General features: G+C 60.2%; 46 protein-coding genes. 25 read left to right on the plus strand and 21 right to left on the minus strand.

Annotated features, from left to right (window positions below):
* Positions 1-30: 30 nt before the first annotated feature.
* Positions 31-2,451 carry a glycoside hydrolase family 5 protein gene (locus tag NAV32_RS14100; RefSeq protein ID WP_256053427.1) on the minus strand — a complete coding sequence of 807 codons (2,421 nt, stop codon included), beginning with the start codon at positions 2,449-2,451 and terminating at the stop codon, positions 31-33.
* 515 nt (positions 2,452-2,966) lie between these two features.
* Between NAV32_RS14100 and NAV32_RS14105 the strand changes: the two genes are divergently transcribed.
* Together NAV32_RS14105 and NAV32_RS14110 are read left to right on the plus strand one after the other, a co-directional pair.
* On the plus strand, positions 2,967-3,182 hold the full coding sequence (locus NAV32_RS14105; protein WP_423836436.1) for a DUF2945 domain-containing protein: 216 nt from the start codon (positions 2,967-2,969) through the stop codon (positions 3,180-3,182).
* The gene (locus NAV32_RS14110) at positions 3,179-3,751 is read left to right on the plus strand and encodes a DUF488 family protein (RefSeq protein ID WP_256053428.1); all 573 of its coding nucleotides are present in this window, start codon (positions 3,179-3,181) and stop codon (positions 3,749-3,751) included. Before NAV32_RS14105 ends, NAV32_RS14110 begins: the two co-directional genes overlap by 4 nt.
* 23 nt (positions 3,752-3,774) lie before the next feature.
* Here NAV32_RS14110 and NAV32_RS14115 read toward each other — a convergent pair whose 3' ends face one another.
* A complete protein-coding gene (locus NAV32_RS14115; protein ID WP_256053429.1) occupies positions 3,775-4,545 on the minus strand; it encodes a WecB/TagA/CpsF family glycosyltransferase in 771 nt (256 codons plus the stop codon).
* A gap of 200 nt (positions 4,546-4,745) precedes the next feature.
* On the opposite strand from NAV32_RS14115, the gene NAV32_RS14120 reads away from it, so the two are divergent.
* The gene (locus NAV32_RS14120) at positions 4,746-5,789 is read left to right on the plus strand and encodes a glycoside hydrolase family 5 protein (protein ID WP_256053430.1); all 1,044 of its coding nucleotides are present in this window, start codon (positions 4,746-4,748) and stop codon (positions 5,787-5,789) included.
* A gap of 48 nt (positions 5,790-5,837) precedes the next feature.
* On the opposite strand, the gene NAV32_RS14125 is transcribed toward NAV32_RS14120, so the two are convergent.
* From NAV32_RS14125 to NAV32_RS14185, 13 genes are all read right to left on the minus strand, one after another.
* Complete coding sequence (locus NAV32_RS14125) at positions 5,838-6,815, minus strand: phosphoribosyltransferase family protein (protein WP_256053431.1); 978 nt, start codon at positions 6,813-6,815, stop codon at positions 5,838-5,840.
* A 28-nt stretch (positions 6,816-6,843) separates the two neighbouring features.
* Positions 6,844-7,608, minus strand: coding sequence for a glycosyltransferase (locus NAV32_RS14130; RefSeq protein WP_256053432.1), 765 nt, complete (start codon positions 7,606-7,608; stop codon positions 6,844-6,846).
* Positions 7,580-8,854 carry a hypothetical protein gene (locus tag NAV32_RS14135; RefSeq protein ID WP_256053433.1) on the minus strand — a complete coding sequence of 425 codons (1,275 nt, stop codon included), beginning with the start codon at positions 8,852-8,854 and terminating at the stop codon, positions 7,580-7,582. Before NAV32_RS14135 ends, NAV32_RS14130 begins: the two co-directional genes overlap by 29 nt.
* A gap of 191 nt (positions 8,855-9,045) precedes the next feature.
* Positions 9,046-10,014: a GDP-L-fucose synthase gene (gene fcl, locus NAV32_RS14140; RefSeq protein WP_256053434.1), complete on the minus strand. Its 969-nt coding sequence runs from the start codon at positions 10,012-10,014 to the stop codon at positions 9,046-9,048.
* A gap of 2 nt (positions 10,015-10,016) precedes the next feature.
* Positions 10,017-11,141, minus strand: coding sequence for a GDP-mannose 4,6-dehydratase (gmd, locus tag NAV32_RS14145; protein ID WP_256053435.1), 1,125 nt, complete (start codon positions 11,139-11,141; stop codon positions 10,017-10,019).
* 50 nt (positions 11,142-11,191) lie between these two features.
* Positions 11,192-12,352, minus strand: coding sequence for a glycosyltransferase (locus NAV32_RS14150; protein ID WP_256053436.1), 1,161 nt, complete (start codon positions 12,350-12,352; stop codon positions 11,192-11,194).
* 41 nt (positions 12,353-12,393) lie between these two features.
* A complete protein-coding gene (locus NAV32_RS14155) occupies positions 12,394-13,773 on the minus strand; it encodes a lipopolysaccharide biosynthesis protein (protein WP_256053437.1) in 1,380 nt (459 codons plus the stop codon).
* Between the two features lie 14 nt (positions 13,774-13,787).
* Complete coding sequence (locus tag NAV32_RS14160) at positions 13,788-15,134, minus strand: UDP-glucose dehydrogenase family protein (RefSeq protein ID WP_256053438.1); 1,347 nt, start codon at positions 15,132-15,134, stop codon at positions 13,788-13,790.
* Between the two features lie 129 nt (positions 15,135-15,263).
* On the minus strand, positions 15,264-17,456 hold the full coding sequence (locus tag NAV32_RS14165; RefSeq protein ID WP_256053439.1) for a GumC family protein: 2,193 nt from the start codon (positions 17,454-17,456) through the stop codon (positions 15,264-15,266).
* Positions 17,457-17,458: 2 nt separating this feature from the next.
* Positions 17,459-17,992, minus strand: a complete 534-nt coding sequence (locus tag NAV32_RS14170; protein ID WP_256053440.1) for a polysaccharide biosynthesis/export family protein — start codon at positions 17,990-17,992, stop codon at positions 17,459-17,461.
* A 43-nt stretch (positions 17,993-18,035) separates the two neighbouring features.
* Positions 18,036-19,193, minus strand: a complete 1,158-nt coding sequence (locus NAV32_RS14175; RefSeq protein ID WP_256053441.1) for an outer membrane beta-barrel protein — start codon at positions 19,191-19,193, stop codon at positions 18,036-18,038.
* Positions 19,194-19,451: 258 nt separating this feature from the next.
* Positions 19,452-20,288, minus strand: coding sequence for a CvfB family protein (locus NAV32_RS14180; protein WP_256053442.1), 837 nt, complete (start codon positions 20,286-20,288; stop codon positions 19,452-19,454).
* 64 nt (positions 20,289-20,352) lie between these two features.
* Positions 20,353-21,501 (minus strand): PQQ-dependent sugar dehydrogenase, encoded by a 1,149-nt coding sequence (locus tag NAV32_RS14185; RefSeq protein ID WP_272890290.1) that lies wholly within the window; start codon positions 21,499-21,501, stop codon positions 20,353-20,355.
* A gap of 229 nt (positions 21,502-21,730) precedes the next feature.
* Here NAV32_RS14185 and NAV32_RS14190 point away from each other — a divergent pair, with 229 nt between their 5' ends.
* The 4 genes from NAV32_RS14190 to NAV32_RS14205 all read left to right on the plus strand — a co-directional run bounded on the left by NAV32_RS14190 (position 21,731) and on the right by NAV32_RS14205 (position 24,275).
* Positions 21,731-21,910, plus strand: a complete 180-nt coding sequence (locus NAV32_RS14190) for a hypothetical protein (protein ID WP_181085055.1) — start codon at positions 21,731-21,733, stop codon at positions 21,908-21,910.
* Positions 21,911-21,997: 87 nt separating this feature from the next.
* Positions 21,998-22,720: an RNA pseudouridine synthase gene (locus NAV32_RS14195; protein ID WP_256053443.1), complete on the plus strand. Its 723-nt coding sequence runs from the start codon at positions 21,998-22,000 to the stop codon at positions 22,718-22,720.
* A gap of 189 nt (positions 22,721-22,909) precedes the next feature.
* A complete protein-coding gene (locus NAV32_RS14200) occupies positions 22,910-23,668 on the plus strand; it encodes a substrate-binding periplasmic protein (RefSeq protein ID WP_256053444.1) in 759 nt (252 codons plus the stop codon).
* 76 nt (positions 23,669-23,744) lie between these two features.
* Positions 23,745-24,275, plus strand: coding sequence for a hypothetical protein (locus NAV32_RS14205; RefSeq protein ID WP_256053445.1), 531 nt, complete (start codon positions 23,745-23,747; stop codon positions 24,273-24,275).
* Positions 24,276-24,279: 4 nt separating this feature from the next.
* Here the strand turns inward: NAV32_RS14205 and NAV32_RS14210 are convergent, their stop codons facing one another.
* Positions 24,280-24,471 (minus strand): hypothetical protein, encoded by a 192-nt coding sequence (locus NAV32_RS14210; RefSeq protein ID WP_256053446.1) that lies wholly within the window; start codon positions 24,469-24,471, stop codon positions 24,280-24,282.
* A 218-nt stretch (positions 24,472-24,689) separates the two neighbouring features.
* On the opposite strand from NAV32_RS14210, the gene NAV32_RS14215 reads away from it, so the two are divergent.
* On the plus strand, positions 24,690-25,562 hold the full coding sequence (locus tag NAV32_RS14215) for a DUF6279 family lipoprotein (RefSeq protein ID WP_256053447.1): 873 nt from the start codon (positions 24,690-24,692) through the stop codon (positions 25,560-25,562).
* Positions 25,563-25,576: 14 nt separating this feature from the next.
* Here NAV32_RS14215 and NAV32_RS14220 read toward each other — a convergent pair whose 3' ends face one another.
* Together NAV32_RS14220 and NAV32_RS14225 are read right to left on the minus strand one after the other, a co-directional pair.
* A complete protein-coding gene (locus tag NAV32_RS14220) occupies positions 25,577-26,008 on the minus strand; it encodes a VOC family protein (protein WP_256053448.1) in 432 nt (143 codons plus the stop codon).
* A 63-nt stretch (positions 26,009-26,071) separates the two neighbouring features.
* Complete coding sequence (locus NAV32_RS14225; RefSeq protein ID WP_256053449.1) at positions 26,072-27,043, minus strand: class I SAM-dependent methyltransferase; 972 nt, start codon at positions 27,041-27,043, stop codon at positions 26,072-26,074.
* Between the two features lie 325 nt (positions 27,044-27,368).
* Between NAV32_RS14225 and NAV32_RS14230 the strand changes: the two genes are divergently transcribed.
* The 8 genes from NAV32_RS14230 to guaD all read left to right on the plus strand — a co-directional run bounded on the left by NAV32_RS14230 (position 27,369) and on the right by guaD (position 39,698).
* Entirely contained in the window at positions 27,369-28,895 is a 1,527-nt protein-coding gene (locus NAV32_RS14230; protein WP_423836437.1) for an ATPase domain-containing protein, read from the plus strand.
* Positions 28,873-30,573: a response regulator gene (locus NAV32_RS14235; protein WP_256053451.1), complete on the plus strand. Its 1,701-nt coding sequence runs from the start codon at positions 28,873-28,875 to the stop codon at positions 30,571-30,573. Before NAV32_RS14230 ends, NAV32_RS14235 begins: the two co-directional genes overlap by 23 nt.
* 197 nt (positions 30,574-30,770) lie before the next feature.
* Positions 30,771-31,610, plus strand: coding sequence for a bifunctional allantoicase/(S)-ureidoglycine aminohydrolase (locus NAV32_RS14240; RefSeq protein WP_256053452.1), 840 nt, complete (start codon positions 30,771-30,773; stop codon positions 31,608-31,610).
* A gap of 259 nt (positions 31,611-31,869) precedes the next feature.
* Positions 31,870-33,225 (plus strand): 8-oxoguanine deaminase, encoded by a 1,356-nt coding sequence (locus NAV32_RS14245; RefSeq protein WP_256053453.1) that lies wholly within the window; start codon positions 31,870-31,872, stop codon positions 33,223-33,225.
* Positions 33,226-33,434: 209 nt separating this feature from the next.
* On the plus strand, positions 33,435-34,892 hold the full coding sequence (xdhA, locus tag NAV32_RS14250; RefSeq protein ID WP_256053454.1) for a xanthine dehydrogenase small subunit: 1,458 nt from the start codon (positions 33,435-33,437) through the stop codon (positions 34,890-34,892).
* On the plus strand, positions 34,885-37,272 hold the full coding sequence (gene xdhB / locus NAV32_RS14255; RefSeq protein WP_256053455.1) for a xanthine dehydrogenase molybdopterin binding subunit: 2,388 nt from the start codon (positions 34,885-34,887) through the stop codon (positions 37,270-37,272). Before xdhA ends, xdhB begins: the two co-directional genes overlap by 8 nt.
* 101 nt (positions 37,273-37,373) lie before the next feature.
* Positions 37,374-38,222, plus strand: a complete 849-nt coding sequence (gene xdhC / locus NAV32_RS14260; RefSeq protein ID WP_256053456.1) for a xanthine dehydrogenase accessory protein XdhC — start codon at positions 37,374-37,376, stop codon at positions 38,220-38,222.
* A gap of 171 nt (positions 38,223-38,393) precedes the next feature.
* Positions 38,394-39,698 (plus strand): guanine deaminase, encoded by a 1,305-nt coding sequence (gene guaD, locus NAV32_RS14265; protein ID WP_256053457.1) that lies wholly within the window; start codon positions 38,394-38,396, stop codon positions 39,696-39,698.
* Positions 39,699-39,819: 121 nt separating this feature from the next.
* Here the strand turns inward: guaD and NAV32_RS14270 are convergent, their stop codons facing one another.
* Positions 39,820-40,575, minus strand: a complete 756-nt coding sequence (locus tag NAV32_RS14270) for a GntR family transcriptional regulator (protein ID WP_256053458.1) — start codon at positions 40,573-40,575, stop codon at positions 39,820-39,822.
* A 367-nt stretch (positions 40,576-40,942) separates the two neighbouring features.
* Between NAV32_RS14270 and NAV32_RS14275 the strand changes: the two genes are divergently transcribed.
* Positions 40,943-42,289 (plus strand): NCS2 family permease, encoded by a 1,347-nt coding sequence (locus NAV32_RS14275; protein WP_256053459.1) that lies wholly within the window; start codon positions 40,943-40,945, stop codon positions 42,287-42,289.
* Between the two features lie 128 nt (positions 42,290-42,417).
* Here the strand turns inward: NAV32_RS14275 and uraH are convergent, their stop codons facing one another.
* The gene (gene uraH / locus NAV32_RS14280; RefSeq protein ID WP_256053460.1) at positions 42,418-42,771 is read right to left on the minus strand and encodes a hydroxyisourate hydrolase; all 354 of its coding nucleotides are present in this window, start codon (positions 42,769-42,771) and stop codon (positions 42,418-42,420) included.
* A gap of 356 nt (positions 42,772-43,127) precedes the next feature.
* Here uraH and puuE point away from each other — a divergent pair, with 356 nt between their 5' ends.
* The 6 genes from puuE (at position 43,128) to NAV32_RS14310 (ending at position 49,215) form a co-directional block, all read left to right on the plus strand.
* Positions 43,128-44,057: an allantoinase PuuE gene (gene puuE, locus NAV32_RS14285; RefSeq protein ID WP_256053461.1), complete on the plus strand. Its 930-nt coding sequence runs from the start codon at positions 43,128-43,130 to the stop codon at positions 44,055-44,057.
* Entirely contained in the window at positions 44,054-44,569 is a 516-nt protein-coding gene (gene uraD / locus NAV32_RS14290; RefSeq protein ID WP_256053462.1) for a 2-oxo-4-hydroxy-4-carboxy-5-ureidoimidazoline decarboxylase, read from the plus strand. The genes puuE and uraD overlap by 4 nt, the downstream gene beginning before the upstream one ends.
* 40 nt (positions 44,570-44,609) lie before the next feature.
* Entirely contained in the window at positions 44,610-45,119 is a 510-nt protein-coding gene (locus NAV32_RS14295; RefSeq protein WP_256053463.1) for an ureidoglycolate lyase, read from the plus strand.
* A gap of 78 nt (positions 45,120-45,197) precedes the next feature.
* Entirely contained in the window at positions 45,198-46,433 is a 1,236-nt protein-coding gene (locus NAV32_RS14300; protein WP_256053464.1) for a urate hydroxylase PuuD, read from the plus strand.
* A 384-nt stretch (positions 46,434-46,817) separates the two neighbouring features.
* Positions 46,818-48,317 carry a uracil-xanthine permease family protein gene (locus NAV32_RS14305; protein WP_256053465.1) on the plus strand — a complete coding sequence of 500 codons (1,500 nt, stop codon included), beginning with the start codon at positions 46,818-46,820 and terminating at the stop codon, positions 48,315-48,317.
* Positions 48,318-48,390: 73 nt separating this feature from the next.
* Positions 48,391-49,215: an outer membrane protein OmpK gene (locus NAV32_RS14310; protein ID WP_256053466.1), complete on the plus strand. Its 825-nt coding sequence runs from the start codon at positions 48,391-48,393 to the stop codon at positions 49,213-49,215.
* Positions 49,216-49,281: 66 nt separating this feature from the next.
* On the opposite strand, the gene NAV32_RS14315 is transcribed toward NAV32_RS14310, so the two are convergent.
* The gene (locus tag NAV32_RS14315; protein ID WP_256053467.1) at positions 49,282-51,213 is read right to left on the minus strand and encodes a methyl-accepting chemotaxis protein; all 1,932 of its coding nucleotides are present in this window, start codon (positions 51,211-51,213) and stop codon (positions 49,282-49,284) included.
* A 339-nt stretch (positions 51,214-51,552) separates the two neighbouring features.
* Here NAV32_RS14315 and NAV32_RS14320 point away from each other — a divergent pair, with 339 nt between their 5' ends.
* Both NAV32_RS14320 and NAV32_RS14325 read left to right on the plus strand, forming a co-directional pair.
* A complete protein-coding gene (locus NAV32_RS14320; RefSeq protein ID WP_256053468.1) occupies positions 51,553-52,002 on the plus strand; it encodes a DMT family transporter in 450 nt (149 codons plus the stop codon).
* Between the two features lie 80 nt (positions 52,003-52,082).
* Positions 52,083-52,697, plus strand: a complete 615-nt coding sequence (locus NAV32_RS14325; RefSeq protein ID WP_256053469.1) for a TetR/AcrR family transcriptional regulator — start codon at positions 52,083-52,085, stop codon at positions 52,695-52,697.
* The last annotated feature ends 53 nt before the right edge of the window (positions 52,698-52,750 follow it).

The raw sequence follows: 52,750 nt of genomic DNA on the forward strand, positions 1-52,750 counted from the left end.
CGAGGCCCGTTTTTCTGTTACCGGTTTCCGTTAGTGCAGCGGACCGATGGTGGAGCAAGTCTTCTTCGTAGCAGCGTGCTTCTGCAGCATCGCCAGCTGTGGACGGTGCTTGCCGCTCTCCACGTCCAGCGACATGCTGTCTTCACCCCAGCGAGGACCCGCCGCCCAGTAGCTGCTTGGGATGCAGTTTTCGGCCAGGTACGCCAGCATGTTGTCGGTGGCGACTACACCCGAGGGGGCAAAGTCCGGGATGCCGTGCTCGCCGAGGTAGCCACGCAGCTTGTGCTTCTTCAGCCACTCGACCCAAGGCTTGACCAGATCCACACCACGCATCGGTGCGAAGGTTTCGTTGCGGTTGCGGTACGAGCCCGAGTAGTCGTGATCCCAATACTGGTGCGCTTCGAAGACCAGGTTGTTCTTCGGATCGCGCATCCAGGGATCACTGATCAGCTGGGTGTTGACGCTTTCCCAGAACAGTGCGCTGGAGTAGCGGTCACCGGCGACCATGATCCAGGTGTCCGGATCGACCTTGCGGATCGCCTTGCTCGCTTCCAGGGCAGTCTGCGGCCAGAGGTTGTTGCCCGTGTTGTACGGCTCGTTCATCAGGCCATAGCCCCACAGCGCCGGGTGGTTTGAGACCTCGACGGCGATCTTGCGCCAGGTTTCAGTGAACGCGGAACGCGGCACCTCGGGGGAGTTGATCACCTTGTTGTAGTAGCGGTAGTAGTTGTGCATGTCGAGGATGACCTTCATGCCGTACTTGTGCGCCAGGTCCAGCGAGGTCTTGATGCGCGACAACTCGGCGGCGTTCAGCGGAGTGCCGAGCTGGGGCTGGATGCGCTCCCAGAGGAAGCCCAGACGGATCTGCTTGAAGCCCAGTTCGCTGTGACGCTTGTAGTAGGACTCGTCGGCGTAGGTGTAGCCCTGGTTGTAAGTGCCCGGAATCCTGCCCGGATCGAACACACCGGAAGCGAAGTTCACACCCACCAGGGGGATACCGCTACCACTGCCGGGCTTGGACGGCGACGGGTTCGGCGCGGGGTCTGGAGTCGGGTTGCTCGGCGCAGTGCCGTTGCCGCTCGACAAGGCGGTGATCTTGGCCGGATAACCGACACTGCTGGCCGACAATTTGCCGCCATCCAGCATCACCGAGAGTTGCTGCCCCACGTCATACAGGGCGACAACCTTGCGCACCTGGCCATCGGCCAGGCGTACCGAGGAGCCCACCGTGAAAGCGGCTTTGTTGGTTGCGCTGTTGGGAATGGAGAAGCCCGCCGACTTGCGGTAGATGCCCCGTTCCCAGTCTTCGTTGGTGAAGTCGTTCATGCTGGCGCTGTAGCTGGTTTCCACCGGCTCGCTCGGCTTGAGGTCCGGCTGCGGCTGCGGCGCTGGCGTCGGCGCGCTGCCGGTGGCAGAGGCCACACTGATCTTCTTGGGATGGCCGACGCTGGCAGCAGACAACTTGGCGCCGTCCAGCATTACGGAAAGGTGCTGGCCCACGTCATACAGCGCAACGATCTTGCGCACCTGGCCGTCCGCCAGTTTCACCGAGGTGTTCACCTTGAACGCGGCCTTGTTGGCAGCGTTGGCCGGGATGGAGAAGCCTGCCGACTTGCGGTAGATGCCCCGCTCCCAGTCTTCGTTGGTGAAGTCGTTCATGCTGGCGCTGAAGCTGCTTTCCACTGGCGGGGGAGTTGGTTCACTTGGCGCAGTGGTACCCGGTGCGGTGGTGCCCGGCGCGGTGTTGGAAACAGTGACCGTACTGATGGTGCGCGGGGCGCCGACCTTGTTGCCGTCGAGCAGACCGCCCTCGAAGTAAACACTGAGGTTGCTGCCCACGACGAAGACCTTGCTGATCTTGCGCACTTGGCCATCAGCAAATTTGACCTGCACGCCCGGCTTGAAGGCCTCACGGGCGGCGGCTGAAGACGGAACGGAAATGCCCGCCTCGCGGCGCCAGACGCCATTCAGCCAATCATTGCTGGTGAACCGGTTGATCTGGCTGGTGAAGCCCTCAACCTGTGCCGGCTCCGACGTGCCCGGCGCGGTATTGGAAACGGCTACCGTGCTGATGGTGCGCGGAGCGCCGACCTTGCTGCCGTCGAGCAAGGGGCCATCGACATAAACACTGATGTTGCTGCCGACGACGAAAACCTTGGTGATCTTGCGCACCTGGCCATCTGCAAATCTGACCTGCACGCCCGGCTTGAAGGCATCACGGGCAGCTGCCGAAAACGGCACGGAAATGCCTGCCTCGCGGCGCCAGACGCCATTCAGCCAGTCATTGCTGGTGAACCGGTTGATGTTTGAAGTGAAGGCAGCCGTGGAAGAGGCGCTTATGTTGATGCTGGCAGCCGCTTCGCCGCCGATGGTCAGTGAACCCAGTACCGCAGCCATGGCAATGGAGCGTACAAGTGCCTTGGGCGCACTTGAGAATACAGTGATAGACATTCAGTCTCTCCGGAACTTAATACTTCTAAAGGTCGGAGCCTTTAAAAAAGTAGCGGGAGTTAATAAAGCCGTACGGGCGCCTGATGGGGTTTTAATCTCATTACGCGCACCGAACGAACCGCGTGCAAGGGCCGGATTAACCTGGCAGGAAAGCCGGCAAGCCGTTGCGTGGGCGCCTTTATAATAGGTTTAGAAAACTTATGGAAACCGACACGACGGCCAGACATCGCCAAATAACCGTCATATTGAGTTTATTGCCACTATTGAGCTACTAGCGCATAGCTAAATGCCACACTCTTCGAAATAGCAGTTGACCGCTTGAAATCGTTCTTCCGCCTGCGAAACCGGCGTCATTTTTTTGAATTGTGATAATTGAAAAGCAAATCTTGCAGCCCGTTTTACCCGACGAGCGGAAATTACAAAACGGCAGATTCAAGGTCGGTTTATACGAGTATCGAGCAACTGGCGTTTCGCTTGTTCGAAAGAAACCAACGGCAGTCATCCGGATGATTCACATGACAATGCATCGATTCAAGACAAGGGATCACGTTCAGTGGAGTTTCGAAGCAAGCCCGGTCACCGGCCATATCAGCAAAGTGCAGACGCAGAACACCGAATACAAAGGGCATAGCAGGCAAGCCAACCCGACTGCGCTGCAGTACGAAAGCCGCAGCGACAAGACCGAGCCTGTGACGATGCACAAGAAAAGCGTCCCGAGCAGGACCCAATGAGTCCAATGGAGCCGCAGCGGATCTGGACAGTCGGGCACTCCACGCGTTCCGGCCCCTCATTCGTCGCGCTGCTAAAGCACTACGGTATCGAAATGATTGCCGATGTCCGGCGCCATCCCGGATCGCGGCGACTGCCGCAGTTCATGTCGGAGACTCTGCAGGCCGCCCTCGAAGAACAGGGCATCGGCTATCGATGGCTCGGGGAGCTGGGTGGTCGCAGGCGTGCATCAACTGATTCACCCGCCAGTGCCTGGCGCAACCCGTCATTTCGAGGCTACGCCGAACACTTGAAAAGCGCGGAATTCGCTGCGGGATTGCAGCATCTGCTGAGTCTGGCTGCAGAGCGCCCCACGGCCATGATGTGTGCCGAAGTGCTGTGGTGGCGATGTCACCGAGCGCTTATTTCAGATGTGATGAAACTGGACGGCATCGAGGTCCTGCATATACAGGATGAGCAGCGGCTGACCGTGCACCCATACACCACGCCGGCCAGGCTGGAGAAAGGTGAGTTGAGCTATGTCGAGGGTGCCGGCAAGCCACTGAAGTCTGTTACCGACACGGCACCCTGAACCGGCTTCGCCTTGCTCTGGCCTCAAGGCTCGCGCTTGAGCGCACTCCAGCCCCCGGCACGACTCGGACGGGAAATGACATTGCGCGAAAGATAGTAGAAGAAGAGCGGAATCCCCAGCGCATAACGCTTGAACAGGCGTTTTGGCTCAATCAGCATGCGAAACGCCCATTCCAGGCCGAACCGGCGAAAGAACAGCGGCGCACGTGGAAAACGCTCTGCACTGAAATCCAGAATCGCGCCACCGCAGATCAGCAGTGCCGGCGTCTTCATTGCACTCTGCAGGTAGAGCGCAACCTGCTCCTGCTTCGGCATGCCCATGGCCAGCACAATGATCGGATAACGCCCCGGAACATGATGCGCCCGATAGAACTCCAGATACTCCTCGCTGCGCTTGAAGCCGTCGATGGCATGGAAAGGACGGTCTCCGAACAGGTTGCGCGCCCCATCGCTCAACCAGGGTTCACAGGTGCCCATGGCAAAGAGCTCATGGGTGCCCTGTGAACCGGCCACCAGCTCATCAATCAGCCTGGGAATGAAATCCGACCCGTTCAGGTTGGCTTTCGGCGCCCGCCCATTGAACCAGCAGGCCATTTTGATCCCGATACCGTCACGCAGCAGATAGTTGACCTGCAGGAAGCTTGCCCTAACCGAGGCATGGCGTTGCGCGATGTTGTAACCGTGCTGGTTGAGAAATCCAAGAATGGTCGGCGACTCACGCGTCCGAAGTTCGGAAATGAACGGACCGGTGTCGGCCTCATCCAGAAGCTTCAGCTTCCCGATCAAAGGATCCATCCTTCTGGTGCGGGGACTTTTCATAAATATCTTCTCTGTCAGTCATTCAATGCAGGGGCGATGAAATTGCAGGTCGTTCGATTCGGTCTTCGCAGCCCAGGGTCGATTCGCAGAAAAAAATGAACAATGCGTGCGGGTGCCGGACAAAAGGAAGCGGTCGCTTCTGCGATCTTTTCCAATGGTAAAAAGAGGAAGTAAAGATGATAGGGACACGCAGCAAATCGCACCGAAAGAAAGGAATACTTCTCGGACTCGCACTTGTGCTCAGTAGTGCCGCACATGCGGCAGAAAATATCGATCTGATCGGCATGAATATCGGGGGCGCCGCATTTTCCAGCGGCTCCATCCCGGGAAAATACAATACAAATTATTTCTTTCCTGCACCGGACTATCTGCTCACCTGGAAAGAACGGGGCATCCGCACCATTCGCTTCCCTATCTTGTGGGAGCGCCTGCAGGCCGAACTCAACGGTGAATTGCAGGAAGAATATGCACAGCGAATCGACGCCTTCTTGCAACAGGCAGCCGAGCATGACATGCGCGTCATCCTCGATATCCACAATTACGCGCGCTATCACAAACAGATAATAGGCACCGATGCAGTTCCCATAGCAGCTTATGCAGACTTGCTGGAGCGTATTGCCAAACGCTGGAAGGATCATGACGGGCTGTGGGCCTACGACATCATGAACGAGCCACATGGGGCTGATAAATACTGGCCGGCTGCGGCTCAGGCCGGAATCGATGCAATTCGCAAACATGATCGCGAGCGCCCGCTGCTTATCGAAGGCAACTTCTGGTCCAGCAGCTATCTGTGGCCTAAATACAACGACCCCCTGCTGGAGTTGAAGGATCCTGCCGACAAGTTGATATTTTCCGCCCATCTTTACCTCGATAAACACGGCAACGGACAGTACCGAGAGCCGCTGGAAGATGACTTCGACACCATGCTCGGTGTCAAACGGGTCAAGCCCTTTATCGACTGGCTTATCAAACATGGCAAACAAGGCCATATCGGCGAATTTGGTATTCCAGCCGATGAGCCACGTCTGCTGGAAGCCATGGACAATCTGCTGGCTTATTTGCAGAAGCACTGCATTCCCATGACCTACTGGGCAGCCGGCCCATCCTGGGGCAATTACAAGTTGTCGGTCGAGCCGACCCGCGACGGCCAGGACCGTCCGCAGTGGGAAATTCTCAATAAGTACGTCAATCAGGGTGGCTGCAGCAGTATCGGTCCTTGAAAATAATGCCGGCATATCGGCCCGATTCTTCCACGGGCCGGTATGCGATCAGGCTCTGGGGTGCGGCATCGGTATCCACTTCGCCATTTTCGATCTCATCTTGCCGATCAGCTTCGTCAACAGGCTGTGGCTTTTGCGCAATGTGTTCGCCTTGAGATTGTGCATCTGGCCTGGCACGTACATTTCATTGGTTTCAATGCAATACACCGGTTTGCCGCTGAGCTTCATGATTTCAATGGCCTGCCGATCCTCGCTCTCGACGAAGAGTCGCGTCTGCGGGTGCCGGGCATACACCTCAGCCTTGAATTTATGATGAATATTCAACCGGCGACGCTCCTCTGCCGAAGGCAGATCCAGCATGTGCAGGGTTCCGTACTGCACGCCATGGCGCTGCAACCACGCCTCGGTTTCCGGGCGATATTTCTCCAGCCGGCTGGTTACCAGATGCGCAACCTTGATCGACGGGATGAACAGCGGGCGTGTGCTACTGAGGAAATCACGGTAGTTCGGCCCGTCATCGTTCTGCTCGACCGTGGGATCGACACAGAGCACACCATCAATATCCAGACAGGCGTGCCCCATCAGAGAGTGGTGCATGATGTTCCACTCGAACACACGTGGCTGCTCGACGAGCTCCAGGTACATGTCTACAAGGTGGCGATTGTGCTTTTCAGCAAACGCTGCCAGGGTCACCACCTCGCCCTGATAGGCGGCTCTCACCTGCTCAACGGCGGCGTGCATCGACTTGGCGGTGGCGATGCTGTCGTCCACCAGCAGCACTTTGCGGGCATCCCTCGGCTTGACCAGGCCGGCGTGCTTGTAGGTGCGCGTAATGCCTTTCTTCAGGTCGTCGTTGCGCAGGAACGAATAAAGATCGGTCAGTGGCAGGTTCTGTTTCAATGCGACGATACTGGCAACCAGCATTCCACTTCGGGGAATGCCAACCACCAGGTCCACATCATGGGGAATCTTGCCGGCACACGCGTTGCTCAGCTGAGAAAGATGGCTAAGGCTTCGGTAGTTCATCGACACTCCTTGTAATATCCAACGTCCATCAACGTCCCAATGCCGAGCGCAATTGTTTGGTATGCGTATGCAGATAGTGCAGTACATACAGCGCAAAGGCATTGGCACTGGAGTAATTCAGAAAGCGTTTACGGATATCCATGTCTTCTCGGATCGCCTCGAAACGCCGTTTATGCGACACGCCCGTCGTATCGAAGATGCACAAGGGAAACGGCAGTTGCATGACATCACGCTGCAAGTCGAGCCCCTGCAAGAATTCAAGTAGCAGGCAATAATCGGCAGACAGCTTGTAGTCGAGCCTGAACTTGAACTGGCGCAGCCGTTCGTTCTCGAAATACATCGTCTGATGACTGGCGGGCAAACCCAGCGGCGCACGTTCAATCGGGTGCGCAGGGGTAAGCTTCAGATTGCCACTGGCATCTTTCCGATAAAAATCGCCATAGATAAACCTTGGTGCAATAGTAGCCTGCGCCAACTCGGCATCTATCCTGGCCAATACATCGGAACTGGCCAGCGCATCACCGCTATTCAGAAACAGGGTGTATCCGTCGGTTTCAACGGCACGCCGCCTGCCTTTGTCCATGGCATCATAAATACCACGGTCTGACTCTATGGTTATTTCCGCCTGAGCATCATCCAGTTCACGCAACCATTCAACGCTGCCATCGGTGGAATTGCCATCAATGACAATCCAGCGAAAGTTCCTGAATGCCTGATCTACCAGGCTTCGATAAGTCGCCTTGAGACCATCCAGATTATTCCAGTTAATTGTGACGATACTGAAACTGACCATAATTCATCTGCCCCGGATTTTCTGTATAGGAAGAATGTGCTACCTGCATCTTCGCGTAATAAAGGAAGAACGCCGCCGCCATGCCATATAGATCGCCGGAAAAGGTTAATGCGTTGGACAGTACGAAGTTCATCATGCCGAATACGAATGACAGTTGCAGGGCGGCCAGCAGGCTGCCCTTGTTCTTGCACTGACGCATGATCCAGATAAAGCCGCCATAGAAGATCAGAACGACGAGCGGCGTCAGGAAGCCATAACGGTGATACACGCCGAAAATGCCCACGTCTGAAAGGTAGAAGTGTGGGTTGTAGACCCGCGAGAAGCCGCCATTCCATTGCAGGGACAGTGCGCCCATACCGAAAAAGTTATTGGCGCTGATAGCATCGATGATGGTTGCAATGGTCCGGTCTCTGACCCCTGGCCCTGCCGCGGCCTCGAACAGCAGCGCGTGAAAACGCTCGTATTGCTGGATATAGAACTCGGGCACCATGAACCAGGAAACACCCAGGATGATGACGCCCAGCACGGACATCTTCATCAACGAGTCGATGCGCTTGCGGAAGATCCACAAGCCGGCGATGGCCCAGATCAGCATGGTTTGCCGGGTCTGCATGACCAGCCAGAGATAAGCCACGAGGTACAGCAGAATCAGCAGACCGCTCAAGGTGACCCTGTCTCGCATGTTGTACATGAGCATGAAGGCAGCCAGCGTCACGAAGCCCGAACCAATTCGATAACGATCGGGCCGCAGCAGGTCTTCGTATCGCGTCCAGTCATCCACCGTGAATGAAACCACCGCGTTCTGCGGGATGATGCCCAGGTAATAACTGAAGCCGAATGTCGCGCAGAACAGTGCGATATAAAGAAAGTAGCGGCCAAGCTCTTCCTGGGTAGGCTGTGCCATGAGCAGCAGGAAAAGCACCGGAAAGAACACCAGATATTCCAGGAACCGGCGCTCTTCGAACAGGCCGTAAAGCATCGGCTGGCCGAAGTTCAGATTGGCCAGTACGGCAGACATGAGGGGCAGCATGGTGCCCATGAATATGATCCACAGGCTGGTCCTGGACTGATAGACCCATTTCCAGGCGACGAACAGGCACACCGTGGAGGCCACTACCAGCAGCAGGAAGATCTCCCGGAAGTAGGGAATCCCGGCGCGCTTGTCATCCGTGAGGAAGAAGCATCCGGAGTTCAGCAACAACAGGATGATCAACAGATTCTTGTACGCCAGAACTTTCCTTAACAAACGCTATCTCCAATACCCAGATTGACATGGCGAACAAACAGATCGAGCCGTCATGGCAAAGCAACGGCAAATGACAAGTACCCCGCAGGAAACATGTGCTTTGGATGGACAACGTCAGTACCTAAAAGGTCCGCATTGTTTCCCTGGGTGCGGGCCATACGCTCGGTTGCGTAGGCCCCACAAGAATCGCTTCACTGCCGTATCTGGTGCTGGTTCTCCACAAACCACCGATAGGCGTCGCGCAGACCGTCTTCCAGACTGATGCTGGCCTGCCAGCCCAGCGCCTTGAGCCGAGACACATCCATCAGCTTGCGCGGCGTGCCGTCCGGTTTGCTGCTGTCGAAGATCAGTCGCCCCTGGTATTCGGTGACCCGTGCGATGGTTTCGGCCAGTTCGCGGATGCTGCAATCGACGCCAGTGCCGACGTTGATATGCGACAGCATCGGCTGCGTGTGCGCCTGGTAAACGGCATCATCCAGCTCCATCACATGCACGCTGGCGGCGGCCATGTCGTCCACGTGCAGGAATTCACGCTGCGGCTTGCCGCTGCCCCAGATCACCACTTCGTCATCGCCGTGCTGGGTTGCTTGATGAAAACGCTTGAGCAGTGCCGGCACCACGTGGCTGTTTTCAGGGTGGAAGTTGTCATTGGGGCCGTAAAGGTTGGTCGGCATCACACTGCGGTAATCGCGCCCGTACTGGCGGTTGTAGCTTTCGCAGAGTTTGATGCCGGCGATCTTGGCCACCGCATAAGGCTCGTTGGTCGGCTCCAGCACGCCGGTCACCAGCGCCTCTTCCTTCATGGGTTGCGCGGCGAACTTGGGGTAGATGCAGGACGAGCCGAGAAACAGCAGTTTCTGCACATCGTTGCAGTGCGCCGCGTGAATGATGTTCGCCTCGACCATGAGGTTCTGGTAGATGAACTCTGCCGGGTAGGTGTTGTTGGCGTGGATGCCGCCGACCTTGGCCGACGCCATGTAGACCTGATCGATGCGGTGTTCGGCGAAGAAGGCATTCACCGCCGCCTGATCAACCAGATCGAGATCTTCCCGGCCACGCATGAGGATATTGTCGTAGCCCAACGCCCGCAGGCGGCGGACGATGGCCGAGCCGACCATCCCCCGATGCCCCGCGACGAAAATTCGTGCGTCACGATTCATTATCAGTTCTCCAGCGTTACAGGAATCTCGTAACCGTGCTCCTTGAGCAGGGCGTGGCGCCGGGCGACTTTCAGATCCTCGCGAACCATCTCTGCGCACATTTCCTGCACGGTGATCTCCGGCGTCCAGCCGAGTTTCTGCTTGGCGCGGCTAGGATCACCCAGCAAGGTTTCGACTTCCGCCGGACGGAAATAACGCGGGTCGACGCGCACCACCACATCACCGGCCCGCAATGCAGGCGCCATATCGCCTTCGACACTCTCGACAATGCCGCACTCATCCACGCCGCTACCCTCGAAGCGCAGCTGCACGCCCAGCTCGGCGGCCGACCAGCGGATGAAGTCGCGCACCGAATACTGCACGCCGGTGGCGATGACGAAGTCCTCGGCCTGCTCCTGCTGCAGCATCATCCACTGCATGCGCACGTAGTCCTTGGCATGGCCCCAGTCACGCAGCGCATCCAGGTTGCCCATGTGCAGGCACTTCTCCAGCCCCTGGGCGATGTTGGCCAGGCCACGGGTGATCTTGCGGGTCACGAAGGTCTCACCACGACGCGGTGACTCGTGGTTGAAGAGGATGCCGTTGCAGGCATACATGCCATAGGCCTCGCGGTAGTTCACCGTGATCCAGTAGGCGTAGAGCTTGGCCACCGCGTAGGGCGAGCGCGGATAGAAGGGGGTGGTTTCCTTCTGCGGGATTTCCTGCACCAGGCCGTAGAGTTCGGAGGTGGAGGCCTGGTAGAAGCGCGTTTTCTTCTCCAGTCCCAGCAGGCGGATGGCTTCGAGGATGCGCAGAGCGCCCATGCCATCAACGTCCGCGGTGTACTCGGGCGATTCGAAGCTCACCGCCACATGTGATTGCGCACCGAGGTTGTAGACCTCATCGGGCTGCACTTCCTGAATGATGCGTGTCAGGTTGGAGGAATCTGTCAGGTCACCGTAGTGCAGAACGAAGTTCTGATCCTCGACATGATGATCCTGGTAGAGGTGATCGACGCGCTGGGTATTGAACAGCGAGGCGCGGCGCTTGATGCCGTGCACTTCATAGCCCTTCTCCAGCAGCAGCTCCGCCAGATAGGAGCCGTCCTGACCTGTGATGCCTGTGATCAACGCTTTTTTACGTTCCATAGTGTTCACCTTTTCCATGATTAAGTTAGGGGTTGAGTCAATCCAGTGAGTCAGCTTGATCGAGCGCTTTTGAGCAGCATCTGCACGCGCTCGAAAAAGCCGACACAAATCACCGGCACGGAGGGAAATTTGTAGAAGAAGCGGAAGGTGTCGTACTGGGTTCGCGGCGCACGCAACGAGGCGCTGTCGACCTCGGCGGTGTCGATCAGGGCAATGCCCTGCCCCGCCACGTCATGCAGCACGCTCAGCTCCATGGGCTTCATCGAAAGACTGAAGCTGTGCAGGCCGGGCTTGTCGGTGCGCGTCAGTTGCAGACCGCTGCGGCAGTCCTTGCAGCCGAACAGATTGACCCTGAAGTCATGGCCGGCAAGTTTCGGATTCAGTTTTTTAAGCGTCTGCGGCGAGAGCTCGCAGAAGGCGTCGTAGCGCGCCAGGCTGTCGTCGAAGTAGGCGAACTGGTAGTCGATCCGCTGCTGCTGGATGGCTACCTGAAAACGCGACGATGCAATGTAGAAGTGCTGGCCCGGATCACCGAAGTTGGTGGTCAGCGAGCGATAGGGATAGACGAAATAACGGTCGCTGCTGATGATCCAGGCGTTGTACAGCTTCAGCCAGGAGGATTCCGGCCAACTGCGGATATCGCCGGGGATGTCTTCGATACGGCTGATGTCGGTGCCATTACTGGCCAGCCACTCGCGAAAGCCCTGCCAGTGCCGCCGTGACCAGGCCTGGCCCCAGGATGCGGCCAGTTGCATGAAATAGACGTCCGAATTGCCATCGTCGATGGGCGTGAACGGCAGATTGGCGGTCTGGTTGAACTGCTGACTGTAGAGGCTGATCCCGGCTACCCGCGGGTCGTCGGCATAGAAAGCCAGCGCCCGGGCCGTGTACTCGTAGAAATACGGCGAGACGAACAGGTCGTCTTCGAGCACCAGCACGTCGCCGTATTCCTCGGTCAGGTCGCCACAGGCCAACACATGATTGCGCAACCCCAGCCGCTGCTTGCGGTGGATCACCCGCTTTTCGCCATGCGGCCAGTCATAGGCCTCGGCGAGGCGCAAGGGTTCCAGCGTGTCCGAGTTATCCAGGCTGATTACCAGACGGATATCGCCGCTCGGGTAATGCGCCTTGCTCAGCGAAGCCAGCAGACGCTGCAGGCTTTTCGGTCGGTTGTAACCGATGACGACGATGGTGGGCCGCTTTGCTGTCATGGGAAAATCCATATCGTTCAATGAAGAATGTCCTTGTCTGCTCATGCCGTTGCCCTCTGCTGCACATACCAGCGCCGGGCCTGGAAAATGACCATCACCATCAGCGTCAGGTAGATCACCACCCCGGCAGCAGCGAACGCCTGCACCGTGGCCAGCGCATCACCGATCAGCACCGCCCCGCCGAACAGCGCCAGTACCCGCAGGCTGGTGCTGAAAATCTCGAATACCAGGAACCGCCTCTGCAGCGACAACGCCGGCACCGCCACAACGCAAGGCCGCGAGACAAAAACCAGGTACTCGGCCAGCGCCAGCCAGCGTGCGAATTCACCCGCCACCTGCCACTGCTCGCCGAACACCAGCGCAAACAGCCAGGGGCCAAACGCGACCACCAGACTGAAGGGCACCAGACCGACCAGTGCCAGCGCCGCAGTCGCTTTGATCAGCATTGCGGCAACAGGTTCACCGTCATGGATCGCGCGACTGATACGCGGGTAATAGACATCAGCCACAGACTTGCCGATGAGGTTGGTCGGCATGCTCATCGCCTGCCGGCACAGGGCAAAGAAACCGGCTGCCGCCGGGCCGAAATACACCGCCAGAATCAGCGTCGGCAGCTGCTGGGATACCGCATTGATCAGCATCACCGGCGCACGGAAGATCGGGAAATCACTGTGCCGACGTGCCAGCGTGAGCAAGCCAGGCTCCTGCTCCACGCTTTCACCGGACTGCTTGCTCTGATCACCGTCGTGATTGTCGATATGCGGCTTCGCTCGCAGCATCGCCAGACCGAGCATGGCGGCGTGCAGTGCATGTTGCAGCGCAGTGCTGCACACCAGCACCAGCGCCGATGACTGCACCAGACCGGCCAGCGTGCGAATCGAATTGAACAGCAGCGAGTGGCCCACCGCGACGCTCGCAGTGATGCGGAAACGCTGTGTACGGAACAGCCACTGCTGGCAGATTTCCAGCGCCGCGCCGCTGAACATCACCAGCGGCACCAACAGCAGATACGGCTGAAGAATCTGTATTTGCAGCCGGGTGGTCAGCGCATCGCCGAACAGATAAAGCAGCAGCGCCACCAGTGCCGCCATCCCCAGCGCGATCAGCAGCGACAGGCGCACCAGCCCCCGCGCATCGCCATCACGCCGTGGCAGCACGATAGCGATGGGATAGGTCAGCGCAGCCACTGGAATCAGCATCAGCGTCACGCTGAGAAAGGTGCCCAGCACGCCGTAGGCTTCCGGCCCGTAGATGCGCGTGATGACCGGCATGAACGCCAGAGTCAGTGCCTGGGCACCAGCCGCGCCGCTTACCACCGTGAGGATATTGCGCAACAGCTGACTGTTGCGGCTGCCATGCAGAAGAGCCGCGAGCCGCTCACGAAACCCGGGGGCACCGCCGCTCTGATCGATGACGCTCACTCGGCAATCTCCGCTCAAGCCTGCAGCGGCGGACGGCCAATGCCGTAATAGCCGAAGCCTTCACGCTTGAGCTGCTCACGGTCGTACTGGTTGCGTCCATCAAGAATCAACGGCGTGTTCAGCAGACGTTTGAGAGCACGGAAGTCAGGGCGACGGAAAGGCTTCCATTCGGTCACCAGACACAGGGCGTCGGCATCGATGGCCGCTTCGTACTGGCCTTCAACGATCTGCAGGCGGCCATCCTCAAACCAGGCGTCGGGAAACTCGCGTCGCGCCGTCTCGCGTGCCACCGGATCGAAGGCGCGCACCCTGGCGCCGGCATTGATCAGGCTGTTGATCAGTACCACACTCGGTGCTTCGCGCATGTCATCGGTGCCCGGCTTGAACGCCAGCCCCCAGACCGCAAAGGTGCGCCCGGCAAGATCGCCCTCGAAGTGGCCGGACAGTTTGTTGAACAGCGTGTGCTTCTGCTGCTCGTTGCGCGCTTCCACGGCCTGCAGCAGCTTGGGTTCGAAGTCGCTCTGATGGGCGATATTGATCAGCGCCTTGACGTCCTTCGGGAAGCAGGAGCCGCCATAGCCACAGCCGGCGTAGATGAAGTGATAGCCGATACGCTCGTCCGAGCCGATACCCAGGCGCACGTTCTCGATATCCACATCGAGGCGTTCGCAAAGACCGGCGATTTCGTTCATGAAGGAGATTTTCGTCGCCAGCATGGCGTTGGCGGCGTACTTGGTCATTTCGGCATCGCGGATGCCCATGAACAGGGTGCGCGGACGGTTGCGGATAAAGGGTGCATAGAGCGCGCTCATCACCTGACGGGCATGCTCGTTGTCAGCGCCGATGACGATCCGGTCCGGGTGCATGAAGTCGTTGACCGCAGCACCTTCCTTGAGAAATTCCGGGTTTGAGACAACCGAAAATTCGATGCTCACACCGCGCACGTCCAGCCGCTCGGCGATCGCGGCGCGCACCAGATCAGCAGTACCCACCGGCACGGTGGACTTGTTCACGATGATCGCCGGGGCGGTCAGCGTGTCGCCAATCTGCCGCGCGACTTCCAGCACATAGCGCAGATCCGCCGAGCCGTCTTCACCGGGCGGCGTACCCACTGCGATAAAGAACACTTCGGACTGCTCGACCGCCTCGGCCAGTGATGTGGTGAAAAGCAGGCGTTCGGAGGCGTAATTGTCTCGCACGATATCTTCGAGACCTGGCTCGTAGATCGGCAGGATGCCCTGCTTGAGGTTCTCGATCTTGGTCCGGTCGACATCCACGCAATAGACCCGGTTACCCATTTCCGCAATACAGGCGCCGGTCACCAGTCCAACGTAGCCGCTTCCAACGACTGTAATGTTCATAGCAGATTCCTCGATTCAGACATTGATACGGGCGTGCCTCGGCGCGGCCCCTTCGAGGGGGCCGTCAGCGTTACAACGCAGATTCAAATCCGGCCAGGTTCTGCCTGACCGGAGCGCAGGCGAGTCGGCTTACACCGTCTGCTCGCTGTAACCGTAATGGTCGTAATAGCCACGGAACTGGCCGTTCTTCCGGGCCTTTTCCACATCGACATGGTTGAGCACCACGCCAGCGACCGGTGCGCTGCTGTTCTGCAGCTGGCTTACGCCTTTCTGGACATGTGGGATCAGGGTGCTGTCGGACTTGACCACGTAGATCACCGCATCAGCCAACGTGGACAGAACGGCCGCATCGCTGACAGCCTGACTTGGCGGCGAGTCGATGATGATCCGCTCGTAACGGCCCTTGAGCACTTCCAGCAGCTTGGCGAAGCGCGGCGAGGACAGCAGTTCCAGCGGATTGGAGGGCGCTGGCCCGGCAGCGATCATGTCGACGTTGCCCACGCTGTGAATGCAGTCTTCAAGCCTGGCACTGCCGCCGATCAGGTTCACCAGCCCCGGCGTGCCTGGTTTCAGATCGAACGCCTTTTCCAGCGTGGCGCGGCGCAAGTCGGCATCGATCAGCAGGACGCGGTGCAGCTGGCCCATGGCAAACGCCAGGTTGGCCGAGACCGAACTCTTGCCTTCGCCCGGCGCAGTGGAGGTCACCACCAGCACCTGACGTGGCTGACTGCCTTCGCTGAGCAGCAGGTTGGTGCGGATGGTCCGCACGGCCTCGCAGAAGCGCTTGTCGCCGCTGCGTTCAAACAGGTGGCTGACGTCCTTGCGCAGCTTGCGCGGCACCTGCGGCACGATACCCATCACTGGCAGATTCAGCTTGTTCTCCACCTCCTCGGAGCTCTTGAAGGTGTTGTCAAGAATCTCGCGAATGATCGCCTGGGCGATGCCCAGCACCAGCGCCAGGAACAGCGCGACCACCAGAATCAGCTTGGTGTTGGGTGCGCTCGGCTCGGTCGGCGGGATGGCCGCATCGACCACCCGGGCATTGGTGGAACTCAGGTCAGAGGTCGCCGTGGTTTCCTGCAGACGGGTCATGAAGGTTTCGTACAGGGCGCGGTCGCTTTCGACCTGACGCTGCAGGTCTCGCACCTTGAATTCCTTGCGCGAGATGCTCTGGATACGGTCCTTGTTCTCGTCGAAGGAAGCCCGCAGCGAGTTTTCGTTGGCCACTGCCAGTTGATAGTTGCGCTCGATGCTCGCCACGACCTGCTCGACCTGCTGACGCAGACTGGCGGTTGCCGCATTCAGATCCGATCGCGCCGATCCCATGGCCGGGTGGCGGTCGCCGTAACGGCGCGAAAGGTCTTCGACACGCGAACGGGCATGCGCCTGATCAGCCTTGAACTGCTGGATCAGCGGATGACCGAGCACCGCAGGCACGCTGGACAGACGCTCCCAACCCTGGCTGCGCATGGACTCGACCTGACGATACTGGCTCTCGGCTTCGGCCCGCTGGCGACGGGCATCGATCATGCGATCGCCAGTCAGCGAAAGCTCATTGGCGCTGATGGTGCCCACACCATCCAGATCAACCAGCCCTTCTGCATCCAGATAGGCCTGCAGCTGATCCTCGGAAGCCTGCAGCTTCTCGCGCAGGGACACCAGGCGGTCGTTCATCCAGCTGGCCGCCGTCATCGACATGTCGACCTTGGCCTCCAGCTGGGCTTCGATGTAGGCCTGCGCCAACTGGTTGGTGGCTTGCGCAGCGGTCAAGTTATCGGCCATGGAAACCGACAGATAGACCAGCTGGCTCTTGCCCTCGACCCACACCGAGGTGCGTTCCATGAAGACCTGGGTGGCGTAGTCCATGACCTGGGCTTCAGTGATCGGCTCGGGCTCTTCGCCTGTAAACATGGCCGCCAGCGCACCGAAGTCGATCAGCGGGCCGGGCTGCTGACGCAAATCGAATTCCGGGTGCTCGGTCAGGCTCAGGTCGCGCACCACGCGCTCGGCAACGCCTCGGCTCTGTATCAGGCTGAGCTGGGTCTGCAGGTACTCGCTGAGTTCCGGCGACTCGATCATCGGCTGGAACGACACCACCGGCGTGCCCTTGGTTTCGATCAGTACCGAGGTGACCGCCTTGTAGATGGGCGTCATGCGCATCAGCAGCAGGATCGTCAGCACGGCAACAACGCCGACCAGCAAGACGATGCCCCACTTGCGCGACCAGACGGCGTGCCAGATTTTTTTGAGGTCGATGAAGTCGCTATCCACAGCTTGTACTGGGCGCTGCCATGGTCGATCCGGGCGAACGGGGCTGTTCATGATCAGAAGAATCCTTCATCGATGTTGATCGTATCGCCGGGGCGAACCAGGGTGTCCATCGTGGCTTTTTCCGCGTTGCGTCCGCTTTCAGAGCCGCGCACGATGGTCATGCGTTTGGTCGAGGCACGCTCGGTCAGGCCACCCGCCAGGGCGATTGCCCGGTCCAGCGTGAGGCCTGGCTGATAGGGATAACCGCCGGGCAGCTTGACCTCGCCGGAGATGTAGAACTCGCGGTAATTGACTACCGACACCGAAACCCTCGGATCGATCAGGTAGCCGTCCTTGAGTGTTTCGGTCAGCAAGGTGCGCACCTGGCCGGGCGTCTTGCCATTGGCGTCCACCTCGCCGATGAAGGGAAAGGTGAAGGTGCCGGCATCGGTCAGGCGTATTTCTTCGAACGATAGGTCCGGCTCACCGTGAACGCTGATGCGAATCACGTCGCCCGAACCCAGTTGATACTGCGCGGCGCTGGCTGTGGCGCTGAATGCCAGCAACACCAATAGCGACAAATATTTGAAGATGTTCTGGATGCTCATGCTCGGTTTCTCCTTGGACACTGCTGCAACCTCCTGATCGGCCTCAAAGGCTCATGTCGAAACTCAGCAGGTAAACGTTTCTGTCGTATGTCTCCCAGCTCATGCTGGAATCGTTTTCCGTTCTGAGATACGACAGGGTCACGTCGATCCAACGGTCCGGCGACCAGGTCACGCCGGCGCCGTAGGACGTACGTTCGTCGTCCCGATCCAACCCCTTGTATTCGCGGTCGGAGAAGCGATACAGCAGCTCTGTGGAGATGCGTGACGTCCACTCATGTTCCCAGGCAGCCAGCGTGGTCCAGTCGTTGATGGTGCTGGCGCCGTCGTCACCTTCGTCGAAGGCGCGGCGGGTGTTGAGCTTGAATGCGGAGTAACTGCGCGGCTTCCAGGTGACGCCGACTTCCCACATGGGGCTGGTGAAGTCTTCACGCTGGTCACTGTCGAAATCCTTGCGTTCAGCGCCCAGCTTGACCGTGCCGGACGTCTTGGCGCCTGCTTCCCAGGTGGCACCACCGAGCAGCGCCAGGTTGGTGCTGTCGCGCAATGCAGTAGCCTGCTTGTAGTCATGATCGGTATGACGGACTTCCAGCAACGAACGCGTGGTCGCGCCGATGCGATGGAACCAGATGGAGTTGAACATCAGGCTGTCACGCTCTTCCGAAGCGTTCAGGTTGCCGCTGTTGTGGTAACGCCGCTCTTCGTAGCGGGTACCGAATTCCAGCTGGTTGCGAGCGGTGCGTGCACCGTAGACGTACGAGGCGCGGGCGATGGCGCTGCTGTACTTGTCGTTCTCGGTATCGATCTCGGTATCGGCCGTCTCTTCCACGCGGTGATAGCCCAGCCCCCAGTTCAGCCGATGCCTGGAGGTGAATTCCATGGCACTTCTGAGGTTGAGGTGGTGATCGGTGTTGCTGGCTTCGGAATCGGAATGGAAGATGTCGCTGTTGAAGGAATATTCCAGCTCGTACTCGCTGTTCCGATTGCCCGTTGCAAGCAGGAAGGTCGGGTTGATGCCCGTGACCCAGGATGCCTGTTCGTTATCCGACAAGCCGCGATAGTTGTCGTCGTAGCTCTCACGCACGATCAGCGTGGGGGTGAACTCGAAGCCGCCGATGCGAATATCCCGCGGATCGCTCGCCGCCCAGCCTTGAGTGGTCGCGAGGCAAAACAGCGATGCACCCGCAAGCGTGATGTTCCTCATAACGAATCCCTTCTCGGAGATGAATTGTTGTTCATGCCTCGACTCCAGCCGTGACGCTTGGCTTGTGAGGAGTCATAGACACGCAACAGACCGCAAATATCCGCGACAGTTGCACAATCGATCAGAGAGGGTTCAGGGAGGAGATGCGGCGGCAGACTGCCGTACGGAGCCTGCCTGACCTCAGCCAGACAGGGACGCCTGGCCGTATGCACTCGGCCAGAGGGAGTCCTCAGGCCGTTTTTCTAACGTCGTCGGGGATCAGATGCGTTCGATACGATCCGGGTGAATCAGGATGAGACCCTGCTTGTAGAGCCCACCGATGGCTTTCTTGAAGTTGCCCTTGCTGACACCGAACAGCTGCGCAATTTCATCAGCGGGGGTCTTGTCGCCAACCTCCAGGCTGCCCTGGTTTTCCTGCAGCTTTTGCATGATCAGCGTCTGCAGGGCATCACTGGCTTCGCTGCCCAGCGGTTGCAGGCTCAGGCTGATCTTGCCGTCGGCACGTACTTCCCGGATAAAGCCCTTTTCGCGCATGCCGCCGCGCAGGAACTTGAACGCCTCGTTCTTGTGAATCAGGCCCCAATGCTGGCCGTTGATGATCGCCTTGTGACCCAGATCGGTCCGTTCCACCACCAGCAGGTCGACTGCTTCACCGGTCGTGTAGCGCGCAGGCGTCTTGTCGAGGTAACGGTCCAGACGCGCCGTGGCGGTGATGCGCCGGGTGTGCTTGTCGAGGTAGACATAAACGACGCAGTAGTCACCTTCCTTCAGTGGCCGCTTCTCCTCGGAATGCGGCAGCAGCAGGTCCTTGGGCAGCCCCCAGTCAAGAAACAGCCCGATCCGGTTGATTTCCGCCACCTTGAGGCTGGCGAATTCACCCACCTGGACTTTGGGCTTCTCGGTGGTGGCGATGAGCTTGTCTTCACTGTCGAGGTAAATGAAGACGTTGAGCCAGTCATCAACCTCGGTAGGTGTATCTTTCGGGATGTAGCGATTGGGCAACAGGATCTCGCCATCCGGACCGCCGTCCAGATAAAGGCCGAACCCGGTGTGTTTGACGATTTGCAGGCTGTTGTAGCGCCCGATTGCGGCCATGGTGAAAATCCTGTGAGTCGAGGCCGGCGATTCTAGCAGGCCGGCACTCTGTCGGCTGCCGGGATCAACGGTCTGCCAGACCGATCCGAAGCAAGCGGCCCTTAGACGAATCCGTCAGCAAGTAGAGATAGCCATCCGGACCGAGGCGGACGTCGCGAATGCGCTCGTCCATGTCCTTGAGCAGACGCTCATCGTGGACCACCTTGTCGCCATCGAGCTGCAAGCGAATCAGCGAGCGATCCAGCAGGGCGCCCACGAACAGATTCTGCTGCCACGGCGCGAAGCGGTCGGCGTCATAGAAGGCCATGCCGCTGATGGCCGGCGACTGCCGCCAGACATGATGCGGCGGCTCGGTATCGGCAGCGGATTCGCCAGCAGCCTCGGAAATGGGCTGCCCGCTGTAGTCAACGCCATGGGTTGCCAGTGGCCAGCCGTAGTTGCGCCCCGGCTGGGGAATATTGATTTCATCGCCGCCGCGCGGGCCATGTTCATGAGTCCAGACCTCGCCGCTCCAGGGGTTGCGCGCTGCACCTTGCGGATTGCGGTGACCATAGGACCAGATTTCCGGGCGTGCGCCTTCGGTGTTCACGAAGGGGTTGTCCTGCGGCACCTGGCCGTCGGGCTCGATCCGCACCAGCTTGCCCTGGTGTTTGTCCAGATCCTGTGCAGTAGGCCGCTGGTTGTTTTCGCCAAGCGCTATAAAGAGCCGGCCATCACCATCGAACACCAACCGCGAACCGAAATGCAGGCCGCTGGAAAGCTTGGGCAACTGCTGAAAGATCACTGTGAAGCCTTCCAGCGAGCGCCGGTCGTCCGCCAGCCGACCACGTCCCACTGCCGTTCCGGCCTTGCCGTCGTCACCCTTGTGCGCATAGCTGAGATAGATCAGGCGGTCCTTGTGGAAGTCTGGCGAAAGCTGCACATCGAGCAACCCGCCCTGGCCTCGGGCATAGACCTGCGGCACACCCTCAAGAGGTTCGGACAGACGTCCCTCGGCATCGACCAGGCGCAACCGGCCGGGCCGCTCGGTCACCAGCATGGCGCCCTCATCGGGCAGAAAGGCCACCGCCCAGGGAAATTCCAGGCCACGGGCCACCTCCTCCACGCTGACTCGACCCAGCTCGCTATCGTGGTATTCGGCTTCGGCCATGACCAGCGGCGCACAGGCAAATGCAAAGCCACAGAACAGAGCACGGACGGCAGGGTGCGGCATGGGAGATCCTCCAGAAGGAATAGACGGTCTTTGAAAAGACCATGAACGCGACAAAACGCTTCAGCAATGTTTCGTTTTCCCGATGGCAGAAGCCACTCTTAACGGGCATGGTCGCTCCCACCCGCTTTTGCAGGACCAGCCCATGTCGCCCCCTGTATCGGAAAGTCAGACAGAAACCCGGTAAATCTGTATAATGCCCGGTTCGACTGACCAAAGGACCCTAATGACGATGGCCACCAAGACCACCTCCGCCAAACGCAAGCCAGAACCTGCCAGCGAAACCAGCCAGTCTCTGGCCGCCCAAATGGCCGCCTTTCTCAAGGCCGGCGGCGAAGTCCAGAAGATCCCCAATGGCGTCAGCGGCCAGACTCAAGGCCCGTCGCGACAGATCACCATCAGCAAGAAGTAACCTGCCCCGACTGATATAGCGAGCCTTCGCTGCCCTTGCCAGAGTGCAGCGGCTCGCCAGTTCTCCTCCGCGCCATTCGAGCACTTCATGACCGAGCCGATACGCCTGTCCAAACGCCTCGCCGAGCAGCTCGGCTGCTCCCGGCGCGAGGCTGAGCTGTATATCGAGGGTGGCTGGGTCAGCGTCGATGGCCAGATCATCGAAACCCCCTACTTCAAGGTTGCGCAGCAGCGTATCGAGCTACTGCCCGGCGCTATCCCTGCTGAAGTGTCGCCAGTCACGCTGTTGTGGCACAAGCCCGCCGGCCAGCCCGTCGCCGCCGACCCGTCTAGCGCCCAGGCACAGCTCGCCCAGACTGCACACTGGAGCGGCGACGATACGCGCATGACACCCCGCGCCCGGCATCTGGTACGCCAGACTGCACTGATGCCGCTGGATGCGGAGATCAGCGGACTGGTCGTGTTCAGCCAGCAGCGCGAAGTGATCCGCAAACTGACCGATCCGCGCGACAGACTCGAGCAGGAATTCATCGTGGAAGTGGCGGGTGAAGTCGAGGACGGCGGGCTTGCGCTGCTGGCCAAGGGCATTGGCCATCGCGGCAAAATCCTGCCCAAGGCCAAAGCCAGCTGGCAGAACGAAACCCGCCTGCGCATTGTCCTGAAGGCGCCGCAGGCCGGCGATCTGCACCAACTCTGCGATGCCATCGGCCTGCGCATGCTGAGCGGCAAGCGCATTCGCATTGGCCGCCTGTCGATGGCCAAGTTACCGCTGGGAGAGTGGCGCTTCCTGGGTGAGCACGAGCGCTTCTGAGTCACGCAAACACGCCTGTAAAATTGCCGAACCCAAGGGCGAATCCACTCGCCTGAAGACGCCCTTTGGTTAAAAACCAAGCAGTTCGCGTCAGGCCCAATGCCGCACTATGCTTTATTAAGTCGCGCTCGCGACCGAGAGTGATCGGGCCGGACTCCGATGACCTCGCCATCCCGATAAAGGTGCGCCATGCAGAGACTCCTCCGGGTGCTCGTACTCAGCTTGCTACCTTTGGCCTGCATGGCCCAGCAGCCTGTTGAAGTCTGGACGTACCATCTTTCACCACCGTTCAAGGTTGATGCTTCACGGGGGCTTTCGCAGGAATTCGTGGATTTGCTCAATCACGATCCCGCCAATGCCGGGCGCTTTCGCTTCGAGCTGGTTGAACTGCCGCGCAAACGCCTGGATATGCGTCTGGCCAACCACTCACCGGGCATTCTGCTCTGGGCCACTCCGCAGTTTTTCAGCGCTGCGCTGACGGCCAAGGCCACCTGGACGCAAGCCCTTCTGCTCGATCAGCAAAGCTTTGTTTCGCTACCCGACACGGCGTTCGAGTACGAGCGCCCACAGTCACTCAAAGGACTTATCCTCGGCGGCGTACTCGGTTATCGCTATGAGGGGCTCGAGAAGCAGATCGCCAGCGGCGCGATACGTCGCCAGGATGTACAGACCGATTTGCAGAATTTGCAGAAACTGCTCTCAGGCCGTATCGACACCCTGCTCATCGCGCACTCCACGCTGCTCTACTACCACCAGAGCGAAAAGCTTGGCGATCTGTACATTTCCGAAAAGCCCCTGTATCAATTCACCCGGCACCTGCTGATCACCAATAATCTGGGTGATGCGGTAACCGGCTTTCTCGATGACTTTCTCACGACTTTGCCGGGCAATCCGCACTGGCAGATCATCTTGAGCCACTACGGGCTTCAGTCCATGGTGGCGCCATAAGGCATGACTGAACTTGAAGCCGGGCACGCAGGCCAGACATCCACGACGCAGCGCAATGAAAAGAGAAAGGCATTTGATGAAGAACGCACTGGTGGTCGGACTGCTTGTCACCCTGGGTGGCTGCGCCTCGTATTCATGCGATCAGCCGGGTAGCGCCTGCCGCGCCGAGCGACTGCTCTACCAGAACGACCTGTTGCAGGCCAAGATCCTCATTTCCCAGGCCGATGAGGACGGTTACGAACTTGCAAAGGCCTTGCTCGATCGCAGCGCCCGCCTCGACAAGCGGGGTGAAACCGAGTTCTACCAAGCGCTGTTGCTGATTCGCCAGGGACCACAACAGGCGGAAGTGCTGCGACTGCTGGAGCGGGCCAGCAAAAAGGGGCATCCGCACGCGGTCGCGCTGCTCTACATGATGTACCAACAGCCCTTCCTGATTGATGAACAGCAGCCCGAAAAGGCCGAAGCCTATCGCCGCGCCTATGCAGGGCTGGATGTTGCGCAGAGTGGTTACCCTTCGTTTGAAAAGGCTCTGGAGCTGGTTTCCCACCTGGTCGAGCCGCCACCTCTGCCAGAGCAGGCGATCCCCTGCCCCAGTCATTGCCGGTAGTGTGCTAACCAGGCGTGGGCGTCTGGGAAATCTTTGGCTTCTGTTCTCCGTCGATAACCGCCTGTGCCTCTTCCCGCGTGGCGTAGGGGCCGGCAATGGTCGTACCGTCCATTTCCACCACCCAGCACGTGACCCACGTCGGACGCCAGCTTTTGGGTACTTCTTCTCCGCTCAGATGCCTGATGCTGGTCTGCATGACGACTGCCCTCGATCAAAAAATTGTGATTTGCCGTCACCTGTGGCGGCGAGGCTCATAACCTAGTGACCACGCCAGGCAACATTCTTCTCGCTCAAAATGCCGCAATTGTTTAACCGGTCGTTAAACCTGGTCGCTGAACGCTATAACGCCTGCGAACTGCCGGAGCGCCTGGCGACTCTATCGGAGCGTAGATTCCACCAACACGAGGGAGCACGATGCGGATTCGCCTGATACCTGGCTCGAAAATACTGCTGCTGTTGCTGGTCATGGCAGTAGCGCTGGTCGGCTGCAGTCGCATCAACCTCGCCTACCGGAACCTGGATCTGCTGATTGCCTGGTCGCTGGACGATTATCTGGACATGAACCGCAGCCAGCAGACCCGCCTGCGCGAGCAGTTACGCGAACATATCGCCTGGCACTGTCGCACGCGCTTGCCGGTTGACCTCGACGCCCTCCAGCGCATGCAGCATCAGATACGCCAGGGCGCTCTCGATGAACAAGCTGTTCGCGAGCATTATGCGGACATCAAGCAGGCTGTTCAGGCCGTGGCTGCGGAAGTCACACCGACAACCGTGCAGCTGCTGCGCGAGCTGGATGATCAGCAGGTACGCCAGCTCACCGAGGCACTTGCCCAGGACCAGCAGGAGCACCAGGAGAAATACCTGGCAGTGCCCCTGTCGCAGCAGATTCGCGAGCGTGCCGAACGCATGACCAAGCGCATCGAGCAGTCAACCGGAACGCTGAATGCCGCACAGCACCAGCGCATCCTGGCCTGGGCCCATGCTCTGGGCGGCCAGAATCGTCTCTGGCTGGAAAACCGCCAGCAGTGGCAGAACGCGCTGATCGAGGCTCTGACCGAGCGTCATGAAGGAGATTTCGAAAAACGCATCGCGCACCTGCTGCAGGCGCGCGAATCGATGGGGACTGATGCGTACCGCACAACCCTTGCCCGCAACGAAGGCGCGACCATTCGCCTGATCAGTGAGGTCTATGCGCTGTCTGATGCGAACCAGCGAAAAAAGCTCGACAACCGCCTGCAGCGCCTGCGCAAGGACCTCGGTTCACTGGATTGCCTGCCCGAGGCCTGAGCAGAACAGACGTCCTATGATTCGGCCCAGGGATCATAGGTACCGAAACTCCACAGATGCCCCTCCGGATCACGGCAACTGAAGCCGCGACCGCCATAATCTTCGTCTTTGAGCTCACGGACGATCTGCGCTCCGGCTGCCTTGGCCTTGGTATAGAGGGCGTCGGCGCTGGTGACGATGACATAGATGCCCTGCGTCGCAACACCACCCACCTCATCCGGCTGGCTGAGCAGACGGTCCTCCCGGGCATCATCTACAGGCCCCAGCATCAGCAGGCTGCTGCCAAAACCCAGCTGTGCGTGAAGGATGCCTGCCTGTTCATCTTCGACCACGTGCCGTCGCTCGAAATCGAACACCGCACACAACCACTCCAGCGCAGCGGGAAGATCGCGGTAACACAGGCAGGGAATCAGGTTGGCGGCGGTATTCTTGCTATACAGAGACATGGCTACTCCTTCGGACGGGCCGCCAAATACGGCACCTACGCAATCCGACCCGCAGCAGCCGGTTCAGGTTTCGTCGCGATCCCCAGCCAACCGTGTTCCGGAGCGCTCGAACACCAGCGCTTTCAGCCCGCTGTCAGGACTGATATCGGGAAATTCCGGCGGATTTTCCAGGCGCTGCACGAACACCAGTTCAGGCGCTTCGGCGGCGATACCCTGGATCAGGAAATCAGGCCCAGTATCCGGATCGTTGATACAGGCCAGCACCCTCCCGTTTGCCGTCAGCAACTCGGGCAGGCGGCGCAGAATCTTCTGGTAATCGCGGTCCAGCGCGAAACTGCCCTTCTGGAACGACGGTGGATCGACAATCACCAGATCATAGGGGCCGCTCTTGCGGATCTTGCCCCAGGACTTGAACAGCTCATGCCCGAGGAAGCTGACCCTGCTCAGGTCATGCTCATTGAGCCGATGATTGTCCCGTCCACGGCTTAGTGCCGCGCGGGCCATGTCGAGATTGACCACATGCTCGGCGCCACCGGCAAGCGCCGCCACGGAGAAACCGCAGGTATAGGCAAACAGGTTAAGCACGCGCAAACCCCGAGCCTGCTCCTGTACCCAGCGCCGGCCATAACGCATATCGAGAAACAGGCCATTGTTCTGCTTGATGCCCAGATCGAGCTTGTAACGCAGTCCATTCTCGCTGATGACCCATTCTTCGACTGGCTCGCCCAACAGTTGCTCCATGCGGCTGTCCGGCAGATAGCGATGCTGCAGCAACAGGCTGTGCGCCCCACTTGCCTGCCACCCGGCACCCTGGGTGAGCGACGACAGAAGCATTCTCAGCGCATCCAGTTCAGCAGTCGGTGGCTCGCGAAACAGCGACACCAGCACCACACCCTGCAACCAGTCCACGGTTACATGTTCAAGCCCCTCCCAGCAGCGGCCTCGGCCATGAAAAAGCCGTCGGGCCTCGGCAGGTGGCGACGCAAGGGCAGTGGTCAGGTGTTGCTGCAGCGTAGCGAGAGCATCGGGGTGCATGAACATCATCACAGGTCGGAAAGGTCGTGATTTTAAACGCGATTCAGGGCGGGTTGCGCATCCATCGCGCAGGGGAGTGCAAACGGCGGATGACGCGTTGCGGCTGCCACCCATGCTGAACGGCACAATGAAAAACGAGTCGGATTGACTGACACCCCTTTCGATCACTCGCTGTTCAAAACACCCGCAGCGTCCATCGAGAGGCTTGCGGCCCATGGCAGTTCCGCGCTTCATCTGGCAATCCGCCATCGCAATAAATGGGTCGAAACAACAGACGCAGCAAACTCGGCATCTGCGTGCAGAGCCAAGTAAGGAGTAAGGCATGATGGAATCCCCAGAGTCTCCCCTCGACCATGACGAAATCCCGCGTATTTCAACGGGCAGCGAAGGTCTGGATGACATTCTTGGCGGGGGCCTGGACCCCAACCGGATGTATCTGTACGAGGGCAGCCCCGGCTCCGGCAAGACCACCCTTGCCCTGCAGTTTCTGCTCGAAGGCATACGCCAGGGCGAGCGGGTGCTGTATGTGACACTTTCAGAAACTTTGCAGGAACTGAAGCTCGTCGCCAAACGGCATGGCTGGACGCTCGACGGGATCGATGTACTCGAACTGGTGACGCCCGAAACCAGCCTCGACCCTGCGCTCGAACTGACCGTGCTGCACCCCGCCGAAATGGAATTGAGCGAGACCACCCAGCAGGTCTTCGATCATGTCAGGCAGACCAACCCGAGCCGGGTCATATTCGACAGCCTCTCGGAGATGCGCCTGCTGGCGCAAAGCCCGTTGCGCTATCGACGGCAGGTGCTGGCGCTCAAGCATTTCTTCACGACCCGGCAGTGCACGGTCATTTTGATCGACGACCAGACCTCGGAAGCCGGTGACCTGCAGCTGCACTCGCTTTCGCATGGTGTCGTCATGCTCGAACAGCTGGCCATCAACTACGGCGCAGAGCGACGGCGACTACGGGTCATCAAGATGCGCGGTATCAAGTTCCGCGGCGGCTACCACGACTTCAGTATCCGCAAAGGTGGACTGGCCATTTACCCTCGGCTTATCGCCGCCGAGCACCACACGCCCTTCATGGGCGATCTGGTTTCCAGCGGTAATCACGAGCTGGATAGAATGCTCGGCGGAGGGCTGGAACGCGGCACCAATGCACTGCTGATCGGTGCAGCCGGCGTCGGCAAGTCCTCATTGGCGCTGGGTTACGCCGTAGCGGCATGCCAACGCGGCGAGCAGGTGGCTTTCTTCGTCTTCGACGAGGGGATCGGCACCCTGCTTGCCCGTGGTCGTGCGCTGGGTTTTGATATCGAGCCCTGGATTCAAAAGGGGCTGCTGCACCTGCAACAGGTCGATCCTGCCGAGCTTTCGCCTGGCGAATTCACCGCCGCCGTACGCCATAGCGTAGAGGAGCAAGGCGCACGGATAATCCTGCTGGATAGCCTCAACGGTTACCTGAACGCGATGCCGGACGGCCAATTTCTGATCCTGCAGATGCACGAACTACTCAGCTATCTGGGTCAGCAAGGGGTGATGAGCATGATGGTTCTGGCCCAGCACGGCCTGGTCGGACCGATGGAGACGCCTGTAGACATCAGCTACCTGAGTGATACGGTGATCATGCTGCGCTATTTCGAGCATGCCGGCATGGTTCGCCGCGCGCTGTCGGTAGTCAAGAAACGCAGCGGACGCCACGAAAACACTATTCGTGAATTCCGTCTTGGCGCCTCGGGCATCAAGGTCGGCGAGCCTCTTTCAGCGTTCAACGGCATCTTTTCGGGCACGCCGGAATACACCGGTGATGCGACTTTTCTCATGGCAGACGAGCATGACGACACCCAGGCGAGATAGCCCGATAGTAGCCGTCTATGCCCCCGTCGGCAGGGACGGTCCCGCATCGGCCGACCTGCTGCGCCGCAGCGGCATGAACACCGTGGTTTGTCACAGTGTCGACGAAGTACTGGAACGAGCCGAGCGGGACGCTGGCGCCGTATTCATTGCCGAAGAAGGCCTCTTCACACAGGACTTGGAGAAACTGCGCGCCTGGGTGGACAGGCAACCGACCTGGTCCGATTTTCCTTTCGTGGTGCTGACCAGTAAACACCAGCAACCGGCAGTTACCGCCTGGCGTCAGCGCATGGTTGCTGCGTTGTGCAACGTCTCGCTGCTCGAACGCCCGGTCCAGGCCATTACCCTTACCAGCGCTCTTCAGGCAGCGCTGCGCGGGCGTCTGCGTCAGTACGAAGTGCGCGCGCTGATCGAGGCGCGCGAGCAGGCCTCCCAAGAACTGGAAGCTTTGGTGGTTGAGCGCACCAGCGAACTGGAAAAGGCCAATCTCGAACTGCGCACACAGATGAATGAGCGCGCCCATATAGAAGAAACCCTGCGCCAGACACAGAAGATCGAGGCCATCGGCCAACTGACGGGCGGTATCGCCCATGACTTCAACAACCTGCTGATGGTCATCTCTGGTGGTCTCGACATGCTTGATCGGCGTGCGGACCCGGAACGCCGTCAACGACTGATGAACGGCATGCGTCAGGCCGCCCAGCGCGGAGCCGCTCTGACGCGCCAGCTGCTGGCATTTTCCCGGCGTCAGTCACTGGCGCCCGAGCCGGTGGACCTGGCCCTGCGCATCAGCCAGATGCGCGAACTACTCGACCGCAGCCTTCGCGGCGATATTCATGTTCAGGTGCAGTTTGCCCCGGACCTGTGGCCGATCGAGGTCGATCCAGGTGAGTTGGAACTGGTGATCCTCAACCTGGCGGTGAATGCCCGCGATGCCATGCCCGAGGGCGGCTCGATTCTGCTGCAGGCAACCAATGCGCCGAACGAGCAGGTGCTGGGCAGTCGGGGTGACTTCGTCAAGCTCGCGGTAATCGACTCAGGCATGGGCATCCCGGATGACCTGCGCGAGCGGGTCTTCGATCCGTTCTTCACGACCAAGGAAATCGGCAAGGGCTCAGGCCTGGGACTGGCCCAGGTCTATGGCTTCGCCCGGCAGTCCGGCGGGACCGTGTGGGTCGATTCGCAATGCGGGCGAGGCACCAGCGTGGTCATGATGCTGCCTCGTTCGGCGCGCCTGCCAGGTGAGCTGCCAACCGACGATATTCACGCCAGCGAGGCGTCACCCGAAGCCTCTGCCGGCCGCGTCCTGCTGGTCGACGATGACGAAGAAGTCGCCGCAACGGTTGCCGAAATGCTCCAGCACCTCGGTTATCAGGTAACCCATTGCGCCAGCGCTGCCGCTGCACTCAAGACGCTGACAAAAGGATGCCGGGTGGACATCGTCTTCTCCGACGTGATGATGCCTGGCGGTATGAACGGCGTGGAGCTGGCAAGGGAAATTCGGACACGACAATTCGGCGTTCCTGTCCTGCTCACCAGCGGCTATGCCGAGGCAGCGAGAAAGACTGCACAGGCCGAAGCCGTGCATGTGCTGGCAAAGCCCTACCGTCTCGAAGAACTGGCCGATGCATTGCAGAGTGCCATGGAAAGCGCCGAACTGAGCACCCTGCCCGCACTCTGAGCCGGCGCTGATCGAAGCAGCGCGACTCAGCCAGGATCACCGCCAACACGGATTGGATACAATCTGTAGATACAAACACAAATCATGTATACAATATGCAGGCAGCTCCTCTACCAGCCGCTCGCAGCCCGCCACTCAGCCGTCATGGCACACCGGCGCACTGCCGATCGGCAACAACAACCGATGACGGGAGTTATATGGCAAACACCAAGTACTATGCCCCCACCGGCGGGCATCCGGCGCAGACCGAACTGCTGACCGACCGCGCAATGTTCACCGAGGCCTATGCCGTCATTCCCAAGGGCGTGATGCGTGACATCGTCACCAGCCACCTGCCCTTCTGGGACAACATGCGCATGTGGGTTCTCTCCCGCCCGCTGTCCGGCTTCTCCGAGACCTTTTCGCAGTACATCGTGGAACTGGCCGACGGCGGCGGCAGCGACAAGCCCGAGCTGGACAAGAATGCCGAGGCCGTCCTTTTCGTCGTCGATGGCGAATTCACTTTGACGCTCGATGGCAGCACCCACGAACTGCGTCCCGGCAGCTATGCGTTCATCCCGCCTGCCTCGGAATGGAAGGTGCGCAACAACAGCGGTCAGGTCGCCCGCTTCCACTGGATCCGCAAGTATTATCAGGCCGTTGAAGGACTGGCGCAGCCGCAGGCCTTCGTCACCAACGAGCAGGACATCGAGCCGATTCCGATGCCAGGCACCAATGGCGCCTGGGTCACCACCCGCTTTGTCGACATGAGCGACATGCGCCATGACATGCATGTGAACATCGTGACCTTCGAGCCGGGCGGCGTCATTCCCTTCGCCGAAACCCATGTGATGGAACACGGTCTGTACGTGCTGGAAGGCAAGGCGGTGTATCGCCTGAACCAGGATTGGGTCGAAGTGGAAGCCGGTGACTACATGTGGCTGCGCGCCTTCTGCCCGCAAGCCTGCTATTCCGGCGGCCCCGGCAAGTTCCGCTACTTGCTGTACAAGGATGTGAATCGTCATATGGACCTTGGCAAATATAATCACCGGTCCTGAGCAAACCAGTCGCCCCATTGCGGGGCGACTCCCCCTGCGCTTGGCGCCCCTGGATCAGCAGACAGGGCATAACTGAGCTGGCTTTTCTGAACCCCACATTTCAGGACACTTCTGAAAACGTAGGCGAGGCAGCCAGCGCAAGACGAAATCAGGCGAAAAAGCGCAGTTTACAAGTCGTAAATGAGCATTTTGAGCCTGATTTCAACGCAGCGAAGGCAACGCAGCCAGTTTTCAAAGGGTCCTTCAGGAGGAGCCGGCAATGGCTGCCAATCGTCTCTGGATCAAGAACCCCCTCGCCATCTTCACCGCCAATGATCAGGACGCTTCCGGCGGGCTGGTCATCGAAAACGGCGTGATTATCGAACTGCTGGCCGCCGGCCAAGTGCCAGCCGCACCCGTCGACAGCACCTTCGACGCCCGCGAACACGTCGTGCTGCCGGGGCTGATCAACACCCATCACCACTTCTACCAGACGCTCACCCGCGCCTGGGGTCCGGTGGTCAACCAGCCGCTGTTTCCCTGGCTGAAAACGCTCTATCCGGTCTGGGCACGGCTGACGCCGGAAAAGCTCGAACTGGCGAGCAAGGTCGCGCTGGCCGAACTGCTGCTGTCCGGCTGCACCACCGCAGCGGATCACCATTACCTGTTCCCCGAAGGGCTGGAAGAAGCCATCGACGTCCAGGTCCAGGCCGTGCGCCAGCTGGGCATGCGCGCCATGCTCACCCGCGGCTCGATGAGCCTCGGCGAAGCCGATGGCGGCCTGCCACCGCAACAGACGGTACAGGAAGCCGAAGTGATCCTGGCAGACAGCGAGCGCCTGATCGGGCGCTACCATGAGCGCGGCGCCGGCGCGCAGATCCAGATCGCCCTGGCACCCTGCTCGCCCTTCTCGGTGACGCCGGACATCATGCGCGCCAGCGCCGCCATGGCCGAACGCCTGGACGTGCGCCTGCACACCCATCTGGCAGAAACCCTGGACGAGGAAGACTTCTGCCTGGAACGCTTCGGCCTGCGCACCGTGGATTATCTCGACAGCGTCGGCTGGCTATCGGACCGCACCTGGCTGGCCCACGGCATCCACTTCAACGCCGATGAGATCACCCGCCTCGGCCAGGCTGGTACCGGCATCTGCCATTGCCCAAGCTCCAACATGCGCCTGGCGTCCGGTATCTGCCCGACGCTGGAGCTGGAAGCGGCTGGCGCCCCCATCGGCCTGGGCGTAGACGGCTCGGCCTCCAACGACGCATCCAACATGATTCTCGAAGCGCGCCAGGCACTGTATCTGCAGCGATTGCGCTACGGCGCCGAAAAGATCACCCCGGAACGGGTGCTGGGCTGGGCCACTCGCGGATCGGCGCGCCTGCTGGGCCGCGATGACCTGGGGCAACTGGCCGTCGGCATGCAGGCTGATCTGGCGTTGTTCAGACTGGACGAACTGCGCTTCTCCGGTAGCCATGACCCGCTTTCGGCGCTGCTGCTCTGCGGTGCGGATCGTGCCGACCGGGTGATGGTCGGCGGTCGCTGGCAGGTGATCGACGGACAGATCGAGGGGCTGGATATCGCCGGCCTGATCGCCGACCACCGCCAGGCCGCCGCTCAGCTGATCGCAGGCTGATTACCTCTCCGCTTCACCAATGCAGCGGCGCCAGCAGGTTCTTCGTCGTACAGAACTCGCTGACGCCGCGCTATCTACCACACTCTTTAATAAGCTTTTAGGTGCGTCCCATCGACGCATTGACTTTCCAGTCAGCTATTTCTTGACCTAAAAGTCAGATACGGCTAGCTTCTACCGCCAGAGCCCAGAACAAGAACCCAGGAGGCCCCGTGATCCAGTTCCTACTCAATCGAGAGCTGCTCAGCGAGCAGACTCTCGACCCCAACATCACGGTACTGCAGTACCTGCGCGAGCACCGTGGCAAGACCGGCACCAAGGAAGGCTGCGCCTCCGGCGACTGCGGTGCCTGCACCGTGGTGGTGGGCGAGCTGGTTGACGACAAGCTGCGCTATCGCACGCTCAACTCCTGCCTCACCTTCGTCTCCGCGTTGCATGGCAAGCAGCTGATCGCTGTCGAAGACCTCAAGAACCGCGACCAGCTGCACAGCGTCCAGCAAGCGATGGTCGATTGCCATGGTTCGCAGTGCGGCTTCTGCACGCCCGGCTTCGTCATGAGCCTGTTCGCTCTGCAGAAGAATCGGGCCGCGTCAGGCGCAGTGCAAGAATACGACCCGGCCCAGACCCACGAAGCCCTTGCTGGCAATCTCTGCCGCTGTACCGGCTACCGCCCAATTCTCGAAGCCGCCGAGCAAGCCTGCGGCGCCCTGCACCCGGATCAGTTCGACGCGCGCGAAGCGGAAACCATCGCCCAGCTGAAAGCCATCGAGCCACGCGAAACCGCTGAGCTGAACAACGGCACCAAGCGCTGCCTGTCGCCGCTGACGGTGGCTGACCTGGCCGAGATCTACAGCGCCAACCCCGACGCCCGCCTGCTGGCCGGTGGCACTGACCTCGCGCTGGAAGTCACCCAGTTTCACCGAGAGCTGCCGGCGATGATCTACGTTGGCCATATCGCCGAGATGAAGAAGGTCGAAGTCACCAACAGCCATATCGAGATCGGCGCCGCCACCGCACTGACCGACTGCTATGAAGCGCTGGCCGCGGAATATCCCGATTTCGGCGAACTGCTGCACCGCTTCGCCTCGCTGCAGATCCGCAATCAGGGCACCCTGGGCGGCAACATCGGCAACGCCTCGCCCATCGGCGATTCGCCGCCACTGCTGATCGCCCTTGGCGCGCAGGTGGTGTTGCGCAAGGGCGAGCGCAGCCGCACCCTGCCGCTGCAGGACTACTTCATCGACTACAAGGTCACCGCCCGCGAGCAAGGCGAATTCATCGAAAAGATCCTCGTTCCGCGTGCCCGGCCCGACCAGATATTCCGCGCCTACAAGGTGTCCAAACGGCTGGATGACGACATTTCAGCCGTATGCGCCGCCTTCGATTTGCGTGTCGCCAACGGTCAGATTACCGAGGCGCGCGTCGCCTTCGGCGGGATGGCGGCCATTCCGAAACGGGCGGCAGCCTGCGAGGCCGCGCTGGTCAGTGAGCCCTTCACCATTGAAACGGCTGAACGCGCCTGCGAGGCCCTGGCCAACGACTTCACACCGCTGAGCGACTTCCGCGCCAGCCGCGAATACCGCCTGCTGGTTGCACAGAACCTGCTGCGCAAGTGCTTCCTGGAGCAGCACGCGCCGACAACCGAAACGAGGGTGACTTCCTATGCATAAGCCAACCAAATCGCAAGAGGAAATCACCGCCCTGTTCAAGCAGGACCTGGTGACCGGCGTCGGCAAGAGCGTCAAGCACGACAGCGCGCCCAAGCACGTGACTGGCGAAGCGGTATACGTCGATGACCGCCTGGAATTTCCCAATCAGCTGCACGTCTATGCGCGCATGAGCGACCGTGCCCATGCCCGCATAATCAGCATCGATACCTCGCCCTGCTACCAGATTCCCGGCGTAGCCATCGCCATCACAGCCAAGGACGTGCCCGGCCAGCTGGACATCGGTGCAGTCCTGCCTGGCGATCCGCTATTGGCGGACGGCAAGGTCGAGTTCGTTGGCCAGCCGGTGATCGCCGTCGCCGCCGACAGTCTGGAAACCGCACGCAAGGCGGCCATGGCCGCGATCATCGAATACGAAGACCTGGAGCCGGTGCTGGATGTGGTCGATGCGCTGCGCAAACAGCATTTCGTGCTCGACAGCCACACCCACAAGCGTGGCGATTCAGCCAGCGCGCTGGCGACCGCGCCACGTCGCCTGCAGGGCACGCTGCATATCGGCGGTCAGGAGCATTTCTACCTGGAAACCCAGGTCAGCTCGGTCATGCCCACCGAAGACGGCGGCATGATCGTCTACACCTCCACCCAGAACCCCACCGAGGTGCAAAAGCTGGTGGCCGAGGTACTGGGCATTTCGATGAACAGGATCGTCATCGACATGCGCCGCATGGGCGGTGGTTTTGGCGGCAAGGAAACCCAGGCCGCGGGCCCCGCGTGCATGTGCGCGGTGATCGCGCATCTGACCGGCCGGCCGACCAAGATGCGTCTGCCGCGCATGGAAGATATGCACATGACCGGCAAGCGCCACCCCTTCTACGTCGAATACGACGTGGGCTTCGATGACGACGGCATGCTCCAGGGCATCCAGATCGACCTGGCCGGCAACTGCGGCTACTCGCCGGACCTCTCGGGTTCCATCGTCGACCGCGCGATGTTCCACTCCGACAACGCCTACTACCTGGGCGACGTCACCATCCACGGTCATCGCTGCAAGACCAACACCGCCTCAAATACCGCCTACCGAGGCTTCGGCGGCCCGCAGGGCATGGTCGCCATCGAGGAGATCATGGACGCCGTGGCGCGCGAGCTGGGCAAGGATCCGCTGGAGATCCGCAAGCGCAACTACTACGGCAAGACCGAGCGCAACGTCACGCCCTACTACCAGACCGTCGAGCACAACATGCTCGACGAGATGACCGCCGAACTGGAAGCCAGCAGCGACTATGCAAAGCGACGCGAAGAGATCCGCGCGTTCAATGCCGCAAGCCCGATCCTAAAGAAGGGCCTGGCGCTGACGCCGGTGAAGTTCGGCATCAGCTTCACCGCCAGCTTCCTCAACCAGGCCGGCGCGCTGGTGCACGTCTACACCGACGGCAGCATCCACTTGAACCACGGCGGCACCGAAATGGGCCAGGGCCTCAACACCAAGGTCGCGCAGGTGGTGGCCGAGGTATTCCAGGTGGATATCGACCGTATCCAGATTACCGCCACCAACACCGACAAGGTGCCCAATACCTCGCCGACGGCGGCCTCCAGCGGTACCGACCTCAACGGCAAGGCCGCGCAGAACGCTGCGCTGACCATCAAGCAGCGACTGGTCGAATTCGCTGCCCGGCATTACACCGTCACCGAAGAAGATGTTCAGTTCAAGAACGGTCAGGTGCGTATTCGTGATCGTTTCATCACCTTCGAAGAGCTGATCCAGCAGGCCTATTTCGGCCAGGTGTCGCTGTCTTCAACGGGCTTCTACCGCACGCCGAAGATCTACTACGATCGCGACCAGGCACGCGGGCGGCCCTTCTACTACTACGCCTACGGTGCGGCCTGCTCGGAAGTGCTGGTCGATACCCTGACCGGCGAATACCGCATGCTGCGCAGCGACATCCTGCACGACGTCGGCGCCTCGCTGAACCCGGCCATCGACATCGGCCAGGTGGAAGGCGGCTTCGTCCAGGGCATGGGCTGGCTGACCATGGAAGAGCTGGTGTGGAACGACAAGGGCAAGCTGATGACCAGCGGCCCGGCCAGCTACAAGGTGCCGGCGGTGGCCGACATGCCGCTGGATCTACGGGTCAAGCTGGTGGAAAACCGCAAGAACCCGGAAGACACGGTGTTCCATTCCAAGGCCGTCGGCGAGCCGCCGTTCATGCTGGGCATCTCGGTGTGGTGCGCGATCAAGGATGCCGTGGCCAGCCTCGCCGACTACAAGGTGCAGCCGAAAATCGACGCGCCGGCCACGCCGGAGCGTGTGCTCTGGGGCGTCGAGCAGATGCGCAAGCTGAAGCAGGCGACGACCGCACCTGCAACGGAAACCACACCAGCCTGACGTAGGGTGGACAACGTTTTACTTGTCCACCTGTGGCACAACACGAACGTTCCGGTGGAAACGCTTTGCAGCTTTCACCGGGCGCGACGAAGGACAGAACCATGAGCAACACGGTCTGGATCAACGCACTCGCCGACCTGCAGCAGCAAGGCGAACCCTGCGTACTGGTGACCATCATCGAGGAGCGCGGCTCGACGCCGCGCAATGCCGGCTCGAAGATGGTGGTCAGCCGCGAGCGGCTGTATGACACCATCGGCGGCGGCCACCTGGAGTACAAGGCACAGGCCATCGCCCGCGAGATGCTGGAAAACCGTGTGCGCGAAACCCGCCTGGAACGCTTTTCCCTCGGCGCCAGCCTGGGCCAGTGCTGCGGCGGCGCCACGGTGCTGCTGTTCGAACCCATGGGTCAACCCCAGGCGCACATTGCGGTGTTCGGTGCCGGCCACGTCGGCCGAGCGCTGGTGCCGCTGCTGGCCAGCCTGCCCTGCAAGGTGCGCTGGATCGATTCGCGGGATAACGAGTTTCCCGCGCAGATTCCAGCTGGCGTGGAAAAGGTAGTCAACGACGAGGTGGTGGATGAGGTGGAGAACATGCCCGCCGGCAGTTACTTCATCGTCATGACCCACAACCACCAACTGGATCTCGAACTGACCGCGGCGATTCTCGGACGCAACGATTTCACCTACTACGGCCTGATCGGTTCGCAGAGCAAGCGCGCCAAGTTCGAGCACCGCCTGCGCAACCGCGGCTTCCAGCCGGAAACCGTGGCGCGCATGCGCTGCCCAATGGGCATCAGCGAGGTGAAGGGCAAGCTGCCGGTGGAAATCGCGGTGTCCATTGCAGGCGAGGTGATCGCCACTTATAACGCCAACTTTGGTGAAAAAAGCACAGGCGGCGAAAAGCCCGTACCGATGCTGGTGCCCGCCTCGCGCCGCTCGCAGGCTGGCTGACAGGGCGTGATTCGCTGACGAAGCGCGCCTGCTTTCCTGTGGGAGCGGATTTAGAAGCGAACGCCGCCCAGCCGCTCCCAGAGGGCTTGAGTTGGACCGCATCCTCAATGCCCGAACCCGCCTCATCATCTACCACGCTGCCAACACATCACTCCAATTCCGAGAACCACGATGTCCCAGATCAAAGCCTTTCGTGCCTCCATTCTTCACAGCCTTGCCGACCCGCGTGAGGTGGGCATCGAGCAATCCCACGAGTATTTCGACGACGGCCTGCTGATCATCGAAGACGGCAAGGTTGCGCAAATCGGCCACGCCGCCGAGCTACTGCCCAGTCTGCCCACCGGCACAGAGGTACTCGAATACCAAGATGCGCTGATCACCCCCGGTTTCATCGACACCCATATCCATTACCCGCAGACCGGCATGATCGCCTCCTACGGCGAGCAGCTGCTGGACTGGCTCAATACCTACACCTTCCCCACCGAGCGCGCGTTCGCCGACAAGGCCCACGCCAGCGAAGTCGCGGATGTCTTCCTGAATGAATTGCTGCGCAACGGCACCACCACCGCGCTGGTGTTCGGCAGTGTGCACAAGGCGTCGGTGGATGCCTTCTTCGAGGCCTGCGAAAAGCGCAATCTGCGGATGATCGCCGGCAAGGTGCTGATGGATCGCAATGCGCCCGACTACCTCACCGACACCGCCGAATCCGGCTACGCCGACAGCAAGGAACTGATCGAGCGCTGGCACGGCAAGGGCCGGCTGCATTACGCCGTCACCCCACGCTTTGCGCCGACCAGCACGCCCGAGCAACTGACGCTGGCCGGCAAGCTGTTCAAGGAATACCCGGATCTCTACATGCACACGCACCTGTCCGAGAACCGCCAGGAGATCGAGTGGGTGCGCGAGCTGTTCCCCGAGCGCAAGGGCTATCTGGACGTTTACGACCATCACGGCCTGATCGGCGCGCGCTCAGTGTTCGCCCACGGCGTGCACCTGTGTGACGACGAATGCCAGCGCTTGGGCGAAACCGGCTCGGCGGTCGCCTTCTGCCCGACGTCCAACCTGTTCCTGGGCAGTGGTCTGTTCGATCTGGAGAAAGTGGAAGGCTTTGGCGTGCGGGTCGGCCTCGGCACCGACATTGGCGCGGGCACGAGCTTCTCCCAGCTGCAATCCTTGAACGAGGCTTACAAGGTCATGCAGCTGCAGGGCAAGAAACTCGACCCGTTCAAATCGCTCTACCTCGCCACCCTGGGCGGTGCCCGTGCGCTGTACCTGGACGACCGGATCGGCAACCTGCAACCGGGCAAGGAAGCGGATTTCGTGGTGCTGGACTACAAGGCCACACCGCTAATCGACTTTCGCCTGAGCCAAGCGAAGACGCTGCCAGAAAAACTCTTTGCGCTGATGATGCTCGGCGACGATCGCGCCGTGAAGGAAACCTACGCGGCAGGGGTTTCGGTACATCGCAAGGCATGAAGCCAGACCGTAGGGTGGAAAACCCGCAAAGCGGTTTTCCACGCGTCGTGTCCGGTTACCCTCCAACACCCACCTGGCCGTGGAACCGCGTGGATGGCTTCGGCCATCCACCCTACGGCTCTCAGCGTTTCTTGGCGCCCTTTCCGTTCTTTCCGACGATATGGGAAAACACGGCGTGCAGGTCGCGGGAAGCGCTGTCTTCGTCGAGGTTGAGCTTGCTGTCGACGTGATCCATGTGATGCATCATCAGGCTCACCGCCTTGTCGCTGTCACGTGCAGCAATGGCGTCAATCAGCTGGTTGTGTTCGTCATAGGAGCAATGCGAGCGGTTGCCGCTTTCGTACTGGGCGATGATCAGCGAGGTCTGGGACACCAGGCTGCGCTGAAAACTGACCAGCGGCGCGTTCTTCGCAGTCTCGGCCAGTTTCAGGTGAAATTCGCCCGACAGGCGAATGCCGGCGCCGCGGTCGCCACGGGCAAAGCAGGCCTGTTCGTCGATAACCATCTGCCGCAACTCGCCCAGTTGCTCGTCAGTGGCGTGCTGCACCGCCAGTTCGGTGATCGCCCGTTCCACCAGGCGTCGTGCGAAGAAAATCTGCCGGGCCTCTTCAACGCTCGGGCTGGCAACGACCGCACCACGGTTGGGACGCAGCAATACCACCCCTTCATGAGCCAACCGTGACAACGCACGCCGGATGATGGTGCGGCTCACTCCGAAGATTTCCCCCAGCGCTTCTTCACTGAGCTTGGTGCCCGGTGCCAGACGCTGCTCAAGGATGGCGTCGAAGATGTGGGCGTAGACGATGTCGTCCTGCGTCCCGGTACGCACCTTACCGTTTCGGGCCGGTTTTTTCAGAGGCTGCAGTTGTTCGTTCATGATGGCTCGCATCGAGGTTTCGGCAAGGCGAACTTTACTTCGTTTCAGTCGCTGACTGGAGTAGCCATTGGTTATAGAGGCTTATTTATTCGCGGCAATTGTGCACAAACCAACACAGCCGATCACGTCCAGGCCTCGTATTTCCTCGCGTCAGCCCGGACATAGACCTTCCTTGCGTCGTATTGCCGCAGTTAATCGCTGACTGGAGGCAAAACATGGTTGCTTTTCTTGTATACAAAAGCATAATCGGCCAAGGCCTTTCTGACCTCCAAGTCAAAAACCGAGACAGATTGAGCCCTCACCATCACCTGCCTCAAGAGTTTCCAACTCTGGGTGATCGACAACAAGAACGATGAGGAAACACCCCTTGGAAAGCACCAAGCAGGAACAACAGGCCCTTGCCGTGCAGCCGGATAAGCCCGGTTTGCTCGATCGATTCTTCAAGCTCAGCGAACACCGCACCAGCGTTAAAACGGAACTGCTCGCCGGCCTGACGACCTTCGTCACCATGGCCTACATCATCTTCGTCAACCCCAACATCATGGCCGAAGCCGGAATCGACCACGGTGCGGCCTTCGTCGCAACCTGCGTCGGCGCCGCACTGGGCTGCCTGCTCATGGGTCTTTATGCCAACTGGCCGGTGGGCCTCGCGCCGGGCATGGGGCTGAACGCCTTTTTCACTTACACCGTAGTAGGTGAGATGGGCTACAGCTGGGAAGTCGCGCTGGGGGCTGTGTTCCTGTCAGGCGTCCTGTTCATGATCATGAGCCTGTCGCGGCTGCGCGAATGGTTGCTCAACAGCATCCCCATGAGCCTGCGTTTCGCTATGGGCGCCGGGGTCGGACTGTTTCTCGGGTTGATTGGCCTGAAGACCGCCGGCATCGTTGTCGACAACCCGGCCACGCTGTTATCCATGGGCTCCTTCGGCGAGCCCAACGCTCTGCTGGCGGCCATCTGCTTCCTGATGATCGCCGTGCTCAGTCATCGCAATGTATTCGGCGCGATCCTGTTCAGTATGCTCGCCGTGACTGGCGTAGGCCTGGCCATGGGCCTGGTGGAGTACAACGGGCTGGTGTCGATGCCGCCGAGCCTGGCGCCGACCTTCCTGGCCATGGACATTGCCGGCGCCTTCAATGTGGCGATGATCAGCGTCATCCTGGCGTTTCTGTTCGTCAACATGTTCGACACGGCCGGCACGCTGATGGGCGTCGCGCACCGCGCAAACCTGGTGGATGAAGATGGCAAGATCCAGAACCTGTCCCGCGCACTGAAGGCCGACAGCACTTCGAGCGTAGCCGGTGCCTTTGTCGGCTGCCCGCCGGTGACCAGCTACGTGGAAAGTGCATCAGGTGTGGCCGCCGGTGGCCGCACCGGACTTACCGCCGTGACTGTCGCGGTGCTGTTCCTGGGCGCAATGTTCTTCGCACCGCTGGCCGGAATGATTCCCGCCTATGCCACCGCCGGCGCGCTTATCTATGTGGCGATGCTGATGATGAGCGGCATGGCGCATATCGACTGGAAGGACCATACCGACACCATCCCGGCGATCGTGACCGTGATAATGATGCCGCTGACCTTCTCCATCGCCAATGGCATCGCACTGGGCTTTCTGACTTATGCGACGCTGAAGCTGCTGACCGGGCAGGCCAACAAGGTTTCAATCAGCCTCTATGTGCTGTGCATCGTGTTCATCGCCAAGTTCGCATTTCTCTGAATTCAGCCCCCCACCAGCCAAGACCCCGATGCTTTTGCCTCGGGGTCTTTTTTTTCGACAAAAAAACACCCGCCAGGAGCGGGTGGCAGGCTCAAGAGTGGAGCCTTCAGAGCATGGTTCGGGTCGTATCAGCTTCCGCGATAGGTCGAGTAGCTGTAGGGCGAAATCAGCAGGGGCACGTGGTAGTGATCCTGCTCGGCACTGATGCCGAAGCGCAGCACCACTACATCGAGGAAGGCAGGCTCGGCCAGTTGCACACCGCGCGCGCGGTAGTAATCGCCGGCACTGAACTGCAGCTGGTAAACACCAGAGCGGTAGTCTCCACCCTCCAGCAAAGGCGCATCACAGCGGCCGTCGGCGTTGGTGTGCTGGCTGGCGACCAGCGCCAGACTGTCACCCTGCACGCGATAGAGTTCAATCTTGATGTTGCTGCCAGGACAGCCGTGGGCGGCGTCCAGTACGTGAGTAGTCAAACGTCCCATAGATTTCCGGCGCTGCAGCAAAGCTGCCCCTGCAGGCGCCTGCCTCCTCTTGTCGATGTTGTGGGTCTGTCGGCAGCATAGCATGTGCAACGCCATATTAAAGACAGTTTCACTTGAAATTGTACACAGTTTACGAAAGGGCTTTTCCTCTGACCAGGAACTGAGCTACAGACTGGATTCTTCGCATGATATGGAGCCGGATTACGGGCAACCGTTTCCTTTCAACGAAAGCCGCCGATCATTTTTCGTGGGGATTTGATTTACAAACCACAAAAGCTTTTGTATACAATCACCCATAAGGTCGCATCGCCTTCCAGCCACTAACGACCTCGCATCTCACTAAGGAAAAACAATAAATGAGCGCCGACTATTCTCGTGACCTCATCGGCTATGCCGGCAACCCACCCCATCCACACTGGCCAGGCAATGCGCGCATCGCGCTTTCGTTTGTCCTGAACTACGAAGAGGGCGGCGAGCGCTGCGTGCTGCACGGCGACAAGGAATCCGAAGCCTTCCTGTCCGAGATGGTCGCCGCGCAGCCGCTTCAGGGCGTGCGCAACATGAGCATGGAATCGCTCTACGAATACGGCAGCCGCGCCGGCGTCTGGCGCCTGCTCAAGCTGTTCAAGCAGCACGACATCCCGCTGACGATCTTCGCCGTGGCGATGGCGGCGCAACGTCATCCGCAGGTGATCAAGGCCATGGTCGCCGAGGGTCACGAGATCTGCAGCCACGGCTATCGCTGGATCGACTACCAATACATGGACGAGGCGCAGGAGCGCGAGCACATGCTCGAAGCCATCCGCATCTTGACCGAACTCACTGGCGAGCGCCCGCTGGGCTGGTACACCGGTCGCACCGGGCCGAACACGCGCCGGCTGGTGCGCGAGGAAGGCGGTTTCCTCTACGACTCCGACACCTATGACGACGACCTGCCCTACTGGGACCCGCAAAGCACCCCGGAGAAACCGCATCTGGTGATCCCCTACACCCTGGACACCAACGACATGCGTTTCACCCAGGTGCAGGGCTTCAACAGCGGCGACGACTTCTTCACCTACCTAAAGGATGCCTTCGACGTGCTCTACGCCGAGGGTGCCGAAGCACCGAAGATGCTCACCATCGGCATGCACTGCCGGCTGCTGGGGCGCCCTGCGCGGATGGCTTCGTTGCAGCGCTTCATCGAATACGTGCAGAGCCATGAGCAGGTCTGGTTCGCCCGCCGCGTCGATATTGCCCGCCACTGGCACATCACTCACCCCTTCAAACAGGAGCGCGCGAAATGAGCCGCTTTCAGACGATCAAGCCGTCCAGCCTCGAGCGCGACACCTTCGTCGCCGCCTTTGCCGACATCTATGAGCACTCGCCCTGGGTCGCCGAACAGGCCTATGACCTGGGCGTCGATGAAACCTTGGACAGCATTGAAGTGCTGCATCAGCGCATGTCCCAGATCCTGCTCAAAGCTCCGCGTGAAACTCAGCTGGCGCTGATCAACGCTCACCCGGATCTGGCTGGCAAGGCTGCCGTGCGCGGCGAGCTGACCGCTTCCAGCACCTCGGAACAGGCCGGCGCCGGCATCCATGAATGCACCGCCGAGGAGTTCGCCCGCTTTACCGAACTCAACACCGCCTACAAGGACAAGTTCGGCTTCATCTTCATCATGGCGGTGAAAGGCAGCAACCGGCACCAGATCCTCGCCGCATTCGAGGAGCGTCTGCACAACACCCCGGAACAGGAATTCGCCCGCGCCCTGAGCGAGATCAACAAGATCGCCCTGTTCCGCCTGCAGGCGATGTAAGTCCGCCATCGAATAACAGTGAATTGAAGAGTACCCAGCCATGCGCACACTCAAGATAGAGCCGTTGACCAAGGAAGCCTTCGCGCCGTTCGGTGATGTCATCGAAACCGAAGGCAGCGAGTTTTTCATGATCAACAACGGTTCCACCCGCCGCTATCACAAGCTGGCGACGGTCGAGACCGCGCAGCCTGAAGACCAGGCGATCATCAGCATTTTCGCAGCCGACATGCTGGAAATGCCGCGCGTGATCCAGATGCTGGAACGTCATCCGCTGGGCAGCCAGGCGTTCATACCGCTGCTCGGCAACCCCTTTCTGGTCGTGGTCGCGCCCGCTGGCGATGCACCTGTACCGGGCAATGTCCGCGCCTTCCGCAGCAACGGCAGGCAGGGCGTCAACTACCACCGCGGCGTCTGGCACCACCCGGTGCTGACGATCGAAAAGCGGGATGAATTCCTGGTGGTCGATCGCAGCGGTTCTGGCAACAACTGCGACGAGCATTTTTTCAACGAGGATGAGCTGTTCCTCGACCCCCACCGGGACTCGGAGTGAGCGCTGCGCTGGCTACGCTACGGGTCGAATAACAAGAAATAACGGTCGGTTCGCCGGCCGCGCAAGAGGTAAAAAATTGTGGACGCACATCTGACCGAATGGCTGAACCTGGGTATTCGCTGGATTCACATGATCGTCGGCATCGCCTGGATCGGTGCCTCGTTCTACTTCGTCTGGCTGGAAAACAACCTCAACCGCAGCAATCCCCGAGAAGGCCTGTCGGGCGATCTCTGGGCGATTCACGGCGGCGGCATCTACCACCTTGAAAAGTACAAGTTGGCACCGCCGCAGATGCCGGAGAACCTGCATTGGTTCAAATGGGAGGCCTACACCACCTGGCTGTCGGGCGTCGCCCTGCTGATGGTGGTCTACTACCTCAACCCCAGCCTGTACCTGGTTCTGCCAGGCAGCGGCATGTCACCTGCAACCGCAGTGGCCATCGGTTTCGGCTCGCTGATCGTCGGCTGGTTCATCTACGACCTGCTTTGCGACTCGCCGCTGGGCAAGACGCCAGCACTGCTCGGCCTCGTCCTGTTCGTGCTGGTGATTGCCGCCTGCTGGGGCTATTCGCAGATCTTCAGCGGTCGCGCGGCCTACATCCATACCGGCGCGCTGATCGGCACCATCATGGTCGGCAACGTGTTCCGCATCATCATGCCGGCCCAGCGTGCGCTGGTCGCGGCCATCGAGCAAAACCGCACGCCGGACCCGCTGCTGCCGGCCAAGGGTCTGCTGCGCTCGCGCCACAACAACTACTTCACCCTGCCGGTGCTGTTCATCATGATCAGCAACCACTTTCCGAGCACCTACGGTAGCCAGTACAACTGGCTGATCCTGGCGGCACTCGGTGCGTTGTCGGTACTGGTGCGCCACTACTTCAACACCCGTCACGACAGCAAACGCTTCGCCTGGGCGCTGCCGGCCGCAGCTGTCGGCATGATCTGCCTGGCCTTCGTCCTTTCGCCCAACCGCCAGCCAGTGCCGCAGAACCTGGCGCCGACCACACCGGAACAGGCGAGTGTCACCGAGCGGAAAAGCGGTGCTGCGAACAACGGCGAGTTCAGCAAGGTCAGCAGTGTGATTGAAGAGCGTTGCACCGTCTGCCACTCGGCGAATCCCACCAGCCCGCTGTTCAGCGCGGCACCGGCCGGGGTGATGTTCGATACGCCTGAACAGATCAAGCAGATGGCAGCGCAGATTCATGCGCAGACCATCGCCAGCCAGATCATGCCGCTGGGCAACATCACCCAGATGACCCAGGAAGAGCGTGACCTGCTGGCCAACTGGATCGCACAGGGGGCGCAGATCAACTGACCACCGCTTCACAGGCCGCACTTTCGAGTGCGGCTTTTTTTCGTCTATCTGTCCCGCTATGAGCAAGGTTTACAGCTTTTCCCAGGCCTTCGGGATAACTGGACAATGGCGCAGCCAGCGACATAACAGACTGACACCAGCGGCTCTCCGGCACTCTCAACCAACCATTGAGCCAGCTCCCGGCAACGCCCTCGGGCCCATTTGCCGCCGGTCGGCCTTCGTCAGTAATTGTGCACAATATTCAATTTGATTGTTTAACAACCTGTTCACAGGTTGCTATAGTCGGAACATCCTGACCGCGCGAACAGCTTTCGCCATCAGAGAAAGAGGCACCTACAACCTCGAAAGCCCATGACCGAACAATAACTAATGGCAGGCTTGACCATGACCGCAACCGAATCCAGGAGCGGTGACGCTCCCAATCAGGACCTGATCTATCAACTCGAAGATCGTCCGGGTCCACTCCCTGCAACCTTTGCTGCAATTCAGCATGTGCTGGCCAGTTTCGTTGGCGTCATCACCCCCACCCTGATCATCGGCAGCGTGCTTGGTCTGGGCGATTACGTGCCCTATCTGGTGAGCATGGCGCTGTTCGTTTCCGGCATCGGGACGTTCATCCAGGCCAAACGGATCGGCCCGATCGGTGCCGGCATGCTTTGCCTGCAAGGCACCAGCTTCGGCTTTCTCAGCGTGATCCTGGCGGCCGGCTTTATCGTCAAGGGTCGTGGAGGCAGCCCGGAAGACATCCTTGCGACGCTGTTCGGTGTCGGCTTTTGCGCCGCCTTCGTGGAAATTGCGGTCAGCCGCTATATCCATCGCCTGCGCCGGGTCATCACGCCAGTGGTCACCGGCACCATCATCTGCCTGATGGGCCTGTCGCTGATCAAGGTTTCAATGACCGATATCGCCGGCGGATACGGCGCCGAAAATCCCGGCGCACTGCCCAACCTGGCACTGGCCGGGCTGGTGCTCGGCACCATCATTCTGCTCAACCGTTTCGGTATTCCACTGCTGCGGCTATCGGCGGTGATCGTCGCCCTGGCGGTGGGCTACTTTGCCGCATGGATGATGGGCATGGTGGATTTTTCCAGCCTCGCCGCGCTGCCGTCGATCAGTGTGCCGCAGCCGTTCAAGTTCGGCTTCGCCTTCGACTGGATGGCGTTCATCCCGATCGCCGTGATTTTCCTGATCACGCCGCTGGAGACTGCAGGTGACCTGACCGCCAACTCGATGATCTCGCGCCAGCCGGTCAAGGGCCCGCTGTACATGAAGCGCATCAAGGGCGGCATTCTGGGTGATGGCTGCAGCTCGCTGCTGGCCGCGACCTTCAACAGCCTGCCGATGACGACCTTCAGCCAGAACAACGGCGTGATCCAGCTGACCGGCGTCGCCAGCCGTCATGTGGGCCTCTATATCGCCGCGATTCTGGTCCTGCTGGCGCTGTTCCCCGTGGTCGGTGGCGTACTGCAGCTGATGCCCAAGCCGGTTCTCGGCGGCGCCACGCTGATCATGTTCGGTACCGTGGCCATCGCCGGAATCAAGATCCTCGCCGAAGCGGGCCTGAATCGCCGTAACATGCTCATCGTTGCCATCTCGCTGGGCCTGGGTCTGGGCGTGGCCGCCGTGCCAGACGTATTGAGTCAGCTGCCCGAAGTGTTGAAGAATATATTCGGCTCACCGATCACCATTGGCGCCTTCAGCGCGATCCTGCTCAACCTGTTCCTGCCGCGGGAATCGGAGGAGCTGGACGACTATGATCCCGACAACCTGATCGAGGACTCGATTGGCACCAACACCCTGGCGGTTAACATCCCCGATTATTCGAAGACCGCGCAAAAGGCGACAAGCAACAGCACCAAAGAGCACCTGACACCGACGGGCTGATCGCCCCTGCACCTGGGCACAAGTTGCCCAGGTGCATCACCGCGTTCAAAACAACAAACAAAAGGGTATCAACATGAAGTTCAAGCTCGCTCCGCTTTCACTGGCGCTGGCCGGCAGCCTGCTCGCTGCACCGGCTTTCGCCGAAATGCACTGGCAGAACAACAGCCTGACCTATCTTTATGGCAAAAACTTTTCCGTGGACTCGGGTGAGGATGGCCGCGAAGCCGCCATCCAGCAGACCATCACGTTCGAACATGCCAGCGGCTGGAACTGGGGCGACATGTTCCTGTTCGTCGACCACAAGTGGTTCAACGGTCACTCGGGCAATGACGGGCGCACCTACTATGGCGAGTTCAGCCCGCGCCTGTCGCTGGGCAAGGTCACCGGGAAAGACCTTTCCTTCGGCCCGATCAAGGACGTGCTGATCTCCGCTACCTACGAGCGCGGCGAAAGCCTGGCCGATGGCACACCGAACCAGAACTACCTGCTCGGTCCGGCTGTGGATCTGGACGTGCCGGGCTTCGACCGCTTCGCCCTCAACACCTACTACCGCAAGCCCGACGGCGCCACCGGCAAAGCCAGCGGCCAATGGCAGATCACACCCACCTGGGCCATGACCATTCCAGTGGGCAAGTCCGACATCCTCTTCGATGGCTACATCGACTGGGTAGTCAACGACGCGGGTTCCAAGAACCGGGGCGACTACGTGGCCAAGAACCTGCACATCAACCCACAGGTCAAGTACGACCTGGGCAAGGCTCTGGATAAGAAGGCAGGCATGCTCTACGTCGGTATCGAATACGACTACTGGAGCAACAAGTACGGCATCGAAGACAGCGGCGCCTTCAACACCGACAACAACGTGGTCAACTTTATCGTCAAGGCGCACTACTTCTAAGTTTCGTCTTGCCGGATACGACAAGGGCGGCCTCGGGCCGCCCTTTTTGGTTAGAGCGCACAGATTCTATAGCCGGAAGCTGCCCATCTGCCGATTGAGGTCATCCGCCAGCCGGCTCAGCTCACGACAGCGCTCCAGGCAGCCCTGCACTTCACTCGCCGTGATCTGCGCCAGGTCGGCAATGCCCTGGACGTTGTGGGTGATTTCCTCGGTGACGCTGCTCTGCTCCTCGGTCGCCGCAGCCACCTGGATGTTCATGTCGCTGATCGCTTCAATCTGCTCGGTGATGGTGGCCAGCGACTGCCCGGTGCGCTGGCTGGCCTGCACACCGGTTCCGGTCGCCGCCTGGCCGGCATGCATCGAGCTGACCGCAGTCTCGGCGCCCTTGTTGAGGCTCTGGATCATCTGCTGAATTTCATTGGTCGAGGCCTGGGTACGACCGGCCAGGGTGCGCACTTCATCGGCAACCACGGCGAAACCACGGCCCATTTCACCTGCGCGTGCCGCCTCGATGGCCGCGTTAAGCGCCAGCAGGTTGGTCTGCTCGGAAATCCCGCGGATCACCGCCAGCACCTTGTCGATGGTCGTGACCTGCCGGGCGAGATCGGTTACCGCATCGGCCGCCTGACCGATCTCGCTGGACATCTGCTCGATATGTGCAATGGATTCGCCCACCACGGTACGCGCCTGCATGGCTTCGCTGCGTGCCCCTTGCGAGGCCTGCGCCGCGTTGCTGGCGTTACGCGCGATCTCCTGCACTGTCAGCCCCATTTCATGCACAGCGGTGGCAACCATATCGGTCATCTCGTGCTGGCGACCAGCACGCCCTGCCGTGTTATCGACCACCTGCGACACCTGCCCTACCGCGCTACGCAGCTGTTCGCTGGTATGCAGCACGTCTCCGATCAGTTCACGCAGGCTGCCGATGAAACGGTTGAAACCACGCGCCAGATCGCCCAGCTCGTCGGCCCGGCTCTCATCCAGACGCCGCGTGAGATCACCACCGCCGCCACCAATCTCGACCAGGGCGCTGGTGACCTGGCGAATCGGCTTGACCAACCCGCGCGCCAGCAGCACCACCAGGAAGAGGAAGAACAGCGCAATGCCCAGGCCGATCAGGCTGGTGGTCCACATGGTTCGCTGAGCTTCGCCAAATATCTGAGCTTCCGGCACTTCGCTGACGAGGACCCAGCCCAAGCTCTCCAGTGGCTGCGCCAGCGCCAGGAACGCTTCGCCTTCACGCTCAAAGCGTACCGTTTGCCGTTCGCCGGCCAGCAGGCGACCTGCCGCCTCAGGCCCCATCAGCCGGGCAAGATCGGTGCTGTCGTTGTATTCGCTGCTGGGGTGAACCTTGACCCGGCCATCGGCCCCAACCAGATAGACCTCGCCGCGCTCACCGAAGCGAAAACCGCTGACCAGCTCGGACATGTGTTTCAGGCTATAGCCCAACCCGGCAATACCCAGCTTCTGGCCATCGACACTGATGCGCTGATTGATGAACAGCGTGGGTTGTCGTGTGGCCTTGTCGATATCGATTTCAACACGGCTTTGTGCATGGCCGTCGATCAGGCTGTAGAACCAGCTATCACCAGCGATACTGCGGCTCAGCGTTCGTGCCAGACCGTCTTCAGAGTAGTAATGACCGCTTTGCAGCACGGCTATCGAGGTGGTCAGCGCACCCTGCTGCGCCTTAACCCCATCCAGATAGCGGCTCATCGCAGCCGCCTGCTCGTCACTCTCGCCCTCGCGCAGCCACTCCTGAACCAGGGTGTTGCCGGCAATACCCGCAGCAGCCGTGATCGGCGCCATCAGGGTACGTTCGATGTCATTACGGATGGCGGTGATATTGGCCGGCAGGGCTTCGCCGATCAGATAACGCTCGGCCAGGCGATTGACCGCCGAGGAATACACCAGAATGACAATCAACATGCTGGTCAGCAGGGCCGCGCCCATACTGACGATCAGCTGCCACTGGATACTGCGTTGCATAAAGCGCATGGCGTAGCCCTCATTTTTCTTGTTGTATTAGCTTCATCTTAAGATTGCATACAATTATTAATGTCTCTTGAAGGTTATCGGCGCTGCCAGCGATAGCCTTAATACCGGTCGTCCGAAGAAAAGAGGCATACGTTCGCACGCACAGCTTGTCGGCACGCCTGTTCTGGCGGCTTGTCACGCCGAACAGGATTCATTGCCGGAAGATTTCAGGCGGCACCCGACGACAGGCGCCCAGGCCAACCTGGCCGTACTTCTGTGTACAATCCGTGGTTCCAGCTAGCGGCACTCGACTGATCAAGCCGCTGCTCCTTCCTTACAAGGCTCTATCGGAGGAATTCCATGCCCACGGTTGTCTGGTGGTTGCTCGCCCTGCCCTTGATCGCAGGAGCCATGTTGCCGCTGCAAGCCGGCATGAACGGCGAAGTGGCTCGTCAGCTATCCAGCGTAATGAATGCCGCGCTGGTTTCCTTTGCGGTCGGCACGCTGGCGCTGCTCGTCATCGTGCTGGCCCAGCGTGACCTGCCGAGTGTGCAGGGGCTGCGCGGGATTACCTGGTGGCACTGGAGCAGTGGTCTGCTTGGCGTCTTTCTCATTGCCACCGCGGCCTTCGCGGCACCGCGCGTAGGCGCTTCGCTGTTCATGGCGCTGCTGCTCGCCGGACAGTTGCTGATGGCGCTACTGCTCGATCACTTCGGCTGGGCCGGCTACCGACAGGCGTCCATCACCCTGAGCAAAGCCGGTGGCATAGCTCTGATCCTCGCCGGTGTCTGGTTGATTCGTCGCGGCTGACCGGCTTGAGCGCTGCCGGAAACGGGTGCTAGCATCCCGGCCAGGCCAGCCGGCCTGTCGTAGCGAATCGAATAGGCCCAATGTCCAGCATCCGAGAGCGCAACAAGGCGTTGATTCTGCGCGCCGCCAGCGAAGAGTTCGCCGAAAAGGGTTTCGCCGCCTGCAAAACCAGCGATATCGCCGACCGCGCAGGCCTGCCCAAGCCCAACGTCTACTACTACTTCAAGAGCAAGGAAAACCTCTATCGCGAGGTGCTGGAAAGTATTGTCGAACCCCTGCTCGAAGCCTCGGCACCTTTCAACCAGCCCGGCCATCCAGCTGACGTACTGCGCGCCTATATCCGCACCAAGATTCGCATCTCGCGCGAACATGCAGGGGCTTCCAAGGTCTTCGCCAGCGAGATCATGCACGGCGCGCCGCACCTGTCCGCCGAACGCACCGCGCAACTCAACGCCCAGGCCGCGCACAACATCGCCTGTATTCAGAGCTGGATCGACCAAGGGTTGATGGCAAGGGTCGACCCCAACCATTTGCTCTTCAGCATCTGGGCCGCGACCCAGACCTACGCCGATTTCGACTGGCAGATATCAGCCGTGACAGGAAAAGCCAGACTGGACGACGCCGACTATGAAGCCGCCGCCGAGACCATCATCCGCATGGTCATCAAGGGCTGTGAGGTGCAGGAGCCGGCGTAGGGTGGATCATGGTGCACCGCGTCCACCGCACGGTGGCGCGGTGGATGTAGAAA

The sequence above is a fragment of the Stutzerimonas stutzeri genome, from assembly GCF_024448695.1.
In the GTDB taxonomy this organism is placed as follows: domain Bacteria; phylum Pseudomonadota; class Gammaproteobacteria; order Pseudomonadales; family Pseudomonadaceae; genus Stutzerimonas; species Stutzerimonas stutzeri_T.

What these genes read in the sequence shown, in the direction of transcription:
- NAV32_RS14225 (WP_256053449.1), bottom strand. Translation starts at nt 27,043, where the DNA reads ATGCACCCCGATGCTCTCGCTACGCTGCAGCAACACCTGACCACTGCC.
- NAV32_RS14190 (WP_181085055.1), top strand. Translation starts at nt 21,731, where the DNA reads ATGGCCACCAAGACCACCTCCGCCAAACGCAAGCCAGAACCTGCCAGC.
- NAV32_RS14130 (WP_256053432.1), bottom strand. Translation starts at nt 7,608, where the DNA reads ATGGTCAGTTTCAGTATCGTCACAATTAACTGGAATAATCTGGATGGT.
- NAV32_RS14235 (WP_256053451.1), top strand. Translation starts at nt 28,873, where the DNA reads ATGACGACACCCAGGCGAGATAGCCCGATAGTAGCCGTCTATGCCCCC.
- NAV32_RS14310 (WP_256053466.1), top strand. Translation starts at nt 48,391, where the DNA reads ATGAAGTTCAAGCTCGCTCCGCTTTCACTGGCGCTGGCCGGCAGCCTG.
- NAV32_RS14160 (WP_256053438.1), bottom strand. Translation starts at nt 15,134, where the DNA reads ATGAACATTACAGTCGTTGGAAGCGGCTACGTTGGACTGGTGACCGGC.
- NAV32_RS14320 (WP_256053468.1), top strand. Translation starts at nt 51,553, where the DNA reads ATGCCCACGGTTGTCTGGTGGTTGCTCGCCCTGCCCTTGATCGCAGGA.
- NAV32_RS14220 (WP_256053448.1), bottom strand. Translation starts at nt 26,008, where the DNA reads ATGTCTCTGTATAGCAAGAATACCGCCGCCAACCTGATTCCCTGCCTG.
- NAV32_RS14120 (WP_256053430.1), top strand. Translation starts at nt 4,746, where the DNA reads ATGATAGGGACACGCAGCAAATCGCACCGAAAGAAAGGAATACTTCTC.
- NAV32_RS14125 (WP_256053431.1), bottom strand. Translation starts at nt 6,815, where the DNA reads ATGAACTACCGAAGCCTTAGCCATCTTTCTCAGCTGAGCAACGCGTGT.
- NAV32_RS14305 (WP_256053465.1), top strand. Translation starts at nt 46,818, where the DNA reads ATGACCGCAACCGAATCCAGGAGCGGTGACGCTCCCAATCAGGACCTG.
- NAV32_RS14165 (WP_256053439.1), bottom strand. Translation starts at nt 17,456, where the DNA reads ATGAACAGCCCCGTTCGCCCGGATCGACCATGGCAGCGCCCAGTACAA.
- NAV32_RS14200 (WP_256053444.1), top strand. Translation starts at nt 22,910, where the DNA reads ATGCAGAGACTCCTCCGGGTGCTCGTACTCAGCTTGCTACCTTTGGCC.
- NAV32_RS14195 (WP_256053443.1), top strand. Translation starts at nt 21,998, where the DNA reads ATGACCGAGCCGATACGCCTGTCCAAACGCCTCGCCGAGCAGCTCGGC.
- NAV32_RS14325 (WP_256053469.1), top strand. Translation starts at nt 52,083, where the DNA reads ATGTCCAGCATCCGAGAGCGCAACAAGGCGTTGATTCTGCGCGCCGCC.
- puuE (WP_256053461.1), top strand. Translation starts at nt 43,128, where the DNA reads ATGAGCGCCGACTATTCTCGTGACCTCATCGGCTATGCCGGCAACCCA.
- xdhC (WP_256053456.1), top strand. Translation starts at nt 37,374, where the DNA reads ATGAGCAACACGGTCTGGATCAACGCACTCGCCGACCTGCAGCAGCAA.
- NAV32_RS14115 (WP_256053429.1), bottom strand. Translation starts at nt 4,545, where the DNA reads ATGGATCCTTTGATCGGGAAGCTGAAGCTTCTGGATGAGGCCGACACC.
- NAV32_RS14245 (WP_256053453.1), top strand. Translation starts at nt 31,870, where the DNA reads ATGGCTGCCAATCGTCTCTGGATCAAGAACCCCCTCGCCATCTTCACC.
- gmd (WP_256053435.1), bottom strand. Translation starts at nt 11,141, where the DNA reads ATGGAACGTAAAAAAGCGTTGATCACAGGCATCACAGGTCAGGACGGC.
- NAV32_RS14100 (WP_256053427.1), bottom strand. Translation starts at nt 2,451, where the DNA reads ATGTCTATCACTGTATTCTCAAGTGCGCCCAAGGCACTTGTACGCTCC.
- uraD (WP_256053462.1), top strand. Translation starts at nt 44,054, where the DNA reads ATGAGCCGCTTTCAGACGATCAAGCCGTCCAGCCTCGAGCGCGACACC.
- xdhB (WP_256053455.1), top strand. Translation starts at nt 34,885, where the DNA reads ATGCATAAGCCAACCAAATCGCAAGAGGAAATCACCGCCCTGTTCAAG.
- NAV32_RS14170 (WP_256053440.1), bottom strand. Translation starts at nt 17,992, where the DNA reads ATGAGCATCCAGAACATCTTCAAATATTTGTCGCTATTGGTGTTGCTG.
- uraH (WP_256053460.1), bottom strand. Translation starts at nt 42,771, where the DNA reads ATGGGACGTTTGACTACTCACGTACTGGACGCCGCCCACGGCTGTCCT.
- guaD (WP_256053457.1), top strand. Translation starts at nt 38,394, where the DNA reads ATGTCCCAGATCAAAGCCTTTCGTGCCTCCATTCTTCACAGCCTTGCC.
- NAV32_RS14295 (WP_256053463.1), top strand. Translation starts at nt 44,610, where the DNA reads ATGCGCACACTCAAGATAGAGCCGTTGACCAAGGAAGCCTTCGCGCCG.
- NAV32_RS14215 (WP_256053447.1), top strand. Translation starts at nt 24,690, where the DNA reads ATGCGGATTCGCCTGATACCTGGCTCGAAAATACTGCTGCTGTTGCTG.
- NAV32_RS14270 (WP_256053458.1), bottom strand. Translation starts at nt 40,575, where the DNA reads ATGAACGAACAACTGCAGCCTCTGAAAAAACCGGCCCGAAACGGTAAG.
- NAV32_RS14210 (WP_256053446.1), bottom strand. Translation starts at nt 24,471, where the DNA reads ATGCAGACCAGCATCAGGCATCTGAGCGGAGAAGAAGTACCCAAAAGC.
- NAV32_RS14175 (WP_256053441.1), bottom strand. Translation starts at nt 19,193, where the DNA reads ATGAGGAACATCACGCTTGCGGGTGCATCGCTGTTTTGCCTCGCGACC.
- NAV32_RS14205 (WP_256053445.1), top strand. Translation starts at nt 23,745, where the DNA reads ATGAAGAACGCACTGGTGGTCGGACTGCTTGTCACCCTGGGTGGCTGC.
- NAV32_RS14240 (WP_256053452.1), top strand. Translation starts at nt 30,771, where the DNA reads ATGGCAAACACCAAGTACTATGCCCCCACCGGCGGGCATCCGGCGCAG.
- NAV32_RS14185 (WP_272890290.1), bottom strand. Translation starts at nt 21,501, where the DNA reads ATGCCGCACCCTGCCGTCCGTGCTCTGTTCTGTGGCTTTGCATTTGCC.
- NAV32_RS14110 (WP_256053428.1), top strand. Translation starts at nt 3,179, where the DNA reads ATGAGTCCAATGGAGCCGCAGCGGATCTGGACAGTCGGGCACTCCACG.
- NAV32_RS14150 (WP_256053436.1), bottom strand. Translation starts at nt 12,352, where the DNA reads ATGACAGCAAAGCGGCCCACCATCGTCGTCATCGGTTACAACCGACCG.
- NAV32_RS14230 (WP_423836437.1), top strand. Translation starts at nt 27,369, where the DNA reads ATGGAATCCCCAGAGTCTCCCCTCGACCATGACGAAATCCCGCGTATT.
- NAV32_RS14180 (WP_256053442.1), bottom strand. Translation starts at nt 20,288, where the DNA reads ATGGCCGCAATCGGGCGCTACAACAGCCTGCAAATCGTCAAACACACC.
- fcl (WP_256053434.1), bottom strand. Translation starts at nt 10,014, where the DNA reads ATGAATCGTGACGCACGAATTTTCGTCGCGGGGCATCGGGGGATGGTC.
- NAV32_RS14105 (WP_423836436.1), top strand. Translation starts at nt 2,967, where the DNA reads ATGACAATGCATCGATTCAAGACAAGGGATCACGTTCAGTGGAGTTTC.
- NAV32_RS14315 (WP_256053467.1), bottom strand. Translation starts at nt 51,213, where the DNA reads ATGCGCTTTATGCAACGCAGTATCCAGTGGCAGCTGATCGTCAGTATG.